This window comes from Desulfovibrio sp., assembly GCF_035644575.1.
Lineage (GTDB): Bacteria > Desulfobacterota > Desulfovibrionia > Desulfovibrionales > Desulfovibrionaceae > Desulfovibrio.
Window position 1 is genome coordinate 1 of record NZ_DASQOG010000157.1, and the last position, 44,164, is coordinate 44,164.

30 protein-coding genes, 1 tRNA gene and 1 pseudogene are annotated in these 44,164 nt (G+C 53.4%); 22 read left to right on the forward strand and 10 right to left on the reverse strand.

Annotated elements, in window-relative coordinates; all coding sequences use genetic code 11:
• Nucleotides 1-4: 4 nt before the first annotated feature.
• From VEZ52_RS08965 to VEZ52_RS08975, 3 genes are all read left to right on the forward strand, one after another.
• Complete coding sequence (locus VEZ52_RS08965; RefSeq protein ID WP_324836550.1) at nucleotides 5-172, forward strand: hypothetical protein; 168 nt, start codon at nucleotides 5-7, stop codon at nucleotides 170-172.
• Between the two features lie 198 nt (nucleotides 173-370).
• Nucleotides 371-847, forward strand: a complete 477-nt coding sequence (locus VEZ52_RS08970; RefSeq protein WP_324836521.1) for a hypothetical protein — start codon at nucleotides 371-373, stop codon at nucleotides 845-847.
• 79 nt (nucleotides 848-926) lie between these two features.
• Nucleotides 927-1,003, forward strand: a tRNA-Arg gene (locus VEZ52_RS08975).
• A gap of 324 nt (nucleotides 1,004-1,327) precedes the next feature.
• Here the strand turns inward: VEZ52_RS08975 and VEZ52_RS08980 are convergent.
• Nucleotides 1,328-2,824, reverse strand: coding sequence for a KAP family P-loop NTPase fold protein (locus tag VEZ52_RS08980; RefSeq protein WP_324836522.1), 1,497 nt, complete (start codon nucleotides 2,822-2,824; stop codon nucleotides 1,328-1,330).
• A gap of 147 nt (nucleotides 2,825-2,971) precedes the next feature.
• Between VEZ52_RS08980 and VEZ52_RS08985 the strand changes: the two genes are divergently transcribed.
• Nucleotides 2,972-3,709, forward strand: a complete 738-nt coding sequence (locus VEZ52_RS08985) for a hypothetical protein (RefSeq protein ID WP_324836523.1) — start codon at nucleotides 2,972-2,974, stop codon at nucleotides 3,707-3,709.
• Between the two features lie 1,360 nt (nucleotides 3,710-5,069).
• Here the strand turns inward: VEZ52_RS08985 and VEZ52_RS08990 are convergent.
• The 3 genes from VEZ52_RS08990 to VEZ52_RS09000 form a co-directional block, all read right to left on the reverse strand.
• Entirely contained in the window at nucleotides 5,070-7,313 is a 2,244-nt protein-coding gene (locus VEZ52_RS08990) for a DUF3987 domain-containing protein (protein WP_324836524.1), read from the reverse strand.
• A gap of 134 nt (nucleotides 7,314-7,447) precedes the next feature.
• Entirely contained in the window at nucleotides 7,448-7,648 is a 201-nt protein-coding gene (locus VEZ52_RS08995) for a helix-turn-helix domain-containing protein (RefSeq protein WP_324836525.1), read from the reverse strand.
• Between the two features lie 291 nt (nucleotides 7,649-7,939).
• A complete protein-coding gene (locus tag VEZ52_RS09000; protein WP_324836526.1) occupies nucleotides 7,940-9,055 on the reverse strand; it encodes a site-specific integrase in 1,116 nt (371 codons plus the stop codon).
• 836 nt (nucleotides 9,056-9,891) lie between these two features.
• On the opposite strand from VEZ52_RS09000, the gene VEZ52_RS09005 reads away from it, so the two are divergent.
• The gene (locus VEZ52_RS09005; RefSeq protein ID WP_324836527.1) at nucleotides 9,892-11,700 is read left to right on the forward strand and encodes an ATP-dependent nuclease; all 1,809 of its coding nucleotides are present in this window, start codon (nucleotides 9,892-9,894) and stop codon (nucleotides 11,698-11,700) included.
• A 20-nt stretch (nucleotides 11,701-11,720) separates the two neighbouring features.
• On the opposite strand, the gene VEZ52_RS09010 is transcribed toward VEZ52_RS09005, so the two are convergent.
• From VEZ52_RS09010 to VEZ52_RS09030, 5 genes are all read right to left on the reverse strand, one after another.
• A complete protein-coding gene (locus VEZ52_RS09010; protein WP_324836528.1) occupies nucleotides 11,721-14,174 on the reverse strand; it encodes a c-type heme family protein in 2,454 nt (817 codons plus the stop codon).
• A gap of 363 nt (nucleotides 14,175-14,537) precedes the next feature.
• A complete protein-coding gene (locus VEZ52_RS09015; protein WP_324836529.1) occupies nucleotides 14,538-15,020 on the reverse strand; it encodes a hypothetical protein in 483 nt (160 codons plus the stop codon).
• 73 nt (nucleotides 15,021-15,093) lie between these two features.
• Nucleotides 15,094-16,581, reverse strand: coding sequence for a DUF2201 family putative metallopeptidase (locus VEZ52_RS09020; protein ID WP_324836530.1), 1,488 nt, complete (start codon nucleotides 16,579-16,581; stop codon nucleotides 15,094-15,096).
• Nucleotides 16,582-16,596: 15 nt separating this feature from the next.
• Nucleotides 16,597-17,589 (reverse strand): MoxR family ATPase, encoded by a 993-nt coding sequence (locus tag VEZ52_RS09025; RefSeq protein WP_324836531.1) that lies wholly within the window; start codon nucleotides 17,587-17,589, stop codon nucleotides 16,597-16,599.
• 236 nt (nucleotides 17,590-17,825) lie between these two features.
• The gene (locus VEZ52_RS09030; protein WP_324836532.1) at nucleotides 17,826-18,779 is read right to left on the reverse strand and encodes an AraC family transcriptional regulator; all 954 of its coding nucleotides are present in this window, start codon (nucleotides 18,777-18,779) and stop codon (nucleotides 17,826-17,828) included.
• Nucleotides 18,780-19,119: 340 nt separating this feature from the next.
• Between VEZ52_RS09030 and VEZ52_RS09035 the strand changes: the two genes are divergently transcribed.
• From VEZ52_RS09035 to VEZ52_RS09100, 14 genes and pseudogenes are all read left to right on the forward strand, one after another.
• Nucleotides 19,120-19,656: a flavodoxin family protein gene (locus VEZ52_RS09035; RefSeq protein ID WP_324836533.1), complete on the forward strand. Its 537-nt coding sequence runs from the start codon at nucleotides 19,120-19,122 to the stop codon at nucleotides 19,654-19,656.
• A gap of 165 nt (nucleotides 19,657-19,821) precedes the next feature.
• A pseudogene (locus tag VEZ52_RS09040) lies at nucleotides 19,822-20,661 on the forward strand (LarC family nickel insertion protein); the annotation flags it as partial.
• A gap of 99 nt (nucleotides 20,662-20,760) precedes the next feature.
• On the forward strand, nucleotides 20,761-21,525 hold the full coding sequence (larB, locus tag VEZ52_RS09045; RefSeq protein WP_324836534.1) for a nickel pincer cofactor biosynthesis protein LarB: 765 nt from the start codon (nucleotides 20,761-20,763) through the stop codon (nucleotides 21,523-21,525).
• 234 nt (nucleotides 21,526-21,759) lie between these two features.
• The gene (locus VEZ52_RS09050) at nucleotides 21,760-23,169 is read left to right on the forward strand and encodes an aldo/keto reductase (RefSeq protein ID WP_324836535.1); all 1,410 of its coding nucleotides are present in this window, start codon (nucleotides 21,760-21,762) and stop codon (nucleotides 23,167-23,169) included.
• A 3-nt stretch (nucleotides 23,170-23,172) separates the two neighbouring features.
• A complete protein-coding gene (locus tag VEZ52_RS09055; protein WP_324836536.1) occupies nucleotides 23,173-24,663 on the forward strand; it encodes a 4Fe-4S dicluster domain-containing protein in 1,491 nt (496 codons plus the stop codon).
• Between the two features lie 340 nt (nucleotides 24,664-25,003).
• Nucleotides 25,004-26,173 carry an 8-amino-7-oxononanoate synthase gene (locus tag VEZ52_RS09060; protein ID WP_324836537.1) on the forward strand — a complete coding sequence of 390 codons (1,170 nt, stop codon included), beginning with the start codon at nucleotides 25,004-25,006 and terminating at the stop codon, nucleotides 26,171-26,173.
• The gene (locus VEZ52_RS09065; protein ID WP_324836538.1) at nucleotides 26,163-26,831 is read left to right on the forward strand and encodes a pimeloyl-ACP methyl esterase BioG family protein; all 669 of its coding nucleotides are present in this window, start codon (nucleotides 26,163-26,165) and stop codon (nucleotides 26,829-26,831) included. The genes VEZ52_RS09060 and VEZ52_RS09065 overlap by 11 nt, the downstream gene beginning before the upstream one ends.
• On the forward strand, nucleotides 26,828-27,580 hold the full coding sequence (gene bioC / locus VEZ52_RS09070) for a malonyl-ACP O-methyltransferase BioC (protein WP_324836539.1): 753 nt from the start codon (nucleotides 26,828-26,830) through the stop codon (nucleotides 27,578-27,580). Before VEZ52_RS09065 ends, bioC begins: the two co-directional genes overlap by 4 nt.
• 230 nt (nucleotides 27,581-27,810) lie before the next feature.
• On the forward strand, nucleotides 27,811-28,413 hold the full coding sequence (locus VEZ52_RS09075; RefSeq protein WP_324836540.1) for a hypothetical protein: 603 nt from the start codon (nucleotides 27,811-27,813) through the stop codon (nucleotides 28,411-28,413).
• A 137-nt stretch (nucleotides 28,414-28,550) separates the two neighbouring features.
• Complete coding sequence (locus tag VEZ52_RS09080; RefSeq protein ID WP_324836541.1) at nucleotides 28,551-30,389, forward strand: glycosyltransferase; 1,839 nt, start codon at nucleotides 28,551-28,553, stop codon at nucleotides 30,387-30,389.
• 3 nt (nucleotides 30,390-30,392) lie between these two features.
• The gene (locus VEZ52_RS09085; RefSeq protein ID WP_324836542.1) at nucleotides 30,393-32,390 is read left to right on the forward strand and encodes a hypothetical protein; all 1,998 of its coding nucleotides are present in this window, start codon (nucleotides 30,393-30,395) and stop codon (nucleotides 32,388-32,390) included.
• Nucleotides 32,390-37,312: a hypothetical protein gene (locus tag VEZ52_RS09090; RefSeq protein ID WP_324836543.1), complete on the forward strand. Its 4,923-nt coding sequence runs from the start codon at nucleotides 32,390-32,392 to the stop codon at nucleotides 37,310-37,312. The genes VEZ52_RS09085 and VEZ52_RS09090 overlap by 1 nt, the downstream gene beginning before the upstream one ends.
• Nucleotides 37,313-37,390: 78 nt before the next feature.
• Nucleotides 37,391-38,422, forward strand: coding sequence for a glycosyl hydrolase (locus VEZ52_RS09095; RefSeq protein ID WP_324836544.1), 1,032 nt, complete (start codon nucleotides 37,391-37,393; stop codon nucleotides 38,420-38,422).
• On the forward strand, nucleotides 38,423-40,531 hold the full coding sequence (locus tag VEZ52_RS09100; RefSeq protein ID WP_324836545.1) for a hypothetical protein: 2,109 nt from the start codon (nucleotides 38,423-38,425) through the stop codon (nucleotides 40,529-40,531).
• A gap of 120 nt (nucleotides 40,532-40,651) precedes the next feature.
• Here the strand turns inward: VEZ52_RS09100 and VEZ52_RS09105 are convergent, their stop codons facing one another.
• Entirely contained in the window at nucleotides 40,652-41,758 is a 1,107-nt protein-coding gene (locus VEZ52_RS09105) for a 1-propanol dehydrogenase PduQ (RefSeq protein WP_324836546.1), read from the reverse strand.
• A gap of 571 nt (nucleotides 41,759-42,329) precedes the next feature.
• Here VEZ52_RS09105 and VEZ52_RS09110 point away from each other — a divergent pair.
• From VEZ52_RS09110 to VEZ52_RS09120, 3 genes are all read left to right on the forward strand, one after another.
• Nucleotides 42,330-43,418, forward strand: coding sequence for a hypothetical protein (locus VEZ52_RS09110; protein WP_324836547.1), 1,089 nt, complete (start codon nucleotides 42,330-42,332; stop codon nucleotides 43,416-43,418).
• Between the two features lie 6 nt (nucleotides 43,419-43,424).
• Nucleotides 43,425-43,694, forward strand: coding sequence for a hypothetical protein (locus tag VEZ52_RS09115; RefSeq protein WP_324836548.1), 270 nt, complete (start codon nucleotides 43,425-43,427; stop codon nucleotides 43,692-43,694).
• Nucleotides 43,695-43,859: 165 nt separating this feature from the next.
• On the forward strand, nucleotides 43,860-44,164 hold a 305-nt coding region (locus tag VEZ52_RS09120; RefSeq protein ID WP_324836549.1), incomplete at its 3' end, for a MerR family transcriptional regulator.

The following is a 44,164-nucleotide window of genomic DNA, read 5'->3' on the forward strand; positions in this document are numbered from 1 at the left end:
GAACATGGGCAACCTGCACTACGCGCCGGACAAGCTACAGGTGCTGCCCCATGTGGCCCTTTCCGCACAGGACAGGGAAGACCTGCACGTTATACAGGATCATCTTGTGCAGCTTGATTTTCGCTGCGTTCCCACAGAGACAGTTCGAGGCCCCAATGATCAACTTTTCTGATTTATTCGCTGCCGGGGCTCCCTACGCTTTTTTTTTGCCCTGGCTGGCGCTGCGCGTTCAACCTGCATCGTTGGCCTTGTAGACCGCCCCATCTGTCTTGCCCTGTTCGCGGGCTTTTTTACCGGCGACTGGTCGCTGGCACTCCCCCTTGGCATAATCATCGAACTGCTCTGGCTTGACGCGCTGGAACTTGGCAGCGTGGTGCCGCCGTATGGCAGCCTGAGCTTTCTGCTGGTGTTTTCCCTGTGCAGACAGTTTGGGCTGGATCAGCCCGGAATGGCGCTGTTGCCGCTCTTGCTGTCCATGATGGCGGCCTACACGGCAAGCTGGTGTGAACAGCGCCAGCGCATCAGCCTGAACCCGCTGGTGGACGCTGTGGTGGCGTGGGGGAGCGGCAGCGGGGGAGTATCGCCAGGCCGCGTTATTTTGCTGGCCGGGCTGAGCCGGGCCTTGTGGCAGGCGGGGCTGTTTATTTTGTGCTTTGGGCTGATTTATCTGCTGCTGGCGGTGCTTTCTGCGCACCATGCCATACCGGCCCTGCGGGCGGTGACGTGGTCGGCCCTGTATGTGGCGGCCCTGCTTGGGGCAGTGCTGTCGCTGCGCACACGGCAGGCCTATGCCGTGCTTGTGGGCACGCTGGGCGCGCTGGCCCTGCTCATTTGGGGCGGCAACTAGCGGGGGGAGTGGGCAGTAAGAGCAGCCGCGCCGTGCTTAGCTTGACATGACCCTAAAGAATTACTACAAAATCTGGATTGCGCTCGTAGCTCAGTTGGATAGAGCGACAACCTCCTAAGTTGTAGGCCACAGGTTCGATTCCTGTCGGGCGCACCAATGAAATCAAGGGCTTGCGGAAACACTCCGTAAGCCCTTTTTCTTTTGCCCCACACTAGCCCCACACACAATGAAAACGTGCATCAAATCCACCATATATTACACGCTTTTTAGTGTATAAATAAGGGAAATTCTCAGATCCATTAAAAAAATGAATCTTAACAGGCGTTGGGTATCTGACCTAGCAAAGGGATTGCTTGTTTATGATCACTTAAAGAATCTATTCAGATGTTATTGTAACACGATGTTATTAAATTGTTATTACAAGGTTACATCAGCAATCATTTGATAATTTCAATTGGACTTAACTGTGGTATTTTAGTGCTATGTATTAAATTGTTGTATGAAATTTAATTTTTGTTGGATGGACATGAAGACTTCATTCATTGAAGGCATTTGAAAGTAATAAGTGTAAATAGTTCTTTGGCCGCTGATTCCAATTTCATAAAAACTTTTCGATTGCATTACGCCCATAAAGCACGACGCCATTTCTTCATGGCGAACGCTTCCTTTATTTGTCATGCACATCCTGATGCACATATTAACACAATATTCTACATCGGCATATGGTTTTACATTAAATTCCTCCCAGGCTTCTCTAGATTTTCGCCACAATTCCTCATTAATGTCATCATAAATAGTTTTTGAATGCTTTTCCTTCATCAACGCTATGGCATCTTCGGTTGCCATACGAATTTTATCGCATGAATAATCGCACGACAGTCGGTTGTCATGTAACATGATTATCAGGAAAGATAAAAAAACCTCGTAGAATGATAATGTGGGGTATGCCCGTAATAGAACTGAAAAACGTCCCAAATCTTGTAAAATAATTCTGAGTGACTTCCCGGCGAAGATTGATTTGTCGCCTGTTAATATTTTTTCCGGACTTATTTTGAGATTTGCAAAGATCCTATCTTGACCATCTTTTACTGCTTGGTATGCTGCAGCAATAGCAGGCAATTCTAGTAAATATTTTTCTATCAGTATTGATATGTCCGGCTCTGGAAGATTGTAGTAAATATCAAAAAATTTACCCAAGTAATCTAGTCTGGTGTCATGGTTAATGGTCTTTCCATTCTCCGCATGCTGGTCATACTTTAGGCCAAATGTGTGCTCAACGAGCATTAGTAACTGCCTTGGATCTATTGCTATAATAAAAATAACTCCTGCAACACTGAATAAATGCTTAATTCTTTCAAGAAGTGCAATAGCATAATCAGGACGACATCTGTCCATTTCATCTATCATTATAAGTAAAGGGAAGTCTTCACATTGATCTCGAACAGATTTTGCAATATTTTTAAGAGTTTTTGGAAATAATTTTGTATTAGCTCTATGGCGTTGTACTGTTGCAATAGCTGCTTTTCCGGCTAGCTCGAGAGATTTTGCTTGTGGATCAGCAACTGATAGAGCCGATGTTAGAGGGCGGATTAATTCTGGTACAATTTCAATTAATTTATTTATATTTTCAAATAAGTTTGGCAGAGTCCATTGCTTCGTCTTAAGACTATCATGTATACATGACATAAGTGCTACAAGAGGATCACCCGAACAATCGGCTTCCCATGCATTAAAATACACACAGGCCCTGTTCTGTGATTGAAGGTCATTTCCCCAAGCACGTAGAAAAAAAGTCTTTCCACTTCCCCAAGGGGAGACCAAACCAATAACGCATGGGTCATCTGTGTTAGCGATCAGTCTCGTTAATTGCTCTGCTATGTCTTTGCGCCCGAATGCGTCTGCCGCCCACGTAAGATCTTCTTCGCACTTTTCAAATTTTTTGAAACCGCCGTTAACGAAATTTTCTGATGATTGCATCAAATTTTCCTTTATGAAACGAGCAGATTTGCGGATACTGATATTTTCACACTACGCTGACTAACTGCTTGCCCGGAGTTCAAAATCGTTGTCAGAATAATTTTTGCAATGTGAGCTTTCTGCACCTTGTTACCTTTAAGGAGTCCCATGATGCAAGATGACAACAAAACAAATGTTCCTGTGATTCCTGAACCAAGAAGAATCGAAAAGTGGCTACAGTTGGGAAAGGCTGCTACAGATATCTTTGGCTCAGCCGTTCCGATTTTAGGGCCGACATTATCATGTGCTCTTGGGACAAAAATTGACGCTCTTCGTGAAGAACGGATAAACAAATTTTTACATTTGTTGGCAGAATTTCATGAAGCAATTCCTCAGCAAGTCATCAATTCTAATGAATTTTCTGATGCAATCCGAGTTGGTATTTCCAAGTATGTTGCTGAAGGTGATGAGAGAAAGCGTCAATTTTTCTTGAATCTTAATCGCTCACTCTTCACAGTTCTTGTTAGGGGGGGTAACGGCTCGCCATTCCCCATATATTTAGTGTTTAATAACCTCTTTGATCAACTTTCCTTACCTGCACTGGATTGCTTAGTTCAATTCAGAAAAAAATTTAAAAGTAAAGCCTCACGCTATGATATTGTGACTTATTTTAACGAACTTCATGGGATCCACGGCAAAAGAGCACTCATGGAATTAATAAGTAATGCTCTTCTTGAGGAAGAGGGGTCATATGAAATGCCGCCAAGTTTCACGGTCAATGCCACTAAAGCAAAAGATAATACTAAAGAAAAGTCAATTGGACAGAGAATATGCCAGATTCAGCCTATTGGCGCTTTATTTGTTGATTGGCTAAATACTGACTTCCAAGAACAACCTGAAAGCTAAAATATAAGGGCTCTGTCTTTCAAGCGGAGCCCTTATCATTATGAATAAAGTTATCTCTGTCCTTTCGAAACGAGCCACAGGCGAGTTTGCCTATCCCAACCGCTTGGCGGTTGGGCGGGATTGCCCGCAGGGGCCACGAAAACGCATCGCGTTTTTGTGGGCACAAGGGCCATCCCGATAAGACTGATTTCGGCAAATTGTGTAAGACAATCGGGTTAACTAGGAAACGAAATGTCAGGCAATGGTCTCGATGAGATCAAATTGTGTAAGACAATCGGGGTAACTGTTACCATTCAATTCGGCAAAACGTATGCAGAAGAATCTACACGAACGGGGGTTTGTGGAAGAGAAGCGGTAATGGGAAAGACTTTTCATGATGAAAGGCGCGCCCGTCCGTCAGGGCTACGCCCTGCGGAACCTGGGCGCGGGTGGTGGGGGGTAATGTGAAAGACTTCCATGATGAAAACGCGCGCCTACCCTTACGGGCTTTGCCCGCCGGGTACCCAGGCGCGTAGTGGGTGTGTAGACGCACCAGGGGTGGAGGGAAGGAAGGCTGGGGCCGGGAGAATGCACACGAAAAACGGCCCATATTTTGAATGTAAGCGTTTAGAATTTAAAAGTCTGGGCTTATAAGGGGCTAGAAAAACATACGCTTAGAATCGAAATTTAAGTGGTGGGTAAGAAAAACTGTTTGCGGAAAAGGTTTTTCTGCGGGTGGCGTTTTTGTCTTTTTGGGCTTCGTGGCGAACCCTGTCTTTGTCTTTGGCTCCAGCCTTCCTCATTCTGCCCCAGTGCTTCCCCCCTCACCCACTACGCGCCTGGGGGCCCGACTGGCGTAGCCAGTTGGGTAGGCGCGCTTTTCTAAAATTGAACCGTTTTTAATGAAGCATGGAAATTGTAAAAATTCTGTATTTTGTCTTTGGCTCCGGCTTTCCAGTTCATTGCCCTTTGCCATTCCCCCCCCCACCACCCGCGCCGAGGGGCCACGCCAAGGCGAAGCCTTGGTGGGGTAGGCGCGCATTTCAAGCCACAAAAGTGCTGAAGTTTATTTTCAGCACTTTTTGAGCACTCCAGTTTCCGCTGATATTAAAGGAGAATTAGCCGTAAAGTGCTGAAGTGCTGAAGTGCTCAAAATTTCCTAAAGGTTATTTTAAGGTATATATCTTATTATATTTATATTAGCATTTTTTAATGCAATCTATTCTTCCTTTTCTTGTAGAAAAACTTCAGCACTTCAGCACTTCAGCACTTTTCAAAATTTTTCATTGCTATTAAAAGATTTTTCGAGTGATATTTTAGTGCTAAAAAAGTGCTGAAAATAAACTTCAGCACTTTTATAGAGAAAAGTTGCGCCGCGTTTTTAGAAAACGTCTTCGTTTTTTGGTTCAGCTTCCGTGTTTATAAAATCTGTATTCCTTTTATAAATCTGTGCCGCCTCCCCTGTTCTTACAGGCACCTTTTTAAAGTTGTTGTTATATTCTTCGCTTTTTATCCTCATGACTTTTCCCTTGTTCGTCCTCCAACTCGAAAAGCCGAGTTTTTCAAGCGCCTTTGTTAATGCTTGGACTGTCCCGCCATTAGAAAATATCTGCTCCTTGAGAAGTTCAGAATGCTTTTTCCCATTTTGAATCGCGTTGTAGTCGATCTGGTACATATCATTCGACTTATCTACAAAGGGATCAACGGTCGTAAGCAAGTTAAAAATATCGTCTTTTTTTTGCTTTTCTTCCGTTTTCCCAGAGATCATTTCCCAGGCTTTCCGCCCGTGCCGTGTCATAGTCTTAAAAATCGTTATTGCGCGGCTTACGGTTTCTGTGCTGATTTTGGGAAAAGGAGCAGTTCCGTTTTCTGCGCACTCCAAGCAATGCAGAATGAGCACAATCCTTGGAAGCTGCCCGCACAACCTGTTTGCTCTTGTCATTGGGTCGCCGAGTTCTTTTGAAGCGTCAATTGTTTTATTGTTGTGCGCAGCCATCCTTATTGTTTGGTTGTAATCCCGTATCAGCTTTTCCCCTTCTCGCGATATGCAAATTGTACGGGGGGCAGTGTTCTTTACCAGCTTGTCTTCCTCTGTTGCAACTCGTTCCGCAACAATTTCATGCGCGCATAGGAGTGGGCTAATCAGAGATTCAACCTGCGAACAAAAGTCGCTCAGCCTGGGGCGGAAATCTTCATGAACAGGCGTTTGCTCGGTCAAAACAATGAAACTGAAGCGGTGCAAAAAACCGCTGAACATGTCTTCCCGGCAAAAAGCTGTACACAAAATTTCAGGCTGGATTGTTCCATAAATCGAAATCCAGCAGTTGTCTGCGTTCACAGATTCGCGCGACATTCTCTTTGCTCTGACGCTGCCACCGTCGTACATGGACAGCAGAGCGCTTTTTGCTGGATCATTGTTGTTTTTTCCTGTCTTGCTATATCGCCCAAAGGAGCCAAGAAGTTTGGTTAATTCGTCAGGCGACCAGCAAACGCCACCGGGATTTTCTGCCAACACGACTTGTAGTGTCTCCGGTGTAATATCATCAACAAAGTAAGTTTTGCATGCGGGCTTTGTTGGCTCTGTCGGCTTCTTCTCCTGTCTCCCGTTTTTCATCCATGCCTTGTATTCATCTTCATAAATCAGCATGGCTTCCTTGTACCCTACCATGTTCTCCATATATATTTTGTCTAAAAGTCGTTGCGAGTTCTTAATTGGCGCTGAGAAAAAGCGGCTCAGCGCCGATTTGCCGGAGCCAGATGGGCCGACTATGGCAAGCCACAAGTGCGCTGGGGCTGAGATCATGCTGTCGAGCATGTAATTTGCACCAATTGTTGCGGATACACATTGAATCGCTGCTGCGAAAGATAGCCATGGATCAACGTTCAATGCGGCGGCTGTGCCCAGCACCAATTTTTTCAATTTTGGCTGAAGGCATTCTAAAGGGAGTTCAGGAACCCCGTTTTCTTGTTCTTCCTCTTCTTCCTGCTCCGGCTCTGGTTCCTGTTTTTTCTCTACTCCTCTGAAGATTGCAGGCATTCCCAAAGGAACAACAATTTCCTTCTCTGCTTTCTCAACAGTCGCCACCATTCTGATTTTTTCAAGCAATTCTGCTGGTGCGCCCAACAATTCACCGTCCTGAATGGCAGCATAACTTGACGAATTTTCTTCACTTTCAGGAGTATTATACCTCAGTGTAGACGGCGGCACGACAATAAAGCCATTCTCTCCATGGAATTGCCCCACACCTCCGCCCCACACAACTGCCCCACACAATGGCTTTTCGCCCGTGGTTGGGTACTGAAAAATGTAGCAAGTTTCGTTGAAACACGCTGAAAATGCAGGCGTTTTTGTGTCCATTAGCGTGTTTTGCGGCAGGGTGACGGCCAAAAGCCCAGATGCAGCGCCTGTTGGCACGGAGATCATGGCGTCCGGAAAATCTGTCCACCATTTGTGAATCTGGCTTTCGTCTGTGGTGGCAGCTTTGCGCCCATTAGCAACCAAGGGAGAGAATTGACCTGGGCCGTGGTCGGATGGGTTGTAATGCGATGGAAAAACAGAGAAGCCGCATCTTGCATATTCCAGAGCAGACTCTAGCAGAGTGCTTTTTTGTGCGAAAAAATTCATAATAGCGTCCTTCCCGTACGGGTTGACTATGGTCGAAACGGGCGCTATTTATACTGCGTGACTAGAGTATAAATAGCTTTTTTTGATCCTAGGGCTGTTTTGAACTGCAATTCAAAACAACCCTTTTTCGTTTGTTACGCACGTTTTCCTGCCTTTCTTGGATCAATTCTTGTGTCTTCAACAAATGCTTTAATATCGTCTTCAGTGTAGAAGACTTTTTTACCCGCTTTATGGTATGCCGGGCCTTCGCCGTTATAACGTTGTTTCCGCAAACCTTTTACAGTTAATCCGAAAACTCTTGCCGTATCTTCTTCTGAAATAAAATTGTATCCCATTTTCAACCTCGTTGTTTTGTATTTTTAGACTATTTAACGCTCTATTAGGAGTCGTTGAGCTACTACATGACTAACTTATAGATCGCATATAATTTAATGCAACATTACAAAGTAAATATGCTAAATAGCATAATGCAAAAAAAGCAAAAAATAGTGCTCTGAGACAGGGTGTTTTTTGCATAAAAACATGCTCTCAGAAAATTTTTTGCAGTCAAAAAAAAGCAGAAAACCCTTTTGTGAGAAGGATTTTCTGCTTTCAGCAAAAATATTTTAAATTTTTTTTGAGTAAGGCTATTTTTCGTCGTTTTTTGGCGGGGTAGGGGTCATGGCAGAGGTCACTACGTCCGCTGCCCGCTTCATTGCCGCGTCTGCAAGGTGGGCGTATCTCTGCGTCATTTCGGGGCTTTCGTGGGTCAAGAGCTTTTGCAGTGTGTATAGGTCAACTTGGCCGCTTGAAGCCAAACGGCTTGCGAAGTTATGGCGCAGCCCGTGGAGTGGCCGGAAGTCTTTAGGAAGCCCAGCGGCATCTCTCACACGTACAGCCATCCTTTTGAAGTTCTCACGCTTGCCGCCGTCTTTCCCAGGGAAAACAAATTCACCGGAGTGGGGGAGCTTTTGGAGTATTTTTAAAACTTCTTCATTTACTGCTATATGGGAAGTCTTGTTATTCTTTGCATACTCTGGTTGCAAAGTAACAATGCCGTTTTTGATATCGATATCAGCCCATTTCAGGCCGAGAATCGCACCGCGCCGCATGCCTGTAAGTAGGGCAATGCGTAGAAAGGCTGCGGTGTCCTGATCCTCTTCTTTGTCCAATGCGGCAAGGTAGGCCGCAAGTTGTTCATCGGTCATAAACTCTGTTTTTATGTTGTCCACTTTGGGCTTGTCTACATGTAACTTGCGGCTGTCGGGTTGTGCTATGATGCTTTTTTTGACCCCATAGTTTATAGTTCTGGTCAAAATATTGAGAATGAGCTTTACGGTCTGCGGGCTGTGGTTTTTAGCTTTTTCATACCTGATTGCATCAACATCTTTAGTTGTTATTTCATCTATAGTTTTTAAATGTATCTTGCTTAAATGGTTAAAATTTATCTTATCGGCTTTGCGCGCTCGGTTTTCAGGTAATGTCGATTGGTACAAATCAAAAAGCTTTTTAAATGTCAGTTCTGCTTGAATCACTTCTTCGCGGCGCTCTTCGTTGGTTGTTTCCTCTCCTTTTATTTTTGATTCTCTGATTCCGGCGGCAATCTTAGGAGTAACGCCTTTCCCGCCAATTTTTTCTTCATAGACTTTAGAACCTCTTCCGCCTTTTCTGTACCTTATATAATAAATCCGTCCGCCTTTTGCGTCTTCATAGTAAAAAACGCCTGGGTATGCTGTTCCATGTCGTTCTCTGCCGGCAGCCATTTCAACCCTCCTAAAATCAAGTTCTAGGGGTTTTTGCCCCACACTTGCCCCACACGTAAAGGAAGTCTACGTAGTTTAGAGTGGTTTGACAAGGCACGAAATGGCTTGAGTTTGATCGTAAAAGTTTATGTATTTTTAAATGGTTATTGTAAATTTTCTTTTGGTATCAACGAAAAATTATTTTAAAAAAACGCAACCTCCTAAGTTGTAGGCCACAGGTTCGATTCCTGTCGGGCGCACCATATTTAAGGGCACATGAAGAAAATCTTCATGTGCCCTTTTTGTCTTTGTATTAAGTCGTGGTGGTAGAACAAATAATTTCAATTTCAATAATGCTTGATGATTTGTAAAATCCCGTAAGTTTTTTTAAAAATGCATAATAATATTAAAAAAATATAACATGTAATGTTATATTTTTGTTCGCTAAAATAGTAACATTAGATATTTTTTTATCATATAAGTTGGTTGAACTAATTTATATTTAAAATATATTACGCCTAAAGACAGAAGTTTTGTGCTGCGAAGGCAACTCACAAGATATTTTGTCTTAATAAAAAGGAGGTGTTTATGAAATATGACACTTCCACAAAAAAGTTTATTGCTGCAACTCCCTTAACTTATATTATTTATGAAAGCAATTTTTGAACTTATTATTGATGCAGTCCTCAACTTCTTTCGGATTCCGTGGGAACTTGAGACTCCTTCAGGGTTTAAGTTCAGAACGTTTGGCTCAAACGTAGCTGAGTAAATAATAAGGCGGCAGTAATTAAACTTTCCCACTACTTGTAGTGTTTTTTTTGTTTATACTGTATAAAATACATGTAAATGAAGAAAAAATGAAGCTGTATAAAATTAAAATCCAAGGATTTCGAAGAATATGCAATGCTGAAGTTGTATTTGGTGATGCTACGTTCTTAATCGGATCAAATAATGTTGGGAAAAGTAGTGTTTTTGCAGCAATTGAGCATTTATTGAAGCCTGGAAAATCTTCAATTAGCGTTGATGATTTTCATCAATGTATTGATGATGAAGGAAATCAATGTAGTTTGACCGACACTATTGTTTTAGAGGGGGAGTTTCGTGACGTTCCTGAGGAAGCGAAAGAATGGCGTGGATTCAGAGGCCGGCTGTTGCCTTATGTTGTGCCCCAAGGAAGCAATGAATCTGGATTAAGCATGATATATAAAAAGACATTCAAGATTGATAGCTCTGATCCGACTGTAGAAGTCTTATCGTATAAGAGAAATCCTGCGCCAGGTTTTGATTCTGCAAATAGTATTGAAGATTTGATTGCTGCTGGAATGACTCCGGAAGGTGCAATAGATTTTTTCGGAAAAGACTCTGGTAAACTTTCACCCAAGCAAAAAGGACTACTTGAAGAGTATAATAATGCTTGGGTCACTGAAAATAGTGAGCTTTTATGGGTCAGTAATCCTGGTGGATTTTCTGCAATTTTTGCGTCAAAGCTTCCAGTGTTTATTTCTATTCCAATTGATGATGGGCGATTACAAATAACAGAAAAAAATGGTGCTCTTGAAAAAATAATGAATGAATTATTTAATGAAGTTAGAAGTGTATCTGAAAATTATAAAAAGGCTGAAAAATATCTTCAAGATCTATCACTTGAGCTTGATCCATCGGATGAAAATACGCAATTTGGAATGTTAATGAATGAATTAAATGATGTTTTAGGGAGTGTCTTTGATCAGGCACAATTTTATGCAAAGGCAGACTTATCAAAAGCTGAAAATGTAATTAAACCTTGTTTTCAATATTCAATGTCAAGTAACGTAAGAACTCCAATTTCCTTACAAGGATCAGGAATGATCCGTTCTGCTGTTTTTGCTTTATTAAAATTTCGGCAACAATGGTTTTCAGCGCGTGGAAAAGAACCAACACGTGGATTTATAATCGGTTTTGAAGAACCTGAGATATACTTGCATCCGAATGCCGCAAATCAAATGCGTGATACTATATATGAACTTACTAAAGGTGACGTTCAGATTGTGTGCACGACACACTCCCCTTTCATGGTCGACCTGAACAAAAAAGAACGGCAGGTTTTAAATTGCTTGCGCCATGATGGAACTGGAATTTGTTGTAACCCATTTTCAATTACAGAAAAGTTTTTAGAATTACAAAATGATGATAGGCAATATATTAAAATGTTGTTACGAATGGATGATTATGCTTCTCGGATATTTTTTGCAGAATATATTGTTATTGTTGAGGGCGATACTGAGGAAATAGTCTTTCGTGAAACCATTCGTAGAATGCCAGAAGCAATACGTAAGAAAATTTATTCTTGCGTTCAAATTTTTAAGGCGAGAGGTAAACCAGTTATAATCTCACTTGTCAAATACCTTCAAGCATTTGGTATTAAGCCTTTTGTAGTGCATGACGCTGACACCGGCACAGCTGGAGCGGAACTGTTCAACGATAAAATTGTGGAAGCTGTTGGTGATCGTGATTTTGTGCTGCTTTTACACACATGTATTGAAGACGAGTTAGGATATCCTGCTCCTACTAGTGATAAGCCATTTAAAGCATATCAACATGTAACTAGCTGGGGGCAGACATGGGATGATGTTCCAAAAAGTTGGAGGGAAAAGATGCAAAAAGTATTTTCAAAATATTTTAGCTAAATGAGGTGCAAGACATTCCCTCACACCTTCTGTAACCACGCGCAGAGCTTCTGGTAGAGCAGCGACACTGAAACGGGCTTGGCGATAAAGTCGTTCATGCCAGCTTCTATGCACAGTTCGCGGTCTTCGGCAAAGGCGTTGGCTGTCATGGCGATAATGGGGATGGTCGCCCCTTCTGGGAGCAGCCGTATTTGCCGGGTAGCCTCCAGGCCGTTGATGTGCGGCATCTGCATATCCATAAGAATCAGATCATAGGTAGCAGCCTGCACCCGCTCAATGGCCTTGCCGCCGTCCTCCGCAAGGTCAACAATAAAGCCCACGTCTTCCAGCAGGGCCTGCGCAATCTCACGGTTGATAGGCTCGTCTTCCACCAGCAGAATGCGCTTGCTGCCAAGCTTTTGCCGTATGGTGCGTTCCGCTTCCTCAGCGCTGACTCTGGTCGGCTCGTTGACCGGAGGCGCGTCCTTACGCAGCACGGCAGTGAACCAGAACGTGCTGCCCTTGCCCTCCACGCTGGTCATTCCCGCCTTGCCGCCCATGAGTTCCGCAAGCTTTTTGGTGATGGCAAGGCCAAGGCCTGTGCCGCCGTATTTGCGGCTCATGGAATTATCCGCCTGTTCAAAGGCGCTGAAAAGGCGCGGCTGCATCTCCGGGCTGATGCCGATGCCTGTGTCTTCCACCTCAAAGCGGTACGTCACTGTGCTGTCAGTCTGTGATTCCGGGCGCACTGCCACCTTAACATAGCCGTGGTCCGTAAACTTGAGCGCATTGGTGGCGAGGTTGAGCAGGGCCTGCTGCAACCGGCTGTCGTCGCCATAAACGGGGCAGGTCTCTGGCGCGGCATCCATAAGCAGCTCAAGGCCTTTTTCCTGCGCTTTCTGGCCCAGAATGGAAGTAATGTTCTCAAGCAGGGTAGGAATATGCACGGGCACGTGTTGCAGTACGAATTTTCCGGCTTCAATTTTTGATAATTCCAGAACATTATTGATGATTTCCAGCAAGTGGCTGCTGGCGATCTCGATCTTGGTGAGTTTTTCCACCTGATTGGGAGTAAGGCCCGATTTGCGCAAAATATGGATCATGCCCGTGATGGCGTTCAGGGGCGTGCGAATTTCGTGGCTCATGTTGGCGAGGAAGGCGCTTTTGGCAACGCTGCCCGCTTCTGCGGCGTTTTTGGCAATAATCAGATCCTGGGTGCGCGATTCCACCAGCGCCTCCAGCCGTTCACGGTGGGCCGCAAGCTCGGCCTCAACCTGCTTGCGCTCCGTAATGTCCTTAACCAACCCGATGGCCACCCACTTGCCCTGCATGTTCATGGTAGACAGCGCAAGCTCAATGGCAAATTCCTGCCCATCCTTTCGCAAGGCGGTCAGCTCCACGCCGGAACCGAGAAAAATCCCCTGACCGCTGGAACAAAAGTCTTTCAGGCCATCTGCCATTTTATCGCGGTAGCGGGGCGGAACCAGAAATTCGTGTAAAATCCGTCCCATAACCTCGTCTGCCGTATAGCCAAAAATAGTCTCTGCCGCCTTGTTCCAAAAGATGATGCGCCCGGAGCAACCCAGCAGAATCAGCGCGTCCTTGATGCTGTTTGTGGTCAGGCGGAAGCGCTCCTCGCTCTCGCGCAGGGTTTGCTCCCGCTTCTGGATTTCTGAGCTCATTTTATTGATGGAGTCGGCCAGATCGTCAATTTCATCCTTGCTCATTGATTCTGTCCGCGCGCTGTAATCGCCTGCGGCGAGCTTTTTGGTGCTTTCTTCCAGCCGAGCAAGACGGGCGATAACGCATTTGTTGAGCAGGCCGCCAAGTGCAAGCAAGAGCGCAAGATAGCCCAAAATATGTATGGAAATCTGGAATATCCATTCAGAATAATACTGCTGGCGCAGTTCTTCCGACGGCATGAAAATACTCAAAATCCCACGGAGGTCGCCAACATTGTAGTCGTATGAGTCAGCATAGGCCGCAGCAATGGACTGCGGCGCGTCTTCCCGTTTGCCATGACATCGCAGGCAGTATTCTTCCACCCAGATGGGGCTGGTGTAGTGATAGTAGGCAAGGCCGTTTTCTGTTACTTCAACCATCCGGTTTTTGGAGGCAGGGTTGGCTTTGAACCACGCCAGGGCGTCAAGCTCAAACGAGTTTGCCATGTTGGCGGGGTTGCGCGGCCTTTCAGACACATTGCTGAACCTGAGCCCACTGTTGTTCCAGTTATGGAATTCTGTCGAGATCCTTGCGAGCGCATGCGCAGGCAAAAAGCCGATGGTGGCATCGGTTACGGGCAGGCCGCTATCAATGAACTGTTTTTGATAAACACGGCGGGTGGCCATGATGATGGCGCGGAAGTCCTCTGCATCACGCCCCAATTCGGTGCGGATGGAAGACTCAATTTCATTGTAACCAAAATAGATATCAGCACAAACGATTATGCTGATAATTGCAGTGGTAAGGCACCAAACCTTGTACTTGATGCGCATCGCAGCCTCTCAGTGAGTCTATGGCACGTTATCAGTCTCAGGCCTGTGGTCTTGGGATATCGTTGTATCTAATGATGCAGAAAGATGAGGCAGGAAAAACAGACAAGCAACAAATTATGACTTTTAAGATAACATGTAATGTCTGTATAAATCATAATTTTTATGAATATACAGTCTTGTTATGATTATGTCAAAATAATACTCATATCTTATGAGTTTATTTCAATATTTAAAAAATCATATATTTTATGCTGATAGATGCGTGATGAATTTTATGCGCGAGATATAAGCCATTTTTTATTGTTAGGTTGCTAATTAAAAGCATGTCCCTGTTCACATACATGCCGCAACGCATCATTATATTTATTGACCTGAGGCTTGTGCCCCGGCGGCAAGGCGCAAAAAGCGTTCTGCAAGCAGGTTGGGGGCAAGCATTACCTTGGCGGCGGCAGAGGTTTGCACGCTGCCGCTTACGTTCATGGGCTGGCTGTTGTCTGCCTTTTCAATTTCTGCTTCCAGGGCGGCGCGCAGGCGCTGAAACGCTTCTTCCACTTCCGGGTATTCGTTGTTTTCGCGCCAGGGCAGGGTGAGGCTGCGCGTCCACGAATGTCCCTTGTGCGAGGGGGCTTCAAGGGTGTGAAAGCGGGTGGGGGTGTAGCCCGGCGTCCGCTCGAACAGGCCGGGATAGCAGTAATCCTGCCGTTCTTCTTCCGGCTGCGGAATGGTTGAAACTATGCTTACTATGGGCAGGGCCAGGGCTTTCTCGTGATCTTCAAGCCGCACGGAATATTGCAGAATGGGCCTCAGGTAGCCGCGTTTTTTGGTGATTTTCCATTCAATATGCATGGCGACCTCGTGTGGGGCTGGGGTGTTGGCTGGGGGCTGACATCAATTAAGGCACCTGATTCAAGCGGTTGGTTCAGACCGTGTGCAGTGCGGCTCCGAATTCCGTTGCGGATTCCGTCAGGCATATCACCTGCCCGAATGGCGGCTGCTGCTCGTGCGGGCCGCTGCAAATCCACAACACGGGGTATTCCGGCTCGGCGGGGTAGCGGTCGCACTCCAGATCGGTAAACCAGATCAGGCAGGTGGGGGCCAGCCGCTCGTCTTCAATATGGGCGCACACAGGGCGGTAATCCGTACCGCCGCCGCCCACGGGCGCCAGGCTGGCGGGCATGTCCATACGCGTAAGCGTCAGGGTTTTCTGCACCTTGGTATCGTGAAACAGCACTGTGAGCGTGGTGTCGTATGCCTCAAGCACGGTTGCAAGCTCTGCGCAAAACATGGCCAGCGCCCGCTCGTCCACCGAGCCGGAGCAGTCCACAGCCAGCGCCACATGGGGCAGGCGGGCCTCCCGCCGGGCAGGCAGGTAGATGTTCTGGTACAGATAGCGGCGGTTGGGCGTTGTCCAAGAATAGTCGTTTTGCGCGCACTGCTCCAAAAAGCGCTGTAAAAGCGTGCGCCAGTCCAGCTTGGGCCGCCACGCCCGGTCAAGCTGCCGGGCCAGACCTGCGGGCATGCTGCCCATGTTGCGGGCGCGCTGCATGGCCTGCATCATGGCTATATCCGCCTCCTGCTCAGCGGCCTTGAGGGCCTGATCGTTCTGCATGCCTTGCGCATCGGGGTGATCCTGCACCTCGCCGGTGAAGCTGGTTGTGCCCTCAGAATGCTCCGGGCGACCTTTTTCGCGCTTGGCTGCGGCCTTGTTGCCAGCGGCGGATTGCGGGTCGGCGTCTTCGTCCTTTTGCTGCTTGCTGTTTTGCGCGCCTTGCGGGGTGGGCAGCTCTGGTTGTTCTGTCTGCTTGCCGCCATCAAAGGCGGTTGCGCCCGCGCCTTCGGTCTGTTCCGTGCCCTGTGCAACCTGCGCGTTTTGCGCGCCCTTGTTGGTGGGGGCGTCTTGCAGGCTCGCCAGAGCGTCAAAAATTTCATCCGCATTCATGCCCGCATAGGCCGGATTGTGCGTAAAGCCCTGCGGCAGGGTAAAGCCTGACTCCACCAGAATGTGATTGATAGCCAGATCGCAGGCGCGGTTCCACAGCTTTGCATCGCGGTCCTTGCGGCGCAGATGATGCCCGAAGGCCAGATGCAGAACCTCGTGCGCCATTGCCCCCACCAGCGATTTTTGCGAAAGGGCGGTGGAAAATGCCGGGTTGTAACCAAGGGTTTTGCCGTCTGTCCACATATCCGCGCAGGTCGGGTCTGCCTTCAAGCGCAGGCGCAGGGCCAGGGAACCGAAGAAGGGATGCTCCATGACCAGCGCGGCCCTTGCGCGCGTGATGCAGTGCTGGGCCGCCAGGGTTGCATCGTTGGTGCCATTTGCGGCAGGGGCTGGCTGTTGCTGGTTTGGCAGCTGTGGCCGCGTGTGTGGAGCGCAAGCCGCACTGTCTGCGCAGGGCTGCTGGTTCATAGATGCGTGCATGGCTTAGAGCAGAACTTCCGCGTTTTTTTCCGCCCAACGGTTGAAGGCCGGGGTGTTCACCACATCCGTATTCTGGCAGACCGCATCGCGCATGAGCAGCACGCTGAACTCTGCGGGCAGGCGTTCGGCATAGGCGGTGAGGGCATCCATGGTGTCTTCTGCCGCGCGCAGGCTCAACGCCTCGCATGTGGCGTAAAGGGCGGCTGGCTCCTGCGGTACGGTTGCGGCATCTGGTTGCGCCAGGATGGAATCCACCGTGGGCAGCTCGCGCCATACAGAGAGAAAACCCATGAACTCCGCTGCGGCTGCGGGGCCAACCGTGCCCTGAAACAGCTCGTATTCCACCTCGCGGGCGGGTGCGGCCTCCAGAATGCGCGAAACAAATTCCCACGAGCGGGGCGAGGCAAAGGCTTTTTCCATGCGCTGCGGGTCAAAATCGTGCAGCAGCCGGGGGCGAAAACGCAAAAACGCGCAGACCTCACGCCGGATGCCCGCTCCCTGCGCCCAGGCGAGCCAGTCGTCAAGGCTGGCGTCAAACTCCAGATGCACCATGCGGTTAGCCAGGGCAGAAGGCATGCGGTAGGAAACGGCCTTGTCCTTTTCCCGGTTGCCCGCGGCAATGATGGACCAGCCATCCGGCAGGCGGTATTCGCCAATGGCTCTGTCGAGTATGAGCTGGTAACAGGCCGCCTGCACAAGCGGCGGGGCGGCGTTGAGTTCGTCAAGAAACAGGATACCAGTTGGCGGATCGCCCGGCCCGGGCAGAAAGGCTGGCGGGCACCAGACGGCGGTTCCCGAATCCGTAAGGCGCGGCAAGCCGCGCAGGTCAACGGGGTCAAGCAGCACGGCCCGGATATCACGCAGGGCCATGCCCCGCATGGCGGCCACCTGAGACACTATCTGGCTTTTGCCCACTCCCGGCGCGCCCCACAAGAATACGGGCTGATGGATGCTGGTGAGTGTCTGCAAAGCGGAAATAACCTGTGAAGGCGTCATGTTTATTCCTGAACTAGCAGTGATCGGAGGAGGGCCACGTGCGCGCGGTCGCGGCTGAAGCACCCGATGAACTAGCAAGATGAAGGAAAAGAAATTGAAAGTCAATATCAATCAAGGGCGCTGGAGAGGGACACGAAGAAAGAAAGGCATGGCGGGAGAGGTTGCCCCGCGACAGCGCGAACAGTGCCGCCGCACAGCATCGCAAACTCAAAACGTCCCGAAGTCTGAGGGTTGCTTCACATTGTCTTGTGGCTGCCGGAAGCGCAGTCGCTTTGGGTGCTGATCAGCCCCTTGATGTCGCGCAGGGGCGGCGTCCCGAACTGGCGGCGGTATTCGCGGCTGAATTGCGAAGGGCTTTCGTACCCTACCTGAAAAGCGGCGCTTGTGGCGTCCAGATGCTCCATGAACATGAGGCGTCTGGCCTCGTGCAGACGCATCCACTTTTGGTATTGCAGCGGGCTCATGCTGGTCATGGCGCGAAAATGGAGATGGAAGGTCGAGGTACTCATGCCTATTTGTCTGGCAAGGCTGTCTATCTTCAAGGGCTGGGCGTAGTTTTTCTTGAGCCAGTCAATGGCCTGCGCAATCTGGAAGCCGTGGCTGCCAGCAGCCACGATCTGGCGCAGATAATGCCCCTGTTCGCCCAGCAGCAGGCGGTAAAGTATCTCTTTGTGGATCAGGGGGGAGAGCACGGCAATGTCTTGCGGGTGGTCGTGCAGGTCAAGCAGCCGCTGAAAGGCGTTGAGCAAGGGCATGCATACCTCGCTGACCCGCATGCCGCGCCCGGATTTTGCCGCGCGCGAAACAGGCAAATTGCTGTCCACCATCATCTGGGCCAGCATGCGCATATCAAGCTTGAGTACCATGCCCAGCAGCGGCACTTCCGGGCTGGCCTCCACCACATTTGCCACCACCGGCAGGCCGACAGATGAAATCAGGTAGTGGTTGGCATCGTACAGATATTCTTCATCCCCCAGCATAACGCGCTTGGCACCCTGAGCAACAAGGCAGATAGTTGGCTCGTACATGCAGCTTGCGGGCTGGGTCGGCGCTTCATACCGCACAAGCACAAGCCCCGGCACTGCCGTTTCCAGGCGGTGGTTTTGCTCGGTCTGGCGGGCAATGCTGCGGGCCAGCGCCTGCCGCTGAATATTCAGCATGTCGCATTTGTCTTTGTCTTGCTGAGGCATGGTCGTTCTCCCTTTCTGGCTTTTTACCAGAAGAGGACGGATAAAAACAACACAATAGTTTGAATCATCGGACAATCGGGCAATAATTTGAGAGAATCGGACTATACGCTTTTGGTCAGGACTCTTAAAAGAATAAAGCAGTGGCTAGGGCAATGCGAGCAAGTTTGGGTGCCTGATACGAAGGGCATTTTGCCGGTAAAAGGTCTGTCAAAAAGTTAAAGTAATAGTTTAAATGTCCTAGTTGAAGTTTGCCAGCATGCGCTTGAATGGCCGAAAAGTGGCGTCTTGTCTGCAACTGGCATGGGATGAAATATCCATAAATCAGCACAAGGAGCGAGTAATGAAAAACATCCTGATTTTTTGCGGCAGCCCACGCAAGGGCGGCAATTCTGACCTGTTGTGCGAGCAGTTTATGGCTGGAGCGCAGGAGGCAGGCCATAAGGTGGAAAAGATTTTTGTGCAGGAACATAAAATCGCTCCGTGTCTTGGCTGTGGATACTGCCAGAGCCATGAGGGCGTTTGCGTGCAAAAGGACGGCATGGAAACCATGCTGGAAAAAATGATCAAGGCTGATGTTCTTGTGCTGGCTTCGCCCGTGTATTTCTATTCTGTGAGCGCGCAGATAAAAGCCCTCATGGACAGGACTGTTGCTCGCTACACGGAAATCAAAAACAAGAGCATGTATTATATTATCGCCGCTGCGGATACTGATTTGTCGCACATGGAGCGAACCATCGAGTGTTTCAGAGGTTTTGCCTACTGCCTTGAAGGATCGGTTGAAAAGGGCGTTGTGTACGGTGTTGGCGCGTGGAATAAAGGCGATATAAAAGGTTCTCCCAGTATGGCGCAGGCTTTTGAGCTGGGCAAGAACGTGTAAAAGGCGGCCCCCTGCGGTGTGCCGGATCGCCGCCATCATGCAGGAATAGGCAAAAATCAAACCGTATTGTCTATTCCCTGTTGCGGGCAAAATACCTATATTGCGCACGGGCGGCGGCAGTCTGCCCCTGTTTTTTTTCAGACGCACACCTCTTGCCGGGGCTTTATGAAGATACTGTATTACGATTGTTTTGCCGGAATCAGCGGCGACATGAATCTGGCCGCCCTGATTGATCTTGGGGTCAGCCCCGATTACCTGAAGGCCGAGCTGGCAAAGCTCGCCATTGATGACGAGTTTGCGCTCCAGTGTCAGCCAGAAAAATGCAATGGCATTCAGGGAATGCAGGTTCGTGTGCGCTTGAACGGCCAACAGCACGGGCACAGCCACAGTCATGAACACACCCACGAGCATGAACATACGCATGGTGCGCCTGCCCACGTGCATGACCACAGCCCCGCGCATGGCAGTCATCTGCCGCACAGGAATCTGGCCGACATCGCAACAATCATCACGCAAAGCGCTCTGGCAGACCCGGTCAAGCAGACGAGCCTGAGCATTTTCCGCCGTATTGCCGAGGCAGAAGCCAAGGTGCATGGCAAGGCTCTGGAAGACGTGCATTTTCACGAGGTTGGCGCTACGGATTCCATTGTGGATATTGTGGGCGCGGCCATCTGTTTTCATGCTCTTGATGTTGACGCCGTGTGGTCTTCGCCCCTGGAGCTTGGCGGCGGTTTTGTGCGTTGTGCGCACGGCATGATGCCTGTTCCTGCTCCGGCAACGGTTGAGATCCTTCATGGCATCCCCACCACGCGCGGCGGGGTGGAGCATGAGGCCACAACCCCAACGGGGGCGGCCATCATTGCCGCTCTGGCTAACGCCTTCACGGCAACCCCGGCCATGACCACCCTGAGCACGGGATACGGTATTGGGCATCGCCGTACCGAACGGCCCAATATGCTGCGGGTGCATCTGGCGGAAGTGGACGAAGCCGCAGTCGCTGGCCCCGCCAGTTGATGCCCGCTCTGGCGTATTCTTGACGCTAGGATTTGTACGGGGCAAATAAAGATCGCGGGTAATGAAGCCCGACCATGTTGGAGTAGAGAAATGTCAGGTGGTTCACTGGAAAAGCTGCTCACTGAAATCAGGGACGGAAGCCTCTCTGTGGCCGATGGCATGAATTTGCTGCGCGAGAGTTCTGTGCTTGATCTTGGGCACACCAAGTTTGATTTGCAGCGCCCGGCGCGCAATGGCTTTCCCGAGGTCATTTACGGCGAGGGCAAAACCCCCGAGCAGGTGGGCGAAATATTCCTGCGCGTGGGTGATGGCAGCAATGTGCTGGCCACAAGGGTTTCGGCAGAAATGGCGGCCCATGTGCAATCCGTATGCCCCAATGCCGAATACAATTCCCTTGGGCGCACCCTCACGCTGGTCGTCAAACCCATTGCCTGGAAGCAGGGCGAAGTTGCCATTGTCACTGCGGGCACGTCTGACCTGCCTGTGGCGGAAGAAGCCCGTGAAACCTGCCGCATGCTTGGCGTGCGCGCCAAAATCCTTGCAGATGTGGGTGTGGCGGGCATCCACCGCCTGATCAACAACTTGCCGGAGGTGCTTGCCGCCCGCGCGGTCATTGTGATTGCGGGCATGGAGGGCGCATTGGCGAGCGTGGTCGGCGGTCTGGTGCCCCAGCCCGTTGTGGCGGTTCCCACTTCTGTGGGCTATGGGGCCTCGTTTGCGGGGCTGTCCGCCTTGCTTGGCATGCTCACTTCCTGCGCCAGCGGCGTCACGGTAACCAATATCGACAACGGCTTTGGCGCTGCCTGCGCCGCCTGCCGCATTATCAACGCCTGCGAGGGCAACAGCAAAACCTAAAACCTGAATTGTCCGGCAGCGGACACTTGCCTTTATATTCCCCCCACAAAATCTGGTCAGCGTGACTGCGCTGTGCGGTCAGGCCATGTGTCTTTGTTTCCGGCAATATGCCGCGCAGGCGCAGGGCTTATGCGCATATTATGCCGGACCGTCTGCACAGAGCGGTCATACGATTGCACAGAGCGGGCGCTCAGCCTGCTGATATCCTGAACATACTTCCACTGCGGAGCTGCTATGGACAAGAATAATACGTCTTCCGGGGTATCGCGCCGCCGTCTTTTGCAGGCGGCAGGGGCAGGCGTTGCAGGGGGCGCTGTGCTCTACGGGCTGGACAAGCTGCGCCTTTTGCCCAGCTTTGAACAGCCAAAGCCAGTGCCGCCTGCGGAAAAGATGACCTGCCGCGTCAATCCCCAAAATGGGGACAAGGTGTCACTGCTGGGTTTTGGCTGCATGCGTTTTCCCATGCTGCCGGACGCAGACAGCCCCACCGGGCCGGAAGTGAACGAGCAGGGGGCTTTTGCTCTGGTGGACTATGCCATTGCCCACGGGGTGAACTATTTCGATACGGCATGGCCCTACCATCGCGGCGTTTCAGAAAGCGTCATCGGCAAGGCCTTGCAGCGCTACCCACGCGAGAGCTTTTATCTGGCCGACAAAATGCCCACCTTTCTTATGCCCACAAAGGAACAGGCCAGGGAAATTTTTGAAAAGCAGCTTGAAAAATGCAAGGTAGAGTACTTTGATTACTATCTGCTGCACGCAATACAGTCTGTAGAAGCCTATCAGACTGTTTACGAAAAAAACGGCGTGCTCGAATATCTGCTTGAAGAGAAAAAGAACGGCCGCATCCGCAACATTGGCTGGTCGTTCCACGGCAATGCGCCCACGCTTGAATATCTGCTCTCGCGTGATGTCGCGTGGGATTTTGCCATGGTGCAGCTCAATTATCACGACATGCTGCACGAATACAAAATAGCGCCCAATCAGGCAAAGTTCATTCCCAAAGACCCTGCGCCCACGCAGTGGATGTTTGAAAAAATGCAGCAAAGCGGCCTGCCGCTGATTGTCATGGAGCCGCTGCTGGGTGGCCGGCTTGCCCGGCTGAACAAAAAGGCGCTTGCCATCCTTCAGGCTGAAAGACCCGAAGCCTCGGGCGCATCATGGGCTTTCAGGTATGTGGCGGGCTTGCCCAACGTGATCACCATGCTGAGCGGTATGACCTATATGGAGCACCTTCAGGACAACCTGCGGGCACTGGCCCCTTACGAGCCGCTTTCCGAACGCGAAATGGAAGTTCTTAAGGCGGCGCTGAACGTTTTTCTGACCCAGTCAAACATCCGTTGCACCACGTGCGGCTATTGCATGCCATGCCCCTATGGCGTGGATATCCCGTCTGTATTCGCCCACTTTAACCGTTGCCTTGATGATGAGCTGATACCCAAGGGGACGCGCGATCCTGATTATGAAAAGGCCCGCCGTGCCTATCTTGTGGAATATGAACGTTCTGTTCCCGAATTGCGGCAGGCGGCGCGCTGCACAGGGTGCGGCAAATGCCTCACGCATTGCCCGCAGATGATCGCCATCCCGGATGAAATGGCCCGGCTGGGCAAGTTTGTTGAAAATCTGAGAACAAGGCAGGGATAGCCAATGTTACGGATCGTTCGCATCATACTGGCCGCGCTCTGTTTTGCTGCAATCTGCCTGCTGTTTGTGGATGTGAGCGGGCAGTTTGCGCCATCGTTGGCCTTTATGGCAAAGGTGCAGCTTGTGCCTGCCCTGCTGGCTGGCAGCCTTGGCGCTGTGGCGGGCATAGCTCTGCTGACCCTGGTTTTCGGCAGGATTTATTGCTCCGCCTTGTGCCCGCTTGGCGTGGTGCAGGACATTATCGGCGCAAGGGCGGGCAAGTACCGCTTCCGCTATTCCTCCCCGCGTACAATGCTGCGGCTGGCGCTGCTTGCCATTTTTGTATTTTCCCTGCTGGCTGGCGTGCCGCTGGTTTTTTCCCTGCTTGAACCCTACAGCGCCTTTGGCCGCATGGCGGCTGACCTATTGGCCCCCCTTTGGGCAACGGGCAGCAACGCGCTTGCCTGGGCCTCTGAAAGAGCGGGAAACTATGATGTGGCTCCCACGCTGGTGTGGCAGAAAGGTTTGACAGCACTGGCAGCAGCGGCTGTTACCCTTGCCGTGGTTGGGGTCTTGTCATGGCGCTCCGGGCGACTGTGGTGCAATACCGTTTGTCCTGTGGGAACTGCTCTGGGATTTCTGAGCCGGTTTTCGCTGTTCCAGCCCCGCATAAACGAGGGCGCGTGTAAAAAATGCGGGCTGTGCGAAAAGGCCTGCAAGGCATCCTGTATTGATGCAGAAGCCGGAAGCGTTGATGCAAGCCGTTGCGTGGCCTGTTTCAATTGCGTGGGAGTGTGCCGTCACGGGGCCGTTAGCTATGCCCCCAGATTGTCGAAAGGTCATACGGAGGAGCACATACAGGCACAGGCGGCAGTTCCAGCGGGAACAGCGGCACAGGGCAAGCACAACGGGGCACGGCGCAGCGTGCTTGCGGCACTGGTTGGTATTGCCCTACCAGGGCTTGCCTTTGGCAGAAGCGCTTCGACCATTCCGGCGCTTACCCGCAGGCAAAGCCCAGTGCGGCAAACGGCCATTGTGCCGCCGGGCGCGCAGTCCGCGCAGGAGCTTGGCGCGCGCTGCACCGGGTGTCAGCTCTGTGTTTCTGCCTGTCCCAATCAGGTGTTGCGGGCATCGGATATGGGCAGCGGTATGCTGCAACCCACGCTTTCCTTTGAGCGGGGCTACTGCCGCGTCAACTGCGTGACCTGCTCGGAAGTCTGCCCCGCAGGGGCCATACGGCCCATTACCCCGGCAGTAAAAAGTTCCATGCAGATCGGGCGGGCCGTCATTGCCCTTGAGAGCTGCATAACCGTGACGGACAAGGTAGCCTGCACTGCCTGCGCCAAGATATGCCCGCCACGGGTCATCAATCTGGTGGGGCCGGATGATGCCCCCAAAAAGCCGGTTGTGGATGCGGAGCGCTGCACAGGCTGCGGCGCATGCGAATATGTTTGTCCGGCGCGTCCTTTTGCCGCCATTTACGTGGAAGGTGTTGCGGAGCAGAGGCGCATCTGATCTGGCTGGGTCTGTACACCTGCCACGGGCAGGCATCAGGCTTTATGAACAACAATGGCTGCTTGCGGTTTGGCCCGGGCAGCCATTTGCAATTTTGCCTGATTTCACAGAAAAACAGCTTAACAAGGGCCAGAGTGACGGACTGCATACAGCGCAGCCACATACGGCGCGATTGACTTGCCGCCCTTTGGGGATAACGATATCCAGTTAGGGCAGCGGCCGCCGTGTTTACAGCGCCCTTGTACTGGATGGCGCTTGAGCCGTTTTTTACAACATTTCTGCATGCCTTGATATGCGGCCGGCCTTTGCTGCCAGCCGAGATATGCCTAACGGACAGAGAATGATGCAATACACACAGTGGCTTGAAGAAAAAAAACAGAACGGCAGCCTGCGCGCCCTGCGCAATATTGACGCAGTGCAGCGCGAGAGGGAAAGGGCCGGAGCGCCCTTTATCAACCTCAGCTCCAACGATTATCTTTCTCTTGGTGACGATGCCGCCTTGCGGCAGGAGTTCTGGTCGCAACAGGATGTTTCCTCCCTGCGCATGAGCGCGTGTTCCTCGCGCCTGCTCACGGGCACCTGCGATCAGCAGGAGGCCTTTGAGCGGGAACTGGCAACGGCCTATGGCGCGGAGGCCGCACTGGTGTTCGGCAGCGGCTACCACGCCAACCAGGGCATTCTGCCAGCAGTGTGCACGAGCCGCACGCTTATTTTAGCGGACAAGCTGGTGCATGCCAGCCTTATTGACGGCATCCGCATGAACGAGGGCAAGTGCATCCGCTTCAGGCACAATGACTACGCCCAGCTCGAAATGCTGGTGCAAAAGCACGCTGCGGACTGCGAAAACATCATCATCGTCACCGAGTCCATTTTCAGCATGGACGGCGATGCCTGCGATCTGCCCCGGCTGGTGGCGCTGAAAAAGGCCCATCCCACTGTGCAGCTCTATGTGGATGAGGCCCACGCCGTGGGTGTGCGCGGCGCAAAGGGGCTTGGCTGCTGCGAGGAGCAGGGTTGCGCGGCGGACATTGATTTTCTGGTGGGTACAATGGGCAAGGCCTGGGCTTCGCTGGGCGCGTATGTGATCTGCTCGTCAGCCCTGCGGGAATACCTTGTTAATACCGTGCGCCCGTTTATTTTTACCACGGCCTTGCCCCCGGTCAACATTGCCTGGAGCCGCTTTGTGCTTGCAAAGTTTGCCAGTGCAGAGGTGGCGGCCCGCAGGGAGCACCTTGCCGCGCTCGCGGACATGATGCATGCTTTTACAGATGGTCTTGGGCAGTCGGTGCGCAGCACATCGCAGATTGTGCCTGTCATTACGGGCGAAAACCAGCGCACCCTTGCCATTGCCGGGCATTTACAGCGCGAGGGTTTTTACATTATGGGCATACGCCCGCCCACGGTGCCTGCGGGCAGCTCGCGCCTGCGCATTTCGCTTACAGCGGGAACCGCGCGCGAGGAGGTTGAATCTCTCATAGCCTTGTTGAGCAGGCTGCTGCATGAATATTGATTTTTTGCGGCGCGCCGGTTGCCCGACCCTGGAACTGTTTTTTGCCGGGTGGGGCATGGACAGCCGCCTCTTTGCCTGGGCTGCGGATTCGCCCCATACAACACACTGCGACTTTGCCGTGTGTTACGACTATTCCGACATGACGCTGGACGCGGATGCTCTGCGCCCTTACAGCGAGGTGCGGGTGCGGGCATGGTCGCTTGGCGTGTACGCGGCGTCTTTGGTCTTGCCGGGCTTGCACTGCGCTGTGGGCAGCGCCATAGCCATTAACGGAACGCTCACGCCTGTTGATGATACTCTTGGCATACCAGTGGCGGTCTATGATGCCACGCTTGAGAATCTTTCCACCGAAAGCGTGGATCGTTTCAACAGGCGTATGTGCGGCGCGCACCGGGCAGTGTTTGAAGCGCGCAGATCACCACACAGTCTGGCACGCAGCGTGGATTCTCTGCTGGCGGAGCTGAAGCATATCAGGGAATGCGCTGCCTGCAAGGACAGGGCGCAGTTTACTGATTGGGACATGGCGATCTTGAGCAGAAAAGACAGGATATTCCCCATTGCAAACATGCGTAAAGCCTGGTTTGCAATCCCGGTGCTGGAGCTGGACGAGCCGCACTATATGCCGGATATCCCTTTTGTACCTGCAGAGCTGCCATGAGTGCTTCATTTGTCAGGCAGCGCTTCAGCGCAGCTTCCGCAAGTTATGACGCTGAGGCCCAGGCCCAGCGGCAGATTGCCACGCACCTCTGGGCTTTGGCAGCAGCGCACATTCCCCGTGATGCAACTGTACTGGAAATAGGCGCGGGTACGGGCCTGCTGACGCAGCATATTTTGAGCGCGCAGCCCAAAAGCCTCACAGTCAATGATCTTTATACCAGCCCGCAAGTGCAGGCCCTCACGCAGCAAGAGCCAGACGTGTTTTCCGTGCGCGAGGGAGATGCGGAAACGCTGGACTTCTGCGGCCCGTATGACGCCATTTGCAGTGCTTCAACCGTACAGTGGTTTGCAGATATTGAGGAATTTTTCCATCGTTGCGCCCGGTATCTGCCCAAGGGCGGGCTGCTGGCCTTCAGCAGTTTTTTGCCCGGCAACCTGCACGAAGTTGCGGAACTTACGGGTGTTGGGCTGGACTATCCCGATGCTGCTGCCCTGCAAAACTATCTTGAGCCGAAATTTGACCTGGTTGCAATGGAGCAGGGCGAAATCACACTGCATTTTGCCAGCCCGCATGACGTGCTGCTGCACCTCAGGCATACTGGCGTGACGGGCATCCGGTCTGTGGGCTGGAACAAACGCAGATATCTTGAGTTCGTTGACGGTTACATTTCCCGTTACGGCACAGGGCAGGGCGTCAGGCTGACATATCGGCCAGTGTATGTTGTTGCCCTGCGCAAGAGACTAGGGTAGATATTTATTATCAAGTTGTGCCATTTTTGTTTTGTTTCTTATCTTTTTAGTAGTGTTATTGAGGCAGTTAGGGGAGGCGCAGGATGAAACCTACGGCAAGATTTCTTTACTGGTGCGTTGCTTTGTTGATCCTCTGTCTGGGACAGAGGGCCTTAGCAGCGTCATCCCCGCAGGGGGATACCGTTGCGGGTGGGGCCTATGGTTTTGAATCCGCCAAGGCATACCTGGAAATGCAGAGACGTGATCTGGCAGAAGCGCAAGGCAAATTTGAAAACGACCTTTTTCAAAACCTTGATGAAGCAAACGCCATTAATATCAAATACAGGGCGTTACCTCCCAACTATGTGCTGTACAGACTGAACTTGGCGGAAAATATCGAAAAGACCGCCAGCAAGCCAGACAAACAGGCCGCGTATTGCAAGGATTTTTTGTATATTGATAATGCAGAAAGGGAAAATGCGGATAAATTTTTGACCTATAACGAATCAATGACGGAAAAGTTCATTCCGCGCGATACGTATCAGGTCATGGATGAAGATATATTACGCAACGTACTTGTGCGGTATCTTGAAACGTACAGCATGGTGTATGGTTTCAAAAATCCTGATTCCATCAGGATTCGGATAGAAAAGGCCATTCCCTACAAAAATGCCGAGGCCGACTTTGGCATATTGTATTCCATAGCTCTGACGGAAAAGGACGAAGCTGACGATTCTGCGCCGGAAAAGATGTTTCAGGTTTCATATTGCAATGGGGAAATTGTCAGTTTTGAGCCTTCAGCAAATGACGCGGCGGATGCCGCAATGCTGAAGATTTGCAAGTCACGGCAGTAGTGGCATGGCTGGCGGGGGCATGTGGACAGATAGCATTTTTTTGACGAGGTATGGAATTTGCTTTAAGTATTCATTATCAAAAATATGACTATTTGTTTTACCATTTCTAGCCACCATAACTGAACCGGGTTGACCGAATGCTGTTGTCCACCAAACCTTCTTCCAAGCTCACTCCCCAGTTGCCCTTGGACGGTGAAATTTACCCCAAGGTCAAGAGTGATCGCCGTCTCGCCCCTAACATTCCCGGGCGTGGCGGTTCGAGGCGTGGCGCCCATCAGCGGTATGAAGCAGAGCTTCAGGTGTCGGTCTATGATGCTTCCGAAGAATCCGCCCCGGTGCGCTGCCTGAGCGAAGACCTTTCGTCATCGGGCATGCTGCTGCATTGGACTGAGGATGCGCAGCTCCCTGCCGAGGGGCAAAAGTTAGTGCTGCGCTTTACCATGCCGCCGGGTACCCTGCCTGAGGGGTATGAATCGCGCGTGCGCATCCCCGCAGATGTTGTGCGTATTGTGGATGGCGAGGATGGTGAAAAAAAGGTTGCCGTCAATTTTGTGCGTAATCTGGATAACTATCTGCGCCTGAAAAAGTGGCTGCGCCTGATTGCGACTTCTGTAATTCTGCTTGCACTCTCTGTATATGCCGTTGCCTACATGCGGCAGGAAAGCCTGTTTTACTTCATGTTTGACGTGCCCGTATTTACCTATGGGATTGTTGCGTCCGTTTTTCTGGTAAGCCGATTTGTTTTTTCCTTTTTTTACCGCAACATTCCTGTTGATCCTGACTTTACGCCCGGGGTCACTATTGTCATTCCCTGCTTTAACGAAGAAGAATGGATTGAAAAAACCATCCAGTGCGCCATCAATCAGGATTATCCTCAGGAAAAGCTGGAAGTCATCCTTGTGGACGACGGCAGCACGGATAAATCCATGGAGCGTGTGCGGCGCATCGAAAAGCAGATTCGCAAGGAAATAACCGGCGACCGCTTTGTGGTCATTGAGCAGCCCTACAACATGGGCAAGCGCCACGCCCTCGCGGCTGGGGCCCAACACGCCAAATTCGAGTTGCTGGTCTTTGTGGATTCGGACAGTTTTCTGGAGCCGGACGCCGTGCGGGAAGTGGTGCAGCCCTTCCACGACCCCAAGATGGGGGCTGTCTCTGGCAGAACAGAAGTGCAGAACAAATGGACAAACGCCCTCACCAAGATGCAGGCCGTGCGCTACTATGTGGCCTTTCGGTTCATCAAGGCGGCGGAATCCGTTTTTGACGGCGTGACCTGCCTTTCCGGCCCCCTTGCCTGTTACCGCAAGGATCTTGTGCTGCACCACCTTGATGAATGGCTCAACCAGAAATTCTTTGGCTATCCGGCCACGTTTGGCGATGACAGAAGCCTGACAAACTACATCCTTGCCCACCACCGCACTGGCTATCAGGATGCGGCGGTGTGTTCCACCATTGTGCCCTCAAGCATGCGCACCTTCATCCGGCAGCAAATGCGCTGGAAGCGCTCGTGGCTGCGCGAAACCCTGCGCGCCAGCTCCTTTATGTGGAAAAAAGAGCCGTTCATGGCGCTCTCGTTCTACATCGGTTTTTTGCTGCCTGTGCTGGCTCCGCTGGTGGTTGTGCGCACCATGGTCATCATTCCAATTGAGCTTGGCCTGTTTCCCTACAAATACCTTGCGGGCATTCTTGTCACCAGTATGCTCATGAGCGCCTCGTATCTGCTGTTCAAGCGCAGCAATCTGTGGCCTTACGGCATTGTTTTTTGCGTGTTCTATCTGGCGGTGCTGCTGTGGCAGCTCCCTGTGGCCGTGCTCACGTTCTGGAAATCGGAATGGGGCACACGCAATACCTCTGCCGACGTGGCCGCACAGGAAAAGCTGCGTTACGAGCAGAAGATGTTCGTCATGCCCTCTGAAAGCGCCGTTGCAGCAGGAGCGGGGCAGCCAGCCGATCACGGCAAGCACGGTGAGGGGTAGGCCATGCGCTCGCTTTCCAAAGACAACTGGAAGATCCTGCGGTCATGCCTGCAATGGGTATTTCTGATCGGCCTGTGCGCATTTATTGTCCAGTTGTTTATGGAGCGGGGCATCCCGCCGCAGTTTGACCGTGAATCGTGGACGCAACGAGATGGTTTTACAGCTATTTCTTACGGTTCGCTCACGCGCGACGACAAGCCGGGGCTGAACTCGCGCCACCAGTTTGCGCAGCATGTGGCCGCCATTGAAAAGGCCGGGTATCAGTGGATAACCACTGAAGACGTCATCAGTTTTTATCGCGATGGTGAGCCGCTGCCGGAGAAAGCCCTGTACCTCATGATGGAAGGCGGCCGCAAGGATTCCGTCATTTTTGGGCAGGAGATCATGGGCAAAACCGGGGTGCATGCCACCCTGTTTACGACAACCGCCACACTTAAAAGCTGGAACAACTTTTTTGTCACCAAGTCCAACGTTGCGGCGCTGGCAAAAAGTCCGTTCTGGGATGTGGGCAGTCAGGGGCTTGGACTGTTGCCTATCAACGAAAACATGCCCAAGGTCACGCCCGGCTATTTTTTGACCGATTTTTTGCGCGATCCCACTGGCTTGCCAGCGGAAACAGAAGAGCAGATGCGCGACCGGCTGGCGGCGTATTATAAAGAATCGTTCGAGCCGCTGGCAAAGCTCCTGTCCGAGCCGCCCAAGGCCTTTGTGATGATGCCCGCCAACTCTTTCAACGCGGCCATGCCGTTTGCGGTGAAAGAGGCCAACCGCAGTTTGGCCCAGAAATATTTTGAGCTGACCTTTTCCAGAGAAGGAGCGGCGTTCAATTCCGCAGTGGATGACCGTTTTGCGCTCACGCGCGTTCAGATCAAGCCGGAGTGGACAGAGCAGCACCTCATAGAAGTGCTCTCGCTCAGAACCGCCAAACGCACACGGTTTTCACTGGCAGAGGGCGACACCGCCGAAAGCTGGGTGGCCTTTCGCACCGGGGTGGAAGCCTCGGGGCGGGATATTGTGCTGACCCCGCAGGAAGGCAGGGCTGACCCGGTCATACTGCGCGGCAGCAACCTTTGGGATAATGTTACGCTGTCCATGACCATTGCGCAGAAGGAAAACGTGGATCGCTACGTCTACCTGCGCTATGCCACGCCCAGCGCCTTTTTGCGCGTGACCCTGCACGGGGCGCGTCTGCTGGTGCAGGAGCGCGTTCCCGGTCAGGGGCTGTATACAATTGCGGATGAAACCATTTCCAATCAGCCGCCCTGGCGCTTTGATATCCTGCTCAAGGGCAACAGACTTAAAGTTTTGCTTGATGGAAAGGCGCTCGGCCCAGGATTTTTGCCTGTTTCACCCACGCTGCGGCTTGGGGCTGTGGCTCTGGGCACGGACGATGTCGAGGGTTACGAGGGGCGTTTTGGCTCGTTGGATATTGTGCGTATTCCTTCGCTCTGGCGCATTGAATCCACAGACAGCACCAGTTCTGGCAGTGCGGCTCCGGCCAAGGCGCAGGAGGTCACTGCATGCGTCGTGCCGCTGTCAGCCGGGGCCAGTGCTGGCAGCGCAGATGCCGAAAGGGTTTCGCGTCAGGTGCTGCGCGCAAGGGCGGAGGGCAGTATGACCATTGCCGCTCTTGCCCAAGGCAATCTTGTTCTGGACGACAGCATGCTGCTGATAGCGCCCTTCAGCATGGCGCAGAGCCGCAGGCTGTGGGACGGCATCATGGTGCAGCCCCTTGCCCAAAGCTCATGGAAGGATGTGGCGGCGACCCTCAAGGCCATTGCCGCCGCAGGCTACCGCCCCGTGGTGCGCCTTACGCGCGATGCGGCGGCAGCGCTTGCGGCCTCGGGCGTTACCCTGCCCGCAGACCATTATCTGCTTGATTTTACGCGGGCGGAAATCCCCGACTCTCTCTGGACGCCCCTTGCCCATAGGCATAACCGAAACAATTTCCTTTATGCTACCGCAGAAAAAGGCGTTCTGTACGCCGCTGGGGGCAACTGATGCGCGTCAGTATCCTTTATTCCAGCCTGCTGTTGATCCTGTGCTGCGGCTTTGCTGCAAGCGCTGTCTGCGCGCAGGAGTTTCCCGCTGGGGATAGCCGGGCGCGCCTCGATCAGCCCAGAGGTCTGGAACCTGGCAAAAGCGCCAATTCCGCAAAGGGGCTGGAGCAGACAGGCGGCGCGGAACCGGAAAAGCTCTCTGCCGCTTACTATTACAATCGCGCCAACTATGCCATCAGCCGCGAAATGTACGCGGAAGCTCTGGGTGAAATCGACAAGGGCATGGATCTGGATCCTGGTTTTCTGCCCTTCATCACACAAAAGGCCCTTGTGCTTTCGCGCTTGTCGCGGCACGAGGATGCCGCGCGTTTCTATTCGCTGGCGCTTGAAGCCAGACCGGACGATGCGCGGCTTGCGGCCCTTGCGGCAGAAAATATTCAGAGCAGCCGGGCCAGTGATCCCACAGCCCTTTCCACAGATCTGGCAAGATTTTTCAGCGGTCTTTCTGTCCAGGTGACGCCGGAGCTTCTCAAACTGCTGGCTGAGCGGCAGGATCAGAACAACGCGGTCTTTCTGCCCGCCCTGCGCGCGGCGGGGGCCGTTGGCAAGCTCACGGACGAAGAACAGGCGGTGCTCAAGGCCTGCCTTGCCAACAACGGCACCGTGGCAGCCGCCTTGCTGCGCCGTCAGAATGACTGGCCGCAAGGCTCGGAGCCATTGCGGGCCGTGTTTGAGGCCATGACGGCCCGAGCCCTGCAACTGACTGGCAAGCAGGACGAAGCCGAAACTTTTTATCGGCAGGCGGCAGCGCGGGGCTTTAGTCAGGAAACATTGAACGCCATCAAGGCGCAAGCCTACCTGAACCTTAACGAGCAGAAAAAGGCCGCCACGGTTTACGAGCAGGGCTGGCGCATGGCTTCCAGCCCGCAGGTCTGGGCGGTGCGCGCGGCAGATGCCTACGCCGCTTCTGGCAGCATCAAGGAAGCCTCCGATATACTTGAAAAGGCTGCAAAAATAGCCCCGCACGACCTGTATTTGCAGGGGCAGCTCTATTACCGCCTTGCCCAGGCCGGAAAAACCGCCGAACTCAAGGCTCTTGAGCAGAGGCTTGAGGCCGGGGGCAGCAACATTGCCGTAAACTTCGGCAAATTCCTCTTTGCCCGGCAGAGCAAGAACCGTGATGCCATGCAAAAAGCCCGTCAGGCCGTTGTGGAGCATGTGGACGATGTCAGCGCTGTTCACGCACAGGACGACATCCGGCTGATTGTTGCCAGTCTTGGGTTCAGCGGTGCGCAGGCCCCGCAGGAGCAGCAGGCCGAACTCATGCGCAACAACGGCTGGGAGCTGTGGGACAGCGGAAAAATAGACGACGCCTATGTTTCGTGGCGCGATTCCATTGCTCTTGACCCCCAGCACGGGCAGAAGGCTGGCCCCTCCATGTGCGCGGTCTTGTTGCAGCAGGGCAGAACTGCGGACGCCATGGAACTTTTCCGCATGCAGTACCCTGAAATGCCCGTGTTCTCCCTTGCCTTGTATCTGATAAAGGACAAGCAGTGGTCTGCGGCTTACCCGCTGTTGCGGTCTATGGCTGCCCCCTCGGGCGCCAATGCCCCGTGGTACGCGCTGGCCCTTGCCGCAGGCGCGCTTGAAGGCGGCGACATCCGCGCAGTGGAAACCAGCGCCAGGGCCTTGCTCGCCCTTGATCCGCCGCAGGAAAGCCACACGGTCAGTATTCCCGCCGCAGATGCGGGGGCAGGGCAGTTGCAGTTGAGCAGGTCGCTGTATCTCTCCATGCTGTCCGAATATCTGGGCAAGCTGCTGGATCAGCAGAATGTTGCAATGATCCCCGAAATTTTGGCGAGCAGGCAGCTTCAGGGCATACCCGCGCCACAGGCCGCAAAGATGTTGAGCGAAGCGGGTTTCAGCCTTGCTGTGGGCGACAGCGCGCAGGCTGCGGTGCCTTTGTGGCAGCGTGCGCTTACGCTCAGCCCTGATCTGCCTGAGGCGCATCTGGGTATGGCCCTTGCTGCCGCCATGCAGGGAAATATGACAGCTGCGGAGATTCATCTGAACGCGGCGCCTGTCAATGCTTCGCCCCGGCATGAATTCATTCTTGGCCGCATCAGGATGCTTGAAGGGCAGACGGATGTGGCTATGCGCCATTTTGACAGTTTTTTGCGCGCGGAACCCGGCAATCTTGCCGCGCGGTACGCAGTTTTCAATATTTTTATGTCGCTGGCAGACTACACCCGCGCCCGCGCGCTTTACGGCGAATTTAAAAATGCCGCAGGGCCTACCGCCCGGCTGTATGAAGGGCAGTGCGCCCTTGCCCTGGGCGATGCCGGTCGGGCAGAGGCGATTTTCCGTTCTCTCATGGTCAAGGGCGCAACCACAAGGCCTGTGGCGCCGCTGCTGGTGGCTGCTTTGCGCGCCCAGAACCGCTGGGCGGAGGCGGCTTCCATTTTGCAGCAAAGTGGCCTGCCAGACCCTGAAAAACTCACGGCTCTGCGCCGTCAGGCCGAAGACGCACTGGCTGAAGCCCGCTACCCTGCGGCGCGGGGTTACGCCCAGACCTACCTGGCCGATGATCCGGATTCCGCCTATGTGCAGTCGCTGTACAACAGCTCCCTGCGCGATGAGTACAGGATGCAGGCCGACCGACTTGAAAAGCTCAAGCGCGAGCAGATACGAATTGCCCGGGGCACGCTTGATCCTGAACGTCTTGCCCCGCAGGAAAGGGAAAAACTTGCGGAGCTGCGCTCCGGCGGTCAGGCGGGGCTTGAACCCGACAAATCGCTCCTTGACGATGCGCAGACGCATGCCGAAGGCCTGCTTGCCCGCAACACCATACAGCGCGACGCGCTGGAAAGCGTGCTGGATATCTCCCTGCAACGCCATGACTACAAGGAAGCGGCCAAAATCTCCCGCCATATGGCGCAGGAATATCCCTACGACATGCACTATCAGTTGCAGTCTGCCGTGCATTCCGGCGCGGTGTCGCGTTTTGACCGTGCCCTGCCCGTGGTGCAGTCCCTTTCGGCCCGTGGGCCAAACGGGGCGGGCATGGCCCTGTGCTTTGCCAACATTACCTCGCAGTCGGACGGCAAAAGCTATACTCCGCAGGATGTTGCCGCATATCTGGATCAGCTTGGCGCAAACTATCGGCCAGTTTCCCTGCCGGAGTTTCTGGCTCCTGCACCCACTGACGCGGCCACTGTTGCGCCGGGCAAAATACCTCTGCTGCTCGTCATCGGACAGACGCGGCCTGAAGAACTGCAAGCCATAGACGCCGCTCTGGCTCAACGTGGCGGCAGGGCCGTGCTGTTGGTGAGCAGGCAGTCGTTTATTCCCGGCACGCCGGACGACCTGCCCAATACTGCGCTCTTGCGCAGGCTTGTGGCCACAGGCCGCTGGGAACTGGCGCTCACGGATACCTCGGGCCGCACCATTGTGGATGTAACAGGCCGCAGGGGCGGCTTCTGGGCACGGCGCGCGATGGTAGACGGCCGGCCTGAAACTGTTGAAGAAATGAAACACCGCTGGGCTTCGGCCATGGCCGAGGCGCGCCAGCTTGCGCAGTCTCAGGGCTTTGCGGTAACGGCGTGGATGTATCCCGGCGGCGATTACGGGCAGATCAGCCTCGACGGCGATGCGGAAATCCGGCAGGCCTATACCGAGGCAGCCCGCGAGGTCTTTGCCGTGGCCTTTGTGCCCACTGCCAACGGCTATCACACCAACAGCCTTGACCCTCTGTTTGTGCCCGTGCGCAACGTGTATGCGCAGCTGGACGCCAAGGCCATAGCCTCCATGCCTCAGAGCCATCCCACGCGCCTTGCGGTGCAGACGGAGGGCTTGCTGGCAAGCTGGCACGGGCAGTTGCCGCGTGCGGAAATGCTCTTTGCCCGGGCGGCCTCGCTTGGCCTTTCGCCCTCGGATAACGCCTACTACCGCGCCAGCAACGCGCTGTTTGACGAAGATGCGCCCTATGCCAACGAGCTTGCGCGCGAAGCAAAGCGGCTTGATCCGGATAACCCGCGCACGGATGAACTGCTTGATCGCGCGCAGCGCATGTTGCGGCCCAGGGCCACGTTCAGCCCCCACGGCTGGACAGACAACGCCGGGCGCAGTTTTGCGGAATACGAGCTTAAGGCTTCCACCTTTTTGCAGGAGAATCTCTCTGCTCAGGCTTCGGTTTCCGATCTGTGGTGGAAGAGCGACCACAATTCGCTGCACGGTCATGCCATCGGCATCGGGCTGCGCTACTTTCCCTTCAAACAGCACTGGCTTGATCTGATGGTGCGCGATGTGCAGCCGGACAGCGGGTCTTCCTTTATGGAAGCGCGGGCAGCCTGGCGCGGCGTGTACTCGGTCGACCCTCTGCGCATCAACGGGCCGTACACCCTGAGCTACAGCCGGCAATCCATCGAGACGGCGGAAAGCGTCAAAAAGGGCGTGTACGCCGACAGGCTGGGCCTGAATACCGAGGCCCGCATACTGGACTGGGGCGTGCTTCAGGCCGAAATCTTCGGCACCCAGCGCACGGATGGCAACCGCACTGTGGGCGGCACCGTCAGCCCCCGCTATATTTTGTGGGACAAGCCGCAACTCCAGGTGGGCTATCTGTTCAGCGCTGCCGACAGCGACAGAAACCCTGCCGACTATTACGCCCCGCAGGAATACGTCAATCACATGGCCGTAGCCTCGTTTGATGTGGCGCTTTTTGACCAGATGCACGTGCGCGGCTTTGCCGGATACGGCACTGCCATATCCAAGAACAAAAACTGGGAGCAGGTCTTGCGTTACAGCCTTGATCTGAACTGGGTTCCTGCCGATAACTGGAGCCTTGCCCTTGGCTACAGGCGCATGGAACTGCCCGATTACAACATGGATGAATATTCGCTGAACCTGCAATACGTTTTTTAAGGGCCGTTCAGCGTTCTGCGCCGGGCCACCTCGCCCTTGCGTCAAATCCGTCCGGGCCATAGTGCCGGGGAGGTTGTTATGAAATGTTTGCGTTCTGCCGCTTCTGCGGGACTGCTTGTGCTGTGTTGCGCGTTTCCGGCGGTGGCAGCCGATGCCTGGGTGGCGGATTGGGACATGTCCAACGGGCTTGCAGAACTGCGCCAGGGCAACTTTAAAAACGCGCTCATGTTTGCCGCGTATTTTGACAGGCAGGGCAGACCCTTCCTCACCGATGACATGAAAAAAGCCTTGCGTGGCGGGCTTGGGGCTTCGCTGGTCCAAAGCTCCAATGCACAGGGCGTGTTCCTTTCAGTTGTTAATGACGTGGTTGAAGCCCCCGGCAAATCCGTGCAAAAGGATCCCGCCCTCGTGAGCCGACTCATGGCCACGGACGCCAGCCGCGCCGCGCACCGCAGCGACCTGCTGGCCCTGCTGACGGCCTACCCCTTTACCGGGCTGGAACTTGATTACGAAAGGGTGAGCATGGATGACTGGCCCCGGCTGCTGCAATTCGCGCAAGAGCTTTCCGCCACGCTGGCTGCTCAGGGCAAAAAACTGCGGCTGGTCATGGAGCCAAAGCAAAAGTACCTGCAAGGCAATCTGCCCGCAGGCCCGCAGTATGTGGTGATGGCCTATAACCTGCACGGTGGGCACAACGGGCCGGGGGCCAAGGCTGACGATGCCTTTTTGCGCCAGTTGGCCCAGTGGTGCGCCCACTGGCCTGTAAAGCCTGGGTTGGCGCTTTCTGCGGGCGGTTTTGCCTGGACGGGCAGGGGCGTTGTGGATCTTACCGAGCGCAAGGCCGCCGCATGGGCGCAGGGCGCGGGTGTACAGCCAAAGCGCGACCCAGCCAGTCATGCCCTGTACTTTAAGGCGGCGGACAACACCCCCGGCAGTCCTCTGCTTGCCAAAGGCGGCACCAGCGGCAGCGTTTGCGAAATCTGGTATGCGGATGGTGAAACCCTTGCCCATTGGGCCGATGTGGGGCGCAGCCTTGGCTTTGGTGATGTGAGCCTGTGGCGGCTTGGCGGCAATACGCCGGAATCTCTGGCTAAAATTTCAGGAAAGTAAGTGATGACGCCGCAAAGCAGTGATATGCAGGTGCGTTTGCACACCTTTGGAATCATTGTGTGCCTGGCGGTATTGCTGCTGTGCGCCAGTTCTTGCGCGGTTTTTGCGGCTGTTGTTCAACCCTCGCGGAGCCTCTATGTGAGCGCGGGATTCAGCGGCGGCGACGGACTCAGCGCAGACAGGCCGCTTGGCAGCATCAACGCCGCGCTGCAAAAAGCCCGCAAAGGCGATGTCATCGTTGTTTCGCCGGGGGAATACCGGGAATCCATACGGGTTTCCACTGCTGGCCTTACCATTTTGGGCAGCGCACCCGGCCAGGACGCACCTCAGGTTGTTATTGCGGCTCCGGCTGGCAAGGCTGGGCCTGTGCTTGCCGACAGCGCTGATACCGTATGGCGCGGCATTGCTTTTCGTATTGGCGACAGCGCTGCCATAAACCTTCGTGGTTTTACCGGGCGGTTTGAATTTTGCCATTTTACCTCTGAAAGCCCGGTGCCGGGCATTGAAGTATACGGCGGCGATTTTGTGCTTCAGGGCTGTACCTTCTCGGGCGGCGCAGGGTCCACGGCCATGCTGGCGCTCAATGGGCAGGCAGGGCGCAAGAGCAGGATTACCCTGGCTTACTGCCTGTTCCGCGATAACCCAGGCGGCGCTGTGCTGCTGCGGGGCGAGCAGGATGTGCGTTTTGTGAACTGCCTCTTTGCCGCCTGCCGTTTTGTCGCCATGCGTCAGGCCGGGGTAGGAGCGCAGATTTCTGCCATCAACAGCGTATTTTTTCTCAGCCCGGAGCCAAGCCTCTTTTTGCAGTCCGCCTCCGCCCCCAAAGCGCGCCTTGAAAACTGCCTGTACGCGCCGGCGCCCGGCGATTTCATGAAATGGCAGGCCAGGCCTCTCGATCAGCAGCCGGAAGTTACCGCCGTTAACTGCATCACGGCCTCTCCCCGTTTTGTGGGCGGGCGCAATGCCTTGATAAACCTCTGCGTGGACGACACCGTTAATGCGCCGGTATGGCGTTCGCTCACGCCAGCTGCGGCAAAGCTGGGGCTGAAAATCACCCTTGCGCTGAATACGGACGCACTCTCGCCGCAATACTGGCAGATGATTATTCCTGAGGTGAACGCGGGATTTGAAGTGGCCTCCCACGGTGCGGTGCATGCCAGCATTACCTCTGCCGAGGTATTGCGCGTTGGCTGGTTTGATCCGGCGGGCACATCAGCCTCCCTGTCCATAGATCAGGCAGAGCAACTGCGGGTGGTTGCGGACGGCAAGGAGCTGTGTGTTATCGACCTCGCAGTCCAGCCCTATCTTTCCATGGGGGCGCTGGTGCGCCAGTTGCAAGAGAAAGGCCTTCGGGCGGAGCTTGTAAGCCTGAGCCACGAGAAAATTCCCGCCTATCTGCTGGCTCCGGTGCAGGAGCAGGATATCTTTTTTGCGCGGCACAATGCGGAACTGGTCATGGATACCAGAGCCTACATGCATTACATGCTGTCAGAATCGCGCCGCAAGATCGAACAAGGGCTGAGGGAGTATCATGCCACGCAAAAGATCTGTACGGCCTTTGTGTGCCCCTACAGCGAAATCAATGCAAATATCCGGCAGGCCATGCAGGCTACGGGGTTTCAGGTTGCGCGCAGCCATATGGCGCAGCGCTTCCCATCCGCCGCAGAGCGCGTGGATCTCTCTGCCCTGCAAAGCATTTCCCTCAAAGATATTGTGCCCGGCGCGCCAACGCCCAATCTTAAGGAAATGCTGCGCATGTATCTGGATTATCTGAAGTACCACGGTTCCATCATGGGGCTCTACAGCCACGGAGCCAACGAATGGACAGCCAATCAGTGGATAGACCTTTTTGAGGTGTTGCGCGAAAATCGTTCTGTAAAGACTGCCGGGCTTGCGGAAATCGCCGCCGTAGTCAAGGAACAGTGCGAATCAACAGGGCCGTGGACATACCGCTGCCCCTCGCAATCTGGCCCTGTGGGCGGCGAAACATCGTTCAGGCCGGGGCAGGATTCCCCCCTGATTGGCGTTGGCGTGCCGACAGAGTTCAACACGGATTATGCGGGCATGCCTTTGCAGGCAGGGCAGAGGCCGAATATCGGCCTGTACTGACGGCAAACAGGCTATCGCTGCCATCACGCGTGCAGGCGCAAAAAAAGGAGTCACCTTTTGGGCAACTCCTTTTTTTGTGGGCGTTTGCAGAAAATCCGGCAAACCTGCTTTAGGCCTGTGCTACCAAGCCTGTTCGAGCAGGGTGACGATGTCATCGTGCGAGGGCATGCGCGGGTTGCTGCTGGTGCAGATGTCTTCCAGCGCGTTGGCGGCCATGGAATCCAGGCTTTGACGGTAGACCTGCTCATCCACCTTGAGCTCGCGCACCCGTGCGGGGATCTTCATGGACGTGTTGAGGTCGCGCACGGCGTTTATCAGGTTGCGCGTGCCTTCTTCCACCGTGGCGCTTTCAAGGCCGATAAAGGCCGCGATTTCAGTATATTTGACGCCAGCGTCAAAACTGTTGAAGCCTATGACAAAGGGCAGCAGCACGGCATTGGCAAGGCCGTGCGGAATGTGGAACAGGCCCCCAAGGCTGTGGGCCATACTGTGGGTAACGCCAAGGCCGCTGTTTGTAAATGCCAGCCCAGCCATGCAGGAGCCAATAAGCATGTTGTCGCGCGCGGTCATGTCGTCGCCGTGGTCATAGGCGCGCTTGAGGTAGGTAAAAACATTGCGGATGGCCTGCTCAGCGTAGATGGCGGTAAACACGTTGCTGTAGCGCGAAGTATAGGCTTCCACCGCATGGGTCAGCACGTCCATGCCGGTTGCGGCGGTCACGTGCGGGGGCACGGTGCGCGTAAAGCGGGCATCAAGAATGGCGGCGTCAGGAATGAGCATTTCGTCATTCAGCGGAATTTTCACCGAATTGACCTTGTCGGTGATAACCGCAATGGAGGTCACTTCCGAACCGGTGCCGCTGGTGGTGGGGATGGCGACAAGTGTTGTCTTTCTGTTGCTGTCAGCCTTGTGCCCGAAGTAGGAAATGGCCTTTGCCATATCAATGGCCGAGCCGCCGCCAAGGGCGATAATCATGTCTGCCTGGCTGCTCAAAAAAAGCCGCGTGGCTTCAACCACTGCCTGAAGGGATGGGTCAGGCTCCACGCCAGAAAAGAGCGTATGTCCAATACCCTTGCGTTTCAGATGGCTCACGGCCTGATCGGCAAATCCGCTTTTGACCATAAAGGGGTCTGTCACCACAAAGGCATGGCTGGCTGGAAAGGTCTCAAGAGTTTCCAGCGCGTAAGGGCCGTAACAGATCTTTGTTTTTCCGTAAAACTGGGTCACGTCGTCCTCCACAGGCGGCGCAAAGAAAGAAAGGATATCTTGGCGTCGGCGTATTCTTTTATCGTCAGCGGTTCACGCTTGCTTGCGCTTGGGCAGCCATTTCCACGCCTTTGGGGCGTTGATGTTTTTGCTACAAATACCAGTCTGTTAGCTCAGGGATAGTCCGACATTGCACGGCCTTTTTGCAAAAGGGCAGTACGGGCATGATGCTAAGTCAACCTTTACCCCTAGGGGGAAGGTCAAGGGTTTTTCCAAACTTTTTTACTATCCAATGCAATTTTGTGTGAAAAAATGAACCAGCGGGGCTGATTATGAATTTCAAATTAAAACAGATCATTAAGGTGATTATTATTGCAGTAATTGCATCTGATGAATATAATTACTATTTTTACTTATCGACATTTTGGACAAAATTTATGTAAAAAGATGCCCATCAAGGGGCATTTTTTTGTAAAAGGCCTTGATCTTCCAGTGCGGAGAATGCTTACGGTGAATCAAAGTGGGCCGAGCCTCCCGTTGAGGGCTGGGTCAGCCCGCAGCCGACACCAATTCCCGAGGGAAGGAGATTGCCATGGAGCAAACAGCACAATTTGGGTCAACAGGTATGGAAACCTCGGCGCAGGCAGCCAAAAAGCAGCTTGCCACAAGTTTCAGAAGACGTGGCATGGTTACTGCCACCATGTCTGGGGTAGCATACGGAACATACACCGCGTTCATGACGCTCGCCATGACCTTGGGCGTGTGGGGAGTATGGTACGGCGGCGATTCCACCCTTTCTGAATTTTCCAAGCTCTTTTTGCTTGGCGCGCTCGGCGCGGCCACAACTGACGCATGCAGCGCCGTGTGGGCTGTGCTGATCGCCATTGGCAAGGGCAAGTTTGGCGATGTTTTTCGCAGCATGGCCTCCAAGCCCGGCGCTATCCTTATGGCAGCAGCTGTTATCGGCGGCCCCCTTGCCAGTACCTGCTACGTGCTTGGCCTGCAGAGCGCCGGTTCCATCATTGTGCCCATCAGCGCGCTTTGCCCGGCAATCGGCTCCATTCTGAGCCGCATTCTCTTCAAGCAGCCCTTGACCCCGCGCACCATGCTGGGGATCTTTATCTGCTTCATGGCCAGCGCCATGATCGGCAGCACAGGCCTTGCCGACAACGCGCCGCCGAACCTCTTTGTGGGCATTGCCTTTGGTTTTCTGGCCGCTTTTGGCTGGGGGCTTGAAGGCTGCGTAGGCGGCTACGCCACTTCCATGATTGATCCTGAAATCGGCATCACCATCCGGCAGCTTACCTCGGCCCTGACCAACCTGTTGATTCTTGTGCCCCTGTTTGCCTTTATTGGCGGCGATTCGGCCTTTGGGATGATCCGCACTGTCTTTACCGATGTTGACGCCATGCCCTGGTTTATCGTGGCTGGTTTTGGCGCGTATTTCGCCTTTATGCTCTGGTACAAGGGCAACGCCATGTGCGGTACGGCGCTTGGCATGTCGTGCAACGGCGCGTTCTCTTTCTGGGGCCCCTTCTTCTGCTGGCTGGTGCTCGGTCTGTGGTTCGGCATCGACGGCTACGCCCTTGCTCCCATTGCCTGGCTGGCCGCAGTCGTGATGATCGTCGGCATCTTTATCATTGCCGTCAATCCGCTGGATTTTTTCAGAAAGAAGGGATAATTTGCCATGAAAAAGCCGCTTAACTTCGCCATTCTCAAGTATATGACAACGGTTAACGAGGCCTGCACGGACGATGTGCTGTGCGCGCTCAAAGACGGCTACAGTTCGTTTCGGGCTTTCAACAAGTCTGACGTGCTCAACGCCCTCCTGACCGCAGAAGCCAACGGCCTGCTGGAAGAATCGCGCTACGATCTGGATGATGAAGGCCAGGTGCGCATGTTCTTTCGTGCCCATGCCGAAGGCGCGGCGACCATAAACCGCTACATTTCCAACTAAAAATCTACTACCGGGGAGGGGTGCGCCTCTCCCCGGCACAAGGGATGTGCCCGGCCTCGTTTTTGTGTCTGGCTGGTGGCGCAAATGCTCGATAGGATATTGTGAGGTTCGGGCAGGCGCATAATCATCCCTTTTTGCCCACCTTTCAAAAATCCGGGCAACGCCATGACAAAACAAGGGTACACCATCAGCCAGATGAGCGAGATCTCCAAGATCTCCAAAAAGGCTCTGCGCTTTTATGACGACCTCGGCCTTATTTCTTCCAAGAGGCATGGGGGCAACAACTACCGCTACTACACGCAGGATGAACTGCTCGCCATCCCACCGCTGAAATACTACAAGCAGATGGGGTTCAACCTCAGCGAGATCCGCGCCGCTTTTGAAGTGGGCAGCAATACCTCGCTTTCCGCGCTGCGAAAAATATTCATGAGCAAGATTGAATTGTTGCAGCAGGATGAAAAGCTGTTGTT

Bases quoted from the DNA above. Each gene is read 5' to 3' on its own strand.
- VEZ52_RS08965 (WP_324836550.1), top strand. From the start codon at position 5: ATGGGCAACCTGCACTACGCGCCGGACAAGCTACAGGTGCTGCCCCAT.
- VEZ52_RS08980 (WP_324836522.1), bottom strand. From the start codon at position 2,824: ATGCAATCATCAGAAAATTTCGTTAACGGCGGTTTCAAAAAATTTGAA.
- VEZ52_RS08985 (WP_324836523.1), top strand. From the start codon at position 2,972: ATGATGCAAGATGACAACAAAACAAATGTTCCTGTGATTCCTGAACCA.
- VEZ52_RS08990 (WP_324836524.1), bottom strand. From the start codon at position 7,313: ATGAATTTTTTCGCACAAAAAAGCACTCTGCTAGAGTCTGCTCTGGAA.
- VEZ52_RS08995 (WP_324836525.1), bottom strand. From the start codon at position 7,648: ATGGGATACAATTTTATTTCAGAAGAAGATACGGCAAGAGTTTTCGGA.
- VEZ52_RS09000 (WP_324836526.1), bottom strand. From the start codon at position 9,055: ATGGCTGCCGGCAGAGAACGACATGGAACAGCATACCCAGGCGTTTTT.
- VEZ52_RS09005 (WP_324836527.1), top strand. From the start codon at position 9,892: ATGAAGCTGTATAAAATTAAAATCCAAGGATTTCGAAGAATATGCAAT.
- VEZ52_RS09010 (WP_324836528.1), bottom strand. From the start codon at position 14,174: ATGCGCATCAAGTACAAGGTTTGGTGCCTTACCACTGCAATTATCAGC.
- VEZ52_RS09015 (WP_324836529.1), bottom strand. From the start codon at position 15,020: ATGCATATTGAATGGAAAATCACCAAAAAACGCGGCTACCTGAGGCCC.
- VEZ52_RS09020 (WP_324836530.1), bottom strand. From the start codon at position 16,581: ATGAACCAGCAGCCCTGCGCAGACAGTGCGGCTTGCGCTCCACACACG.
- VEZ52_RS09025 (WP_324836531.1), bottom strand. From the start codon at position 17,589: ATGACGCCTTCACAGGTTATTTCCGCTTTGCAGACACTCACCAGCATC.
- VEZ52_RS09030 (WP_324836532.1), bottom strand. From the start codon at position 18,779: ATGCCTCAGCAAGACAAAGACAAATGCGACATGCTGAATATTCAGCGG.
- VEZ52_RS09035 (WP_324836533.1), top strand. From the start codon at position 19,120: ATGAAAAACATCCTGATTTTTTGCGGCAGCCCACGCAAGGGCGGCAAT.
- larB (WP_324836534.1), top strand. From the start codon at position 20,761: ATGTCAGGTGGTTCACTGGAAAAGCTGCTCACTGAAATCAGGGACGGA.
- VEZ52_RS09050 (WP_324836535.1), top strand. From the start codon at position 21,760: ATGGACAAGAATAATACGTCTTCCGGGGTATCGCGCCGCCGTCTTTTG.
- VEZ52_RS09055 (WP_324836536.1), top strand. From the start codon at position 23,173: ATGTTACGGATCGTTCGCATCATACTGGCCGCGCTCTGTTTTGCTGCA.
- VEZ52_RS09060 (WP_324836537.1), top strand. From the start codon at position 25,004: ATGATGCAATACACACAGTGGCTTGAAGAAAAAAAACAGAACGGCAGC.
- VEZ52_RS09065 (WP_324836538.1), top strand. From the start codon at position 26,163: ATGAATATTGATTTTTTGCGGCGCGCCGGTTGCCCGACCCTGGAACTG.
- bioC (WP_324836539.1), top strand. From the start codon at position 26,828: ATGAGTGCTTCATTTGTCAGGCAGCGCTTCAGCGCAGCTTCCGCAAGT.
- VEZ52_RS09075 (WP_324836540.1), top strand. From the start codon at position 27,811: ATGCAGAGACGTGATCTGGCAGAAGCGCAAGGCAAATTTGAAAACGAC.
- VEZ52_RS09080 (WP_324836541.1), top strand. From the start codon at position 28,551: ATGCTGTTGTCCACCAAACCTTCTTCCAAGCTCACTCCCCAGTTGCCC.
- VEZ52_RS09085 (WP_324836542.1), top strand. From the start codon at position 30,393: ATGCGCTCGCTTTCCAAAGACAACTGGAAGATCCTGCGGTCATGCCTG.
- VEZ52_RS09090 (WP_324836543.1), top strand. From the start codon at position 32,390: ATGCGCGTCAGTATCCTTTATTCCAGCCTGCTGTTGATCCTGTGCTGC.
- VEZ52_RS09095 (WP_324836544.1), top strand. From the start codon at position 37,391: ATGAAATGTTTGCGTTCTGCCGCTTCTGCGGGACTGCTTGTGCTGTGT.
- VEZ52_RS09110 (WP_324836547.1), top strand. From the start codon at position 42,330: ATGGAGCAAACAGCACAATTTGGGTCAACAGGTATGGAAACCTCGGCG.
- VEZ52_RS09115 (WP_324836548.1), top strand. From the start codon at position 43,425: ATGAAAAAGCCGCTTAACTTCGCCATTCTCAAGTATATGACAACGGTT.